At 71.8% G+C, this 55844-nt stretch carries 54 protein-coding genes and 4 pseudogenes (2 of these 58 cut by a window edge); 30 read left to right on the top strand and 28 right to left on the bottom strand.

Features of this window, described 5'->3' with window-relative positions:
- Positions 1–46: pseudogene (locus ACYUED_RS06055) on the bottom strand (hypothetical protein); its annotated part reaches 233 nt to the left of the window's first position; the annotation flags it as partial.
- 58 nt (positions 47–104) lie between these two features.
- A pseudogene (locus ACYUED_RS06050) lies at positions 105–979 on the bottom strand (undecaprenyl-diphosphate phosphatase).
- Positions 980–1268: 289 nt separating this feature from the next.
- Here ACYUED_RS06050 and ACYUED_RS06045 point away from each other — a divergent pair.
- Both ACYUED_RS06045 and ACYUED_RS06040 read left to right on the top strand, forming a co-directional pair.
- A complete protein-coding gene (locus ACYUED_RS06045) occupies positions 1269–2456 on the top strand; it encodes a Gfo/Idh/MocA family protein (protein WP_491291286.1) in 1188 nt (395 codons plus the stop codon).
- On the top strand, positions 2453–3379 hold the full coding sequence (locus ACYUED_RS06040) for a DUF6807 domain-containing protein (RefSeq protein ID WP_491291285.1): 927 nt from the start codon (positions 2453–2455) through the stop codon (positions 3377–3379). Before ACYUED_RS06045 ends, ACYUED_RS06040 begins: the two co-directional genes overlap by 4 nt.
- A gap of 106 nt (positions 3380–3485) precedes the next feature.
- Here the strand turns inward: ACYUED_RS06040 and ACYUED_RS06035 are convergent, their stop codons facing one another.
- A complete protein-coding gene (locus ACYUED_RS06035; RefSeq protein ID WP_491291284.1) occupies positions 3486–4094 on the bottom strand; it encodes a DUF4328 domain-containing protein in 609 nt (202 codons plus the stop codon).
- Positions 4095–4220: 126 nt separating this feature from the next.
- Complete coding sequence (locus ACYUED_RS06030; protein ID WP_491291283.1) at positions 4221–4700, bottom strand: winged helix-turn-helix transcriptional regulator; 480 nt, start codon at positions 4698–4700, stop codon at positions 4221–4223.
- 106 nt (positions 4701–4806) lie between these two features.
- Between ACYUED_RS06030 and ACYUED_RS06025 the strand changes: the two genes are divergently transcribed.
- Positions 4807–5976 (top strand): thiolase family protein, encoded by a 1170-nt coding sequence (locus ACYUED_RS06025; RefSeq protein WP_491291282.1) that lies wholly within the window; start codon positions 4807–4809, stop codon positions 5974–5976.
- Positions 5977–6002: 26 nt separating this feature from the next.
- Here the strand turns inward: ACYUED_RS06025 and ACYUED_RS06020 are convergent, their stop codons facing one another.
- The gene (locus ACYUED_RS06020; RefSeq protein ID WP_491291281.1) at positions 6003–6776 is read right to left on the bottom strand and encodes a TVP38/TMEM64 family protein; all 774 of its coding nucleotides are present in this window, start codon (positions 6774–6776) and stop codon (positions 6003–6005) included.
- Positions 6777–6825: 49 nt separating this feature from the next.
- On the opposite strand from ACYUED_RS06020, the gene ACYUED_RS06015 reads away from it, so the two are divergent.
- From ACYUED_RS06015 to ACYUED_RS06000, 4 genes are all read left to right on the top strand, one after another.
- Entirely contained in the window at positions 6826–7548 is a 723-nt protein-coding gene (locus ACYUED_RS06015) for a DNA alkylation repair protein (protein WP_491291280.1), read from the top strand.
- 271 nt (positions 7549–7819) lie between these two features.
- A complete protein-coding gene (gene tuf, locus ACYUED_RS06010) occupies positions 7820–8989 on the top strand; it encodes an elongation factor Tu (RefSeq protein ID WP_491291279.1) in 1170 nt (389 codons plus the stop codon).
- 137 nt (positions 8990–9126) lie between these two features.
- Positions 9127–9972 (top strand): spermidine synthase, encoded by an 846-nt coding sequence (locus ACYUED_RS06005; protein WP_491291278.1) that lies wholly within the window; start codon positions 9127–9129, stop codon positions 9970–9972.
- A 156-nt stretch (positions 9973–10128) separates the two neighbouring features.
- Entirely contained in the window at positions 10129–10458 is a 330-nt protein-coding gene (locus ACYUED_RS06000) for a hypothetical protein (RefSeq protein ID WP_491291277.1), read from the top strand.
- 57 nt (positions 10459–10515) lie between these two features.
- Here the strand turns inward: ACYUED_RS06000 and ACYUED_RS05995 are convergent, their stop codons facing one another.
- On the bottom strand, positions 10516–11556 hold the full coding sequence (locus ACYUED_RS05995; protein ID WP_491291276.1) for a DUF8017 domain-containing protein: 1041 nt from the start codon (positions 11554–11556) through the stop codon (positions 10516–10518).
- A gap of 131 nt (positions 11557–11687) precedes the next feature.
- Here ACYUED_RS05995 and ACYUED_RS05990 point away from each other — a divergent pair, with 131 nt between their 5' ends.
- Complete coding sequence (locus ACYUED_RS05990) at positions 11688–12125, top strand: DUF4442 domain-containing protein (RefSeq protein ID WP_491294149.1); 438 nt, start codon at positions 11688–11690, stop codon at positions 12123–12125.
- Positions 12126–12239: 114 nt separating this feature from the next.
- Here the strand turns inward: ACYUED_RS05990 and ACYUED_RS05985 are convergent.
- Positions 12240–12784, bottom strand: a pseudogene (locus ACYUED_RS05985) (UTP--glucose-1-phosphate uridylyltransferase); the annotation flags it as partial.
- A 345-nt stretch (positions 12785–13129) separates the two neighbouring features.
- Here ACYUED_RS05985 and ACYUED_RS05980 point away from each other — a divergent pair.
- The 4 genes from ACYUED_RS05980 (at position 13130) to ACYUED_RS05965 (ending at position 19982) form a co-directional block, all read left to right on the top strand.
- On the top strand, positions 13130–14983 hold the full coding sequence (locus ACYUED_RS05980) for an RICIN domain-containing protein (RefSeq protein ID WP_491291275.1): 1854 nt from the start codon (positions 13130–13132) through the stop codon (positions 14981–14983).
- A gap of 248 nt (positions 14984–15231) precedes the next feature.
- The gene (locus ACYUED_RS05975; RefSeq protein WP_491291274.1) at positions 15232–17697 is read left to right on the top strand and encodes a beta-glucosidase family protein; all 2466 of its coding nucleotides are present in this window, start codon (positions 15232–15234) and stop codon (positions 17695–17697) included.
- On the top strand, positions 17694–19247 hold the full coding sequence (locus ACYUED_RS05970) for a carboxylesterase/lipase family protein (RefSeq protein WP_491291273.1): 1554 nt from the start codon (positions 17694–17696) through the stop codon (positions 19245–19247). The genes ACYUED_RS05975 and ACYUED_RS05970 overlap by 4 nt, the downstream gene beginning before the upstream one ends.
- Before the next feature lie 84 nt (positions 19248–19331).
- Positions 19332–19982, top strand: coding sequence for a DedA family protein (locus ACYUED_RS05965; RefSeq protein WP_491291272.1), 651 nt, complete (start codon positions 19332–19334; stop codon positions 19980–19982).
- Positions 19983–19985: 3 nt separating this feature from the next.
- Here the strand turns inward: ACYUED_RS05965 and ACYUED_RS05960 are convergent, their stop codons facing one another.
- From ACYUED_RS05960 to ACYUED_RS05950, 3 genes are all read right to left on the bottom strand, one after another.
- Positions 19986–20519 (bottom strand): gamma carbonic anhydrase family protein, encoded by a 534-nt coding sequence (locus ACYUED_RS05960; RefSeq protein ID WP_491291271.1) that lies wholly within the window; start codon positions 20517–20519, stop codon positions 19986–19988.
- 156 nt (positions 20520–20675) lie between these two features.
- Positions 20676–21119, bottom strand: coding sequence for an RDD family protein (locus tag ACYUED_RS05955; protein WP_491291270.1), 444 nt, complete (start codon positions 21117–21119; stop codon positions 20676–20678).
- Complete coding sequence (locus ACYUED_RS05950) at positions 21116–21712, bottom strand: hypothetical protein (RefSeq protein ID WP_491291269.1); 597 nt, start codon at positions 21710–21712, stop codon at positions 21116–21118. The genes ACYUED_RS05955 and ACYUED_RS05950 overlap by 4 nt, the downstream gene beginning before the upstream one ends.
- A gap of 141 nt (positions 21713–21853) precedes the next feature.
- Here ACYUED_RS05950 and ACYUED_RS05945 point away from each other — a divergent pair, with 141 nt between their 5' ends.
- Positions 21854–22618, top strand: a complete 765-nt coding sequence (locus tag ACYUED_RS05945; RefSeq protein ID WP_491291268.1) for an acyltransferase — start codon at positions 21854–21856, stop codon at positions 22616–22618.
- Between the two features lie 229 nt (positions 22619–22847).
- Here the strand turns inward: ACYUED_RS05945 and ACYUED_RS05940 are convergent, their stop codons facing one another.
- Positions 22848–23705 (bottom strand): EamA family transporter, encoded by an 858-nt coding sequence (locus tag ACYUED_RS05940; protein ID WP_491291267.1) that lies wholly within the window; start codon positions 23703–23705, stop codon positions 22848–22850.
- Between the two features lie 115 nt (positions 23706–23820).
- On the opposite strand from ACYUED_RS05940, the gene ACYUED_RS05935 reads away from it, so the two are divergent.
- Together ACYUED_RS05935 and ACYUED_RS05930 are read left to right on the top strand one after the other, a co-directional pair.
- Positions 23821–24393 (top strand): helix-turn-helix domain-containing protein, encoded by a 573-nt coding sequence (locus ACYUED_RS05935; protein WP_491294148.1) that lies wholly within the window; start codon positions 23821–23823, stop codon positions 24391–24393.
- Positions 24394–24424: 31 nt separating this feature from the next.
- Positions 24425–24979 (top strand): YbaK/EbsC family protein, encoded by a 555-nt coding sequence (locus tag ACYUED_RS05930; protein WP_491291266.1) that lies wholly within the window; start codon positions 24425–24427, stop codon positions 24977–24979.
- A gap of 242 nt (positions 24980–25221) precedes the next feature.
- Here ACYUED_RS05930 and ACYUED_RS05925 read toward each other — a convergent pair whose 3' ends face one another.
- A complete protein-coding gene (locus ACYUED_RS05925) occupies positions 25222–26274 on the bottom strand; it encodes a cation diffusion facilitator family transporter (protein ID WP_491291265.1) in 1053 nt (350 codons plus the stop codon).
- Between the two features lie 61 nt (positions 26275–26335).
- Between ACYUED_RS05925 and ACYUED_RS05920 the strand changes: the two genes are divergently transcribed.
- A complete protein-coding gene (locus ACYUED_RS05920; protein ID WP_266677554.1) occupies positions 26336–26695 on the top strand; it encodes an ArsR/SmtB family transcription factor in 360 nt (119 codons plus the stop codon).
- A gap of 2 nt (positions 26696–26697) precedes the next feature.
- Here the strand turns inward: ACYUED_RS05920 and ACYUED_RS05915 are convergent, their stop codons facing one another.
- The 4 genes from ACYUED_RS05915 to ACYUED_RS05900 all read right to left on the bottom strand — a co-directional run bounded on the left by ACYUED_RS05915 (position 26698) and on the right by ACYUED_RS05900 (position 31111).
- Positions 26698–27333: a DUF1353 domain-containing protein gene (locus tag ACYUED_RS05915; protein ID WP_491291264.1), complete on the bottom strand. Its 636-nt coding sequence runs from the start codon at positions 27331–27333 to the stop codon at positions 26698–26700.
- 83 nt (positions 27334–27416) lie between these two features.
- On the bottom strand, positions 27417–28637 hold the full coding sequence (locus tag ACYUED_RS05910) for a 4-hydroxybenzoate 3-monooxygenase (protein ID WP_491291263.1): 1221 nt from the start codon (positions 28635–28637) through the stop codon (positions 27417–27419).
- Positions 28638–28770: 133 nt separating this feature from the next.
- On the bottom strand, positions 28771–30408 hold the full coding sequence (locus ACYUED_RS05905) for an APC family permease (protein ID WP_491291262.1): 1638 nt from the start codon (positions 30406–30408) through the stop codon (positions 28771–28773).
- A gap of 289 nt (positions 30409–30697) precedes the next feature.
- Entirely contained in the window at positions 30698–31111 is a 414-nt protein-coding gene (locus ACYUED_RS05900) for a CoA-binding protein (protein ID WP_491291261.1), read from the bottom strand.
- 207 nt (positions 31112–31318) lie between these two features.
- On the opposite strand from ACYUED_RS05900, the gene ACYUED_RS05895 reads away from it, so the two are divergent.
- Genes ACYUED_RS05895 through ACYUED_RS05885 form a run of 3 tightly spaced genes read left to right on the top strand, consistent with a single transcriptional unit; the run spans position 31319 to position 33286 of the window.
- Positions 31319–32083 carry a hypothetical protein gene (locus ACYUED_RS05895; protein ID WP_491291260.1) on the top strand — a complete coding sequence of 255 codons (765 nt, stop codon included), beginning with the start codon at positions 31319–31321 and terminating at the stop codon, positions 32081–32083.
- The gene (locus ACYUED_RS05890; protein WP_491291259.1) at positions 32080–32634 is read left to right on the top strand and encodes a SixA phosphatase family protein; all 555 of its coding nucleotides are present in this window, start codon (positions 32080–32082) and stop codon (positions 32632–32634) included. The genes ACYUED_RS05895 and ACYUED_RS05890 overlap by 4 nt, the downstream gene beginning before the upstream one ends.
- A 25-nt stretch (positions 32635–32659) precedes the next feature.
- Positions 32660–33286 (top strand): YigZ family protein, encoded by a 627-nt coding sequence (locus ACYUED_RS05885; RefSeq protein WP_266530822.1) that lies wholly within the window; start codon positions 32660–32662, stop codon positions 33284–33286.
- Positions 33287–33387: 101 nt separating this feature from the next.
- On the opposite strand, the gene ACYUED_RS05880 is transcribed toward ACYUED_RS05885, so the two are convergent.
- Positions 33388–33810 carry an STAS domain-containing protein gene (locus ACYUED_RS05880; protein WP_491291258.1) on the bottom strand — a complete coding sequence of 141 codons (423 nt, stop codon included), beginning with the start codon at positions 33808–33810 and terminating at the stop codon, positions 33388–33390.
- A 353-nt stretch (positions 33811–34163) separates the two neighbouring features.
- Here ACYUED_RS05880 and ACYUED_RS05875 point away from each other — a divergent pair, with 353 nt between their 5' ends.
- Together ACYUED_RS05875 and ACYUED_RS05870 are read left to right on the top strand one after the other, a co-directional pair.
- On the top strand, positions 34164–34868 hold the full coding sequence (locus ACYUED_RS05875; RefSeq protein ID WP_491291257.1) for a CBS domain-containing protein: 705 nt from the start codon (positions 34164–34166) through the stop codon (positions 34866–34868).
- 455 nt (positions 34869–35323) lie between these two features.
- Positions 35324–36319: an Acg family FMN-binding oxidoreductase gene (locus ACYUED_RS05870; protein ID WP_491291256.1), complete on the top strand. Its 996-nt coding sequence runs from the start codon at positions 35324–35326 to the stop codon at positions 36317–36319.
- A gap of 165 nt (positions 36320–36484) precedes the next feature.
- Here the strand turns inward: ACYUED_RS05870 and ACYUED_RS05865 are convergent, their stop codons facing one another.
- A complete protein-coding gene (locus ACYUED_RS05865) occupies positions 36485–36850 on the bottom strand; it encodes a DUF1003 domain-containing protein (RefSeq protein WP_491291255.1) in 366 nt (121 codons plus the stop codon).
- 513 nt (positions 36851–37363) lie between these two features.
- Between ACYUED_RS05865 and ACYUED_RS05860 the strand changes: the two genes are divergently transcribed.
- The gene (locus ACYUED_RS05860; RefSeq protein ID WP_491291254.1) at positions 37364–37561 is read left to right on the top strand and encodes a respiratory nitrate reductase subunit gamma; all 198 of its coding nucleotides are present in this window, start codon (positions 37364–37366) and stop codon (positions 37559–37561) included.
- A 26-nt stretch (positions 37562–37587) separates the two neighbouring features.
- Here the strand turns inward: ACYUED_RS05860 and ACYUED_RS05855 are convergent, their stop codons facing one another.
- The 9 genes from ACYUED_RS05855 to ACYUED_RS05815 all read right to left on the bottom strand — a co-directional run bounded on the left by ACYUED_RS05855 (position 37588) and on the right by ACYUED_RS05815 (position 44576).
- Entirely contained in the window at positions 37588–37797 is a 210-nt protein-coding gene (locus ACYUED_RS05855; RefSeq protein WP_491291253.1) for a ferredoxin, read from the bottom strand.
- Complete coding sequence (locus ACYUED_RS05850) at positions 37794–39137, bottom strand: NADH-ubiquinone oxidoreductase-F iron-sulfur binding region domain-containing protein (protein WP_491291252.1); 1344 nt, start codon at positions 39135–39137, stop codon at positions 37794–37796. Before ACYUED_RS05850 ends, ACYUED_RS05855 begins: the two co-directional genes overlap by 4 nt.
- Complete coding sequence (locus ACYUED_RS05845) at positions 39134–39820, bottom strand: ferric reductase-like transmembrane domain-containing protein (protein WP_491291251.1); 687 nt, start codon at positions 39818–39820, stop codon at positions 39134–39136. The genes ACYUED_RS05850 and ACYUED_RS05845 overlap by 4 nt, the downstream gene beginning before the upstream one ends.
- Positions 39817–40776 (bottom strand): FAD:protein FMN transferase, encoded by a 960-nt coding sequence (locus tag ACYUED_RS05840; RefSeq protein WP_491291250.1) that lies wholly within the window; start codon positions 40774–40776, stop codon positions 39817–39819. Before ACYUED_RS05840 ends, ACYUED_RS05845 begins: the two co-directional genes overlap by 4 nt.
- The gene (locus tag ACYUED_RS05835; RefSeq protein ID WP_491291249.1) at positions 40773–41165 is read right to left on the bottom strand and encodes a hypothetical protein; all 393 of its coding nucleotides are present in this window, start codon (positions 41163–41165) and stop codon (positions 40773–40775) included. The genes ACYUED_RS05840 and ACYUED_RS05835 overlap by 4 nt, the downstream gene beginning before the upstream one ends.
- A 79-nt stretch (positions 41166–41244) precedes the next feature.
- Positions 41245–42645, bottom strand: coding sequence for a sensor histidine kinase (locus tag ACYUED_RS05830; protein WP_491291248.1), 1401 nt, complete (start codon positions 42643–42645; stop codon positions 41245–41247).
- The gene (locus ACYUED_RS05825; RefSeq protein ID WP_491291247.1) at positions 42642–43346 is read right to left on the bottom strand and encodes a response regulator transcription factor; all 705 of its coding nucleotides are present in this window, start codon (positions 43344–43346) and stop codon (positions 42642–42644) included. The genes ACYUED_RS05830 and ACYUED_RS05825 overlap by 4 nt, the downstream gene beginning before the upstream one ends.
- Positions 43347–43701: 355 nt before the next feature.
- The gene (locus tag ACYUED_RS05820) at positions 43702–43914 is read right to left on the bottom strand and encodes a hypothetical protein (RefSeq protein WP_491291246.1); all 213 of its coding nucleotides are present in this window, start codon (positions 43912–43914) and stop codon (positions 43702–43704) included.
- On the bottom strand, positions 43911–44576 hold the full coding sequence (locus ACYUED_RS05815; RefSeq protein WP_491291245.1) for a DUF4389 domain-containing protein: 666 nt from the start codon (positions 44574–44576) through the stop codon (positions 43911–43913). Before ACYUED_RS05815 ends, ACYUED_RS05820 begins: the two co-directional genes overlap by 4 nt.
- A 583-nt stretch (positions 44577–45159) precedes the next feature.
- On the opposite strand from ACYUED_RS05815, the gene gap reads away from it, so the two are divergent.
- The 5 genes from gap to ACYUED_RS05790 all read left to right on the top strand — a co-directional run bounded on the left by gap (position 45160) and on the right by ACYUED_RS05790 (position 51640).
- Positions 45160–46188, top strand: a complete 1029-nt coding sequence (gene gap / locus ACYUED_RS05810; RefSeq protein ID WP_491291244.1) for a type I glyceraldehyde-3-phosphate dehydrogenase — start codon at positions 45160–45162, stop codon at positions 46186–46188.
- A 124-nt stretch (positions 46189–46312) separates the two neighbouring features.
- Positions 46313–48040, top strand: a complete 1728-nt coding sequence (locus ACYUED_RS05805; RefSeq protein ID WP_491291243.1) for a GAF domain-containing sensor histidine kinase — start codon at positions 46313–46315, stop codon at positions 48038–48040.
- A gap of 732 nt (positions 48041–48772) precedes the next feature.
- Positions 48773–49714, top strand: a complete 942-nt coding sequence (locus ACYUED_RS05800) for a universal stress protein (RefSeq protein ID WP_491291242.1) — start codon at positions 48773–48775, stop codon at positions 49712–49714.
- A 25-nt stretch (positions 49715–49739) separates the two neighbouring features.
- Entirely contained in the window at positions 49740–50762 is a 1023-nt protein-coding gene (gene adhP / locus ACYUED_RS05795) for an alcohol dehydrogenase AdhP (RefSeq protein WP_491291241.1), read from the top strand.
- A 5-nt stretch (positions 50763–50767) separates the two neighbouring features.
- Entirely contained in the window at positions 50768–51640 is an 873-nt protein-coding gene (locus tag ACYUED_RS05790) for a universal stress protein (protein ID WP_491291240.1), read from the top strand.
- Positions 51641–51716: 76 nt separating this feature from the next.
- On the opposite strand, the pseudogene ACYUED_RS05785 reads toward ACYUED_RS05790, so the two are convergent.
- Positions 51717–51913: pseudogene (locus ACYUED_RS05785) on the bottom strand (polyphosphate kinase 2); the annotation flags it as partial.
- Between the two features lie 73 nt (positions 51914–51986).
- Here ACYUED_RS05785 and ACYUED_RS05780 point away from each other — a divergent pair.
- The 3 genes from ACYUED_RS05780 to ACYUED_RS05770 all read left to right on the top strand — a co-directional run.
- The gene (locus ACYUED_RS05780; protein WP_491291239.1) at positions 51987–54371 is read left to right on the top strand and encodes a phosphoketolase family protein; all 2385 of its coding nucleotides are present in this window, start codon (positions 51987–51989) and stop codon (positions 54369–54371) included.
- A gap of 274 nt (positions 54372–54645) precedes the next feature.
- Entirely contained in the window at positions 54646–54807 is a 162-nt protein-coding gene (locus ACYUED_RS05775) for a hypothetical protein (RefSeq protein WP_491291238.1), read from the top strand.
- Positions 54808–54933: 126 nt separating this feature from the next.
- On the top strand, positions 54934–55844 hold the 5' end (the start) of the coding sequence (locus ACYUED_RS05770) for a bifunctional acetate--CoA ligase family protein/GNAT family N-acetyltransferase (protein ID WP_491291237.1). It continues 1783 nt past the right edge of the window; 911 of the gene's 2694 nt are visible here — the first part of the coding sequence; it begins with the start codon at positions 54934–54936; the stop codon falls past the right edge of the window.

The following is a 55844-nucleotide window of genomic DNA, read 5'->3' as shown; positions in this document are numbered from 1 at the left end:
CCAGACGCAGCACCTGCCGACCCGCCCGACCGGCAGGCTGATCCAGGCCTGTCGGCCGTCAACTCCCGTGCCAGGTATGGGCGTTGACGGCCGCCGGGCCCCGGTCAGCCCGCCGACTCCGCCGCGTGCGGGCTCAGCGCGCCCGCCGCGACCAGGACGATGATGACGATGCCGAGCGCGATGCGGTACCACACGAACGGCATGAAGCTCTTGGTCGAGATGAACTTCATGAACCATGCGATGACGGCGTACCCGGAGACGAAGGCGATCACCGTCGCGAACATCGTCGGACCCCAGGAGACATGGTCGCTCTCCATCGCGTCCTTCAGCTCGAACAGGCCCGAGGCCAGCACCGCGGGAACGGCGAGGAGGAAGGAGTAACGGGCGCCGCCTCGCGCTTGTAGCCCATGAACAGGCCGCCGCTGATGGTGGCGCCGGAGCGTGAGACGCCGGGGACGAGGGCGGCCGACTGGCACAGGCCGAAGATCAGACCGTCCTTCACGCCCAGGTTCTCAAGTGTCTTGCGCTGCTTGGGCGCCCGGTGCCGGCCGCCCGTCTCGTCACGCGCCGACAGCCGGTCGGCGATGCCGATGACCACACCGACGACGATCAGCATCGTCGCGGTGATCCGCAGATCGCGGAACGGCCCCTCGATCTGGTCCTTGAACAGCAGCCCGAGCACGCCGATCGGGATCGAGCCGACGATCACCAGCCAGCCCATCTGCGCATGGTGGTCCCGGCGCATCTCCTTGTTCGCCAGTGAGCGTGCCCACGCCGAGACGATCCGCCCGATGTCCTTGCGGAAGTAGATCAGCACGGCGGCCTCGGTGCCGATCTGCGTGATCGCCGTGAAGGCCGCGCCCGGGTCCTTCCAGCCCGAGAAGGCCGCGGTCAGCCGCAGGTGCGCGCTGGAGGAGACGGGAAGGAACTCGGTCAGCCCCTGGACGAGTCCGAGGACGAGGGATTCAAACCAAGACATGAAGTTACGGAGTCCAAGTGCTGATCGTGGAAGGTCGCCGTGCGCACCGCTACTGCGGGCAGGGTGATCACGGGGCAGCGTAGCGCCCCCGGGTGACGCGCCCAGGGCCGGGGTTTGGCGAAACGGCCCCGGTGACGGCCCTCCATATGATCATCCGCATGGCGTTCCGATGGTTGACCTCGCGCGGGGGCGGAGCTTACGTTGCAGCGGAGGGGAAAGCGCTTGCTCCCCGAGGTCCGGCGTTCCTCCTCGTCGGCCCGTTGTCCCCGGAGGAGCGCTGATCAGGTCCATGTCCACGTCCGAGCCCCGCCCAGGGACGTCCCGGCCCCTCCCCGCCTCCCTCGCCGGCCGGCGCGTCCGTGCCGCGATCATCGGCATCGGCGCCATCGGCCGGGGCTCGCACCTGTCCGCGCTGGCCGCGCTCGCCGAGGAGGGCGAGACGGAGGTCGTAGCCGCTGTCGACATCGATGCCACCGCGGTCGAGGAGTTCTGCCGGGAGACCGGGATCCCGCACGCCTACACCGATCTCGACCGGATGCTCCGTGAGCAGCGCCCCGACCTGGTCAGCGTCTGCACCCCGCCGACGCTGCACCGCGACCAGACGATCGCCGCCCTGCGTGCCGGGGCGTGGGTGTGGTGCGAGAAGCCGCCGGTGCCGACGCTCGCCGACTACGACGCGGTCGAGGCCGAGGAGGGCGCGGACGGCGGCCCGTACGCGTCCATCGTCTTCCAGCACCGCTTCGGCTCCGGCTCCCGGCACGTGCGCCGGCTGCTCGCCGAGAAGACCATGGGCCGGCCGCTCGTCGCCCACTGCCAGACCACCTGGTACCGCGACACCGCCTACTACGCCGTGCCCTGGCGCGGCCGCTGGGCGACCGAGGGCGGCGGACCCGCCATGGGCCACGGCATCCACCAGATGGACCTCCTGCTGGACCTGCTCGGCCCGTGGAGCGAGGTGCGGGCGATGGCGGGACGCCTGGTGCACGACGTGGAGACCGAGGATGTCTCGACCGCGCTGGTCCGGTTCGAGAGCGGTGCCATGGCGACGGTCGTCAACAGTGTCCTGAGCCCCGACGAGGTCAGCCGGATCCGCATCGACTGCGAGCGCGCCACCGTCGAGCTCACCCATCTCTACGGCCACAGCAACGCGAACTGGCGCATCACCCCGGCCCCCGGCGTGAGGGCCGACGAGGCCGCGGCCTGGCAGGACTTCGGGACCGACGTGCCCAGCTCGCACACGGAGCAGTTGCGGGAGCTGGTCGCGAGCATGCGCGCGGGGGAGCGGCCGCGCAGCAGCGGCGCCGACGGGCGTACGAGCCTGGAGCTGATCGCCGCGCTGTACAAGTCGGCGTTCACGGACACGACGGTGAAGGCCGGCGAGATCGGCCCCGGCGACCCGTTCCACTCGGCGATGCACGGGGGTGCGCCCGGCTGGGCACCCGTGGCTCCCGCAGCGGCCGAGGAGGTGTCCGCATGAGCGGCCTGCGCGTCGTCCACGCCCACGGCGACCGGATCACGATCACCGAACCGGCCACCGGCGTGGAACTGCTCAGCTACGTCTACGCCCCGGAGGCGGCCTGGGAGTCGCCGAAGCCGTACATCCACCCCTTGCGCACCCTGGCGGGCGACGTCGTCACCGACTACCGGCCGAACGATCACCGCTGGCACAAGGGCCTGCAGCTGACGGCCTCGCACCTGTCGGGCGCCAACCTGTGGGGCGGCAACTCGTACGTCCACGGCGAGGGCTACCTCGAACTGCCGGAGCGGGTGGGCTCGATGGCACACGTCGCCTTCGACGAGGTGGCGGCCCACGACGACCGCGTGGTCATCGCCGAGCGGCTCACCTGGCACCCGTACGACGGCGAACTGTGGGCCGACGAGGAGCGCCGCGTCGAGATCCACGATGTGGACACGGAGTCCGGATCCTGGGCGCTGACGTGGACCAGTGCCGTCACCAACCGCCGGGGCGAGCCGCTGCGCTTCGGCAGCCCCACCACCGCGGGACGCGAGATGGCCGGCTACACAGGCCTGTTCTGGCGCGGCCCGCGGGCCTTCCGCGACGGCCGGATCATCGGCCCCGACGCCGAGGGTCCCGGTCTCATGGGCGAGCAGTCGTCCTGGCTCGCCTTCTGCGGCGAACACGACGGCTCCGACGGCCACGCCACTCTCGTCTTCGCCCACGCCCCCGAGAACGACCACCTGGGCGAACACGGAACCCACCCCGCGCACTGGTTCGTACGCAACGAGCCGTTCGCCGCGGTCGCCCCGTCCTGGGCGTTCTACGGCGAACTGGAGCTCGCCCCCGGCGACACCCTCACCCGCCGCTACCGGATCGTGGTGGCCGACGGGTCGTGGGAGCGCCAGGAGATCGCCAAGTACCTGCAGACGCATCCCTGGTGAGCGCGGGGGAGTCCACGGGACTGCCGGACGCCGTCGCCGTCTCGCACCTGCCGGTCCACGACCGGCCGGCCGTCGACGGCGTACGCGGTGGAACTCCCCAGGGCCGCTAAGGGGCCGGTGTCAGCGGCTCGGCCGGCGACGTGGCGTCGAGGGTTCCGCTCTGCAGCGCGGTGATGCGCTGGATCACGGCCAGCACGGAGACCGCCGCCACGAGGTTGACCGCCTCCCCGGCCGCCAGGAGGAAAGTCGAGGTCCCGCCTCCGAACTGGGAGGACGCAGCGATCACCGCGTGCGCGGTCCAGGCCACCCACCAGACGCTGACCAGGTCCTCGTCACGACTCTTGTCCGTCGTCCCGTCGCCGCTCGCGCGCAGGACCCCGAGGAGGAGTCCGCGCGGGACCCACAGGTTGACCACCGGTATCAGCCAGGCGACGACGGCCCACACGTCGGATCCGGAGACGGCGTCGGGAGAACGCACCTTTGCGTTCCGCCGGCAGTGGCTGAACCACACCAGGAAGAGCACCGCCGCCGCCGTCATGAGATACACGAACACCATCGACGCGAACCCCGAGTTGCTCAGCGTCGCGTCGGTCGGGTGCAGCCGATGAGCCCTGACGGCCACCGCCCGGAAGACTTCCGCGACGGCCGCCGCGGCTATCGCGACCTGTGCGAAACGGGCGAGGAGCCATGGCGCTCCACTGACGGGGCTGGTCACAGCGGAGACCTGCTTTTCGGGGACGGCACGCACTGTGTCGGCGCAGCAAGGGATGGCGTCGGCGCCTCGGATCATAGGGCTGACCCGTGAGTTTCGTGGCCCGCGTTTACCTGACCATGACCAGACTCAGGCCGCCGTCGGTCCCGTCACCGTCCAGCCGTCGGCCTGGGGGTGTGCGGTGAGGTCCTCGTGGTGCACCCGGTTGCCGCAGGCGCGGCAGGTGACGACGGGGACCAGTTCGTTGCCGCAGACATGCTCGATCACCATGGGGCGGTCTTCGTCCTTGCGGAGATGGCGGTCGCCCCACTCCATGAGGGTCATCAGGACCGGCTCGAGTTCGAGCCCCGCCTGGGAAGGCCGGTACTCGAAGCGCTGCGGCCGCTCGCTGTAGACGCGCTTGGTCAGGATCCCGGCGTCCACGAGGCGGCGCAGGCGGGTGGCCAGGATGTCGCGCGGGGCGCCGATGTTGCGCACCAGCTGGTCGAAGCGGCCGTTGCCCAGGCACACCTCGCGCAGGACGAGCAGGGAGTACTTCTCACCCACGAGCGCCAGGGCGTCGGCGATGGAACAGGGGCGCGGACTGCGCTGGTCTTTGGGGGCGGCCATGAGGCCAGTCTAAGGGAGGGTTTGTTTTTCCAACTCGCGGAGCTATGGTGAGTTTGGATTTCCTACTCACCAGTAGTCACCCAATGCTCGTCATGGAGGCCCGCACATGCGTGACGCAGTCATCGTCGAAGCCGTACGCACCCCGATCGGAAAGGGCAAGCCGGGCGGTTCCCTCGCGCACGTGCACCCGGTCGAGCTCCTCGCCCACACCCTGCGCACTCTCCTGGACCGCTCCGGCGTCGACCCGGCCCTGATCGACGACGTCATCGGCGGCACCGTCGACCAGGTCGGCGAGCAGGCGATGAACACCACCCGCTACGCCGTCCTGTCGGCGGGCTTCCCGGAGACCGTCCCGGCGACGACCGTGGACCGCCAGTGCGGCTCCTCCCAGCAGGCCGTGCACTTCGCGGCGCAGGGCGTCATCTCCGGCGCCTACGACCTCGTCGTCGCCTGCGGAGTGGAGTCGATGAGCCGGGTGCCGATGTGGTCGAACGTGCCGCCCGGCAAGGACCCCTTCGGGCCCGGCGTCGCCGAGCGCTACCCCGAGGGGCTCGTCCCGCAGGGCATCAGCGCCGAGCTCATCGCCTCCAAATGGTCGATCACACGGGACCAGATGGACGCTTTCGCGGTCTCCTCGCACCGCAAGGCCGCCGAGGCCTGGGCCAAGGGGCTCTTCGACGCCGAGGTCGCGCCCCTCGAAGGCGTTACGCGCGACGAGTGCGTGCGGCCGAACAGCACCCCGGAGATCCTCGCCTGCCTACGGCCCGCGTACCACGACCCGGCCTTCGCCGAGCGCTTCCCGCAGATCGAGTGGAACGTCACCGCGGGCAACGCCAGTCCCGTCAACGACGGCGCCTCCGCCGTGCTCATCACGTCCAGTGAGACCGCGGCCCGCCTCGGCCTGCGCCCGCTCGCCCGGCTGCACAGCTTCGCCGTCACCGGTTCCGACCCGCTGCTGATGCTCACGGGCGTCGTACCGGCGACCGAGAAGGTGCTGCGCAGGGCGGGTCTGAGCATGGACGAGATCGACCTGTTCGAGGTCAACGAGGCGTTCTCCAGTGTCGTGCTCGCCTGGCAGCAGGAGACCGGCGCAGAACTCGCCAAGGTCAATGTGCACGGCGGCGCGATAGCCGTCGGCCACCCGCTGGGCGCGAGCGGCACGCGCCTGACGACCACCCTGGTGCACGCCATGCGCGCGCGTGGCGCCCGTTACGCCCTGCAGACGATGTGCGAGGCGGGCGGGCTGGCCAACGCGATGGTCCTGGAAAGCGTGTAGACCGTCGCTCGCTCCGTGACGGTGCGTCAGTTCCCGCGCAGGTGGTGGCGCTTGCGCCAGGCGACCACCGAGGCCACCAGGGCCGGCAGGGCGATACAGGCCATGGCGATCAGGAAGGCGGGGGACGTCGGCGCGGAGGCGCGGGCGCCGGCGACGGCGTACGCGGCGGTGTTCGGGATCGAGCCGAGTGCCGTCGCGAGCAGGAAAGGCAGCCAGCCCATACGGGAGACGGCGGCACAGTAGTTCGCGGCCCAGAACGGCACGCCCGGGAAGAGCCGGACCGCCATCATCGAGCGGAACCCGTGCCTGCTGAGCTGTCCGTCCGCGGTCTTCAGCAGCCGGCCCCGCACCAGCGGGCGCAACGCGTCCTGCCCGAGCACCCGGCCCAGACCGAAGGCGATCCCGGCACCGAGCACCGTGCCCGCCAGGGCCGTGCCGGTGCCGAACTGGGAGCCGAAGAGCGCGCCCGCCGCGAGGTTCAGCAGCGGCCGTGGCACGAAGGCCACGCTGCACAGGCCGTACGCCGCCGCGAACACCAGCGCGGCCGCGGCTCCGCCGAACTGTGGCGGCCAGCCGTGCGCCAGCAGCCGCTGCGGCTCGAAGACCAGCACGGCACTCGCGGCCCCCGCGAGCAGGACGACGAGCAGGGACAGCCGCGACCAGGGCGAGAACAGCACGCGCGTGCAGCGCTCGCTCAGGGTCGGCGGTGCGGGCACAGCGACGGCGACGGCGAGCTCCGTGGCGGCGGCCGGGGGAGAGGCCGTGGCGGTGCCCCCAGAGCGGGTGGTGGCATCGAGCATCCAGTGACACTAACGGACGGATATGTGTGATCGCCGTAGGGTTCGTCTCATGACCGCCACAGGTGGGGACATCCTGGACGTGCCGTCCAGCACAGTCGCCGACACCGTGCTGCAGCGGCTCACCGCCACATACGGTGCCGCCGCCGATCCGGAGCAGGCCGCGCCCATGCGCGCGTACATGAAGGACGTGGCCCCCTTCCTCGGCCTCACCACGCCCGTACGCCGTGCCCTGTCCCGCAGCGTCCTGGAGGGCCTGCCCCGTCCCGACGAGCCCGACTGCACCGCGGTCGCCCTGCGCTGCTGGCAGTTGCCCGAGCGCGAGTACCACTACTTCGCCGTCGACTATCTGCGCCGCCACGCGCGCGTGTGCTCCTCCGGCTTCCTCCCGGTGGCCCGGCACCTCGTCGCCACCCTCTCCTGGTGGGACACCGTCGACGCCCTCGCCGCCCACGTCGTGGGCGCCCTGGTCGCGGCCGACCCGGCGCTGAGGTCGGACATGGACGCCTGGATCGTGGACGAGGACCTGTGGGTCGCCCGCACCGCCCTGCTCCACCAGCTGCGCCACAAGGAACGCACCGACACCGAGCGCCTCTTCAGCTACTGCCTGCGCCAGTCCGGGCACCCCGACTTCTTCGTCCGCAAGGCCATCGGCTGGAGCCTGCGCGAGTACGCCAAGACCGACCCGGAGGCCGTACGGACGTTCCTGGCACGGGAGCGGGGCCGGTTCGCGCCGCTTTCGGTGCGGGAGGCACTGAAGAACATCGGGGCCTGAACCGCCGTAGCGCGCAAAGACCGTGCAGCGGAAAACCATTCGACGCCGGGCAAAGCGTCGGCAATGATCGGCCTCATGTTCCGGTACGCCTTCCACCTCGCAGCATCCGCGGTCGCGGATGCCCCGAAGGCTGCCGTTCCCGTTCTAGTCGCCGCAGTCGACGGCGCCCGAAGCTGACCCTCTCCGGATCGTCCGGCGGACCCCGCAGGGGGAGGGTCGGCGAGTCCTTGGGGTCCCCATCTCTCCTACGAAGAGGCTTCGAGGTATCGCCATGCCCAAGACGGCATACGTGCGCACCAAACCGCATCTGAACATCGGCACCATGGGCCACGTCGACCACGGCAAGACCACTCTGACCGCCGCCATCACCAAGGTGCTGGCCGAGCGCGGCACCGGCACGTTCGTGCCGTTCGACCGCATCGACCGCGCCCCGGAGGAGGCCGCCCGCGGCATCACCATCAACATCGCCCACGTCGAGTACGAGACCGACACCCGCCACTACGCGCACGTGGACATGCCCGGCCACGCCGACTACGTCAAGAACATGGTCACCGGTGCCGCCCAGCTCGACGGGGCGATCCTCGTCGTCTCCGCGGTCGACGGGATCATGCCGCAGACCGCCGAACACGTCCTGCTCGCCCGGCAGGTGGGCGTCGACCACATCGTCGTCGCCCTCAACAAGGCCGACGCGGGCGACGAGGAGCTCACCGACCTCGTGGAGCTGGAGGTCCGCGAACTGCTCACCTCGCAGGGCTACGGCGGCGACGCGGTACCCGTCGTACGCGTCTCCGGGCTGAAGGCGCTGGAGGGCGACCCGCGGTGGACGGCGTCCATCGAGGCGCTGCTCGACGCCGTGGACACGTATGTGCCCATGCCCGAGCGGTACCTGGACGCGCCGTTCCTGCTGCCCGTCGAGAACGTGCTCACGATCACCGGCCGGGGGACGGTGGTGACCGGTGCCGTCGAGCGCGGTGTCGTGCGCGTCGGCGACCGTGTCGAAGTGCTCGGCGCCGGGCTGGAGAGTGTCGTCACCGGCCTGGAGACCTTCGGCAAGCCCATGGAGGAGGCGCAGGCCGGGGACAACGTGGCGCTGCTGCTGCGCGGGGTGCCGCGGGACGCGGTCCGGCGCGGGCACGTCGTGGCGGCGCCCGGCAGCGTGGCGCCCAGCCGTCGCTTCTCCGCGCGCGTCTACGTCCTGTCGACGCGCGAGGGCGGCCGTACGACCCCGGTGTCCACCGGCTACCGGCCGCAGTTCTACATCCGCACCGCGGACGTGGTCGGGGACGTCGACCTCGGCGAGGCGGCGGTCGCCCGGCCCGGTGACACCGTGACCATGACGGTCGAGCTCGGCCGCGACGTGCCCCTGGAGCCGGGGCTCGGCTTCGCGATCCGCGAGGGCGGCCGGACGGTCGGGGCGGGCACGGTGACGGCTGTCGGCTGACGGCTGTGCGGAAGTCGGGCCGTGCGGGTTGAGGTGTGTGGGGGACTGCCGGCTGGTTGTGGTTGGTCGCGCAGTTCCCCGCGCCCCTTGGGGGCGTGGGTGCGTCGGTGCGTTCCCGGGCCGGAGACAATGGGGGTGTGGACGAGTCGACACCCGTGACCCGAGATGTCGATCACGGCACTGCCAAGCTGATGCCCGACGTGGATCGGAAGCGGGCCTGGCTGCTGACGGTCGACGGGGCGCCGCAGTCGTACGTGGACCTGGACGAGCCGGTGCATCTGGAGTTCGAGTACGCGCGGCGGCTCGGGCATGTTCTGGACACCGTCGCGGAGCCGGGGCGCCCGCTGGAGGTACTGCACCTCGGTGGCGGCGCGCTCACCCTGCCCCGCTATCTGGCCGTGACCCGGCCGGGCTCGCGGCAGGACGTCGTCGAGGCGGACCGCGCCCTGCTGGAGCTGGTCGTGGAGCACCTGCCTCTCCCGGACGACGCCGCCATCGCCGTGCACACCGCCGACGCCCGCGCCTGGCTGGAAGCGGCCCCCACGGACTCCGCGGACGTGATCGTCGCCGACGTCTTCGGCGGCTCCCGAGTCCCGGCGCACCTCACGTCCCTGACCTACGCCCACGAGGCCGGCCGCGTCCTGCGCGACAGGGGCGTCTACCTCGCCAACCTCGCCGACGCCGCCCCCTTCGCCTTCCTCCGCTCCCAACTCGCCACCTTCGCCGTGGTGTTCGAGGAGCTGGTGCTGATCGCCGAACCTGCCGTCCTGCGCGGACGACGCTTCGGCAACGCCGTGCTCGTCGCCGCACATCACCCCGTCGACACACTCGCCCTGACCCGGCTCACGGCGGCCGACGCCTTCCCGGCGCGGGTCGAGTACGGGGCGGGAATACGCGACTTCATCGCCGGCGCGCGACCGGTACGCGACGAGAACGCCATACCCTCACCGGAGCCCCCCAACGGGGCGTTCGGCATCGGCTGAGCCGTCCCCGGAAGTCGGCCGCTCACGCCACGCCCAAGTGCCCGCACTTGGGCGCTTCTTTGACGAGGGCTGGTGTTCCTTTTGAGGTGATCAAGTCATGTTCATGACGACTTGCTCACTCCGGGACCTCTTGGTTCCCCAGGATGAAGGAGCCTCATGCGCAAGCGTGTTGCAGCTGTAGTCGGTACGGCCGCGCTCATCGGCGCCGCCCTTCCCGCCGTGGTCGCGGCGCCCGCCTCGGCGCGCTCTTCGATCACCTGCCACCCCGTCGGCCACAGCTACATCGTCAACAAGGAGAAGGTTGCCGTTCACGCCGCGCCGGGCCCAAGGGCCAGGGTCACCGGCTATGTGTACAAGGACAACAAGGTGAGCGCCAAGCTCGAGTGCAAGAACAGCAGCGGCACCTGGGAGTGCATCGGTGACTGCCACGACCCCGAGGAGTCGCTGGCCGGCCGTTGGGTCTACCGCGGCTATCTGAGGGGCTGATGTCCCAGGGCGTTGTGGCGCACCTCGGCGAGGTGCGCCACAACGCCCTGAGGTCGGTCACCCGGTCGGGGTTCCGTGGAGCCGGACCGTGCCGAGGACCTTGAGGACGGTCGCCTGGGAGACCTCGTCCTTCACGCCCTTGGCCCCGAAGAAGTTGAACGACACGTAGTCATCGGCGGAGTTCTTGAAGCCGAAGGTGAGTGCCTTGCCGTCGGTGACGCACTTGCCCTTCTTCGGCGTGTTGGTCGACCGGGCCCACGCGATGCTGCCCTGGACGCCCGAAGTGGTCTTGAAGGGCGTGGCCTTCTTGTCGAAGGAGATGCTCTTCTTGTCGGGCTGGGTGTAGCCACCGAAGACCCACCATGCGGGAGTGTTGACCGCGATCTCGTCGGTGTTCCTGGCGCCGTCTGCGCCCTTGGTGCCCACGACGGCCAGCGGGGTGTCGTCGGTGCGGCCGTCCTTGTCACTGTCGGAGGTGCACCACTTGGACTTGTACTTCGCGGTGCCCGACATGTTGATTCCCTTGTCCTTCTCGTCGTCCGGGAAGTCGAAGCCGATGCGGAGGCCCGGGTTCTGGACCTCCCAGTCCGCGGGCACGTCGAAGGCGATGCCCCACTTCGTGTTGACCACGAGCTTCCAGCCGGGAATCGTCGGCTTCTCGGTCTCCGCGCCACGCGGGTCGTCGTCCGACGAGGAGTCCGTGGAGCTCGGGTCCGCAGAGGCCGAAGCCGACGAGGACGGTTTGCCGTCGGTCCTGCTCCCGTCGGCCTTGTCGTCCTTCTTCCCGCCGAGCACCAGGAATCCGGTCACGCCCGCGGCCGCCACCACGGCCACGGCCGCCACGATCGCGACGAGCTTCGTCCGGTTCCCGCCACCGCCACCCTGGGAGGGCTGCGGAGAGCCCGCGGGTACCGGAGTCTGCCACTGAGGCTGCTGCGCATAGGGGTTGGGTTGCTGGAACCCGGGCTGCTGATAGGGGTTCGGCTGCTGGTACCCCGATTGCTGGTACGGGTTGTTCTGCGCTTGCGGGTTCTGTCCCTGCGGGTTGGTTCCCTGCGGGTTCTGCTCGCCCCCGGGCGGCTGCTGTCCTGGCCACATGAGCAGCCACCCTAGTGCCGCCCGGGGCACGATTCGGTCACTGTGGCTTGTCAGGGCTGTGCCAATCCGCACAGGGATCTGGCCACCCGAGGCTACTCATGGGTAACATCTTCGGCATGAGCGCAGACCAGATGTCGATCGGTGAGATGCTCGCCGCCACCGTGCCCATGGCCCGGACCCTGAATCTCGAGTTCCTGGAGACCACGCCGGACAAGGCGGTGGTGGCCCTGCCGGACCAGAGCGAGTACCACAACCACGTGGGCGGGCCGCACGCCGGCGCGATGTTCACGCTGGGGGAGTCCGCGAGCGGGGCGATCGTGCTGGCCGCGTTCGGGGAGCACCTCGCGCGGGCCGTGCCGCTCGCCGTGAGTGCCGAGATCGCCTACAGGAAGCTGGCGATGGGAGCGGTCACCGCCATCGCCACCCTCGGCCGCCCGGCCGCCGACGTCGTCGCGGAACTGGACGCGGGCGAGCGCCCCGAGTTCCCGGTGACGATCGAGATCCGCCGCGCCGACGGCGCCGTCACGGGTGAGATGACGGTTGTCTGGACGCTGCGTCCCCACGGCTGAGGACTGTGTGGCTGCCGGGCCCGGGGTATGTGTGGTCCCGGGCCTTCGGTGTGCAGGTGTGCAGGTGTGCAGGTGTGCCGTGAGGCAGCGAGTTGACGGCGTGGCGGGTGAGATGACGGTTGGGAGGGCGACGACGCTTCCCGCGTGCCGGTCGCGGACGTCGAGCATCCGGCTGAGCAGGGTCTCGCGCGGGTCGATCAGGTCGTCGCCGAGCAGGACGGCGAATGGCTGGTCGCCGGCATGGCGGCGGGCGCACAGCACCACGTGACCGAGGCCGAGGGGCTCGCCCTGGCCGATGTGGTGGATGTCGGCCGGCCGCGCAGGGTCGCGTACGGCGTCTCCCTTGGCTGCGAGCGCCTGCCCCAGTTCGAAGGCGTTGCCGAAGTGGTCCTCGATCGCCCGCTTGTGCCGGCCGGTGACCATGAGGACGTCGTTCAGTCCGGCCGCGGCCGCCTCCTCGACGAGGTACTGGATGGCGGCTTGCCGACGACCGGCAGTATCTCCTTGGGTGTGGCCTTGGGTGCGGGCAGGAACCGTGTGCCGAGCCCGGCGGCCGGGACGACGGCCTTGCGAACGGTGCCGGTGGTGTGAGTGGGGGCGGGAGCCGGAGCGCCGGAAGTGTGGGGGCGATCATGCGGCTCATGCCGGCCGACTGGCATGAGAGTTTGCCGGGAGAAACTTCGGAGCTCGCTGTGGGTCCGTCGGGCCCGTCGGCGGTGGAGGTTTCGTGTGCCAACCGCCCTGCGGCGCACACAACTTGACGGCCGCCCATGCGGTCGTTTCGAATACGGGTGCGGATACCGCCGGTAACTTATCTGGAGTTTCCGCGTTTTGAACTTGAGTCACTCGAACTCCTTGTTTGTTGTGAGCCAATTGTGCGAAAGTGAACGGCCCTATAGCGGTCACCACCTGACTCGGCATAGGTATGCACCAATCAGGCACCTGCTTTCCGATGGACGCGCTTTCCGCACATACCGTCCTGCGGCTTGGAAGGAAATGGTTCAGTGCAATCCCCCTACCCCCCACGTCCGCCGTACCCGCCGCGCCCCGGATCGGGGCCCGCCGAGTCCGACCGCCATCTCGTCGCGCAGTTGGGCCCGGGTGCCGAGGGCGCCCGGGCGGGCGCGTTCCTGCTGGCCCGACATTGGCGGGCGACGTATGACTACGCCGTCATCTGTGTTGCCTCCGGGGAGGGGCCGGCGGACATGGTCGCTGCCGCGGCGTTCCACCGGATCCTCGGGCGGCCGGCCGGCGGCGCCCTGCGACCGCAGCTCCTGGCGGCCGTTCGGGACACGGTGAAGGAGTGGGCCTCGGACGACGGGATTTCCGTTCTCCTGCCGGAACTCCGCAAACCGACCGGCGGACGCGGACTGCGTGCCGCGCGGTCCATGACACCGGAAAGGCGGAAACTCGCCGAGCGGGCATTCCGGTCCCTTCCGGGAGCTTCTCAATGCCTGTTGTGGCACACCGAGGTCGAGGCCGAACCCATAACCGTACCAGCCGGTCTGTTGGGCGTGGACGCGCCCACCGCGTCGGCCGCCCTGGAGCAAGCACGCGAGCAATTCCGGGTGGGCTGCGTGCACGCCCACCGGGAACTCGCACCCGGCAAGGAATGCCGCTTCTACAACCGTCTCCTCGACGTCCCGATACGCCGGGGTGGCGCCCTGCTCCCCGATGTCCAGCAACACCTGATGGAGTGCCGCTACTGCCGTCACGCCGCCGAACAGCTCAGCCATTTCGAGGGCGGTCTGGAGGTGCTGCTCGCGGAGACCGTGCTCGGCTGGGGCGCCCGGCGCTATCTCGACTCCCGCCCCGGCCGCGGCGGACACCAGGCGGCGGGGCGCGGCGCCGCACGTCCCGGGAGCGGCGGACGACACCGCCCGATACCGACGCAGCGGCACACCAAGGCCGTCGTCGTGGGTGTCGGTGTGGCGGCCGCCGCGCTGCTCGCCACGGTCTTCGTCACCAAGGGCTGGTCCGACGACAACGGTGTCCCCGATCCCCGGGCCACCTGGGGGGCGCAGAGCAGCAGTTCGCTGCAGCCGTCGCGCTCCGCGGACGGCGCCTCGTCGGCCGGTTCCCCCTTGCCCGCCTCCGTGGGGCAGCCCGTCGAGATCGGACGCGGCAGGCTCCGCAACGCGGAGAGCGGCCTCTGCCTCGATGTCGGCGGTGGCCGGGCCGACTCCGGTGCCGCGGCCGTGCTGGCGGCATGCTCCTCAGCCGGGTCGCAGCAGTGGTCGTACCAGGACGACGGTCTGCTGCGCAGCGGCGTCGACCCCACGCTGTGCCTCGACTCCGACGCCGGAAGGCATTCGGTGGACCTGGCCTCCTGCCTGGCGCACGGGGGAGAGGCGCGCTACGACCTCACCGTCCGCGGGGAGCTCCTGCTGCGCGGCGGCAAGGGACTGCTCGTCGCGCCGGGCAAGGGGACGCACGTCGTCGTCGGCACGCGGGACGGTTCCGCCGGGCAGCGGTGGCTGCTGGAAGCCGTGGACGACGGCCCCGGCCTCACGGAGAAGGGTGGATCGGGGGACGGCGCTCGCGCGGAGACGGAGGGCTCTTCCGGCGGTGCGCCGAAGGCGCCGGGCGCCCGGCCGCAGCCCCGGCCCCGGGCGCAGAAGTCCGAGGACGCGCAGGGCGAGCAGTACGAGGAGCGGTTCGCACAGGTCCACAGCGATACGACGCCCTCCGCACCGCCCGCGCCTCTGGACGAGGTGCGCACTCTTCCCGCTCATGTCCTGGGTGCGGTCACCTCCGTGGCGAACGGGGTCACGACGACCACCTCGGTCACCTTGACCGCCTTGAGCACGTCGGGCACGTCGGGCGCGTTTGGCGCGTCGGACATGTCGGGCTCATAGGGAGTTGTACGGGCCGCCCCCAGCCGGGCGGCCCCGGCTTCGGTTCTTGTCGGCATCCGGCCGTTTCCTGTTCGGTTCATTGACACGAGTCACTGGCCGTTCTAGTTTTCCCGCCGCGCCCGTAGTGGCCAACGGGGTGCCAAGTCGGCCTGACGCATGGTGCGTTCAGATGCCGAACGCAGACCGGGACACCGGGGCGCACATGCGGTGCACACCGTCGTGCCCGCACACCGAAGGAGTGACGGCCCATGACCGACACTGTCTCCCGGAGATCCGCGCTACGACTGCTGGGCGGCGCGATAGCCGTCGCCTCGGCGGCCACCAGCGGTCTCACACCCCCCGCGCACGCGCTGGACAGACCCGAGGCGGGGGCCGGTCCCCGCGTCGAAGGCCTCGTCGCCCGGCTCACCCTCGACGAGAAGATCTCCCTCCTGCACGGCGCCACCGACCCGGACTCGCTCGGCCAGGCGGGCTACGTCCCCCCGGTCGAGCGCCTCGGCATTCCCCGGCTCCGACTCGCCGACGGCCCCGCCGGCGTCCGCATCACCCAGCACGCCACCGCCCTGCCCGCCCCCGTCCTGCTGGCCTCCGCCTTCGACCCCGACCTGGCCCGCCGCTACGGACAGGTCATCGGCCGCGAGGGCCGCGCTCTGGGCCAGGACGTCCTGCTCTCCCCGATGGTCAACCTCATCCGCACCCCGTACGCGGGCCGCAACTTCGAGACCTTCAGCGAGGATCCGCTGCTCGCCTCCGACCTGGTCGCCGCGGAGATCGGCGGCATCCAGGGCGAGGGCCTGATCGCCACCGTCAAGCACTACGCGATGAACAACCAGGAGCAGGACCGCATGTCGATCGACGTGCGGGTCGACGAGCAGACCATGCACGAGATCGAACTGCGCGGCTTCGAGGCGGCCGTCGCGGCCGGCACCGGCGCGGTGATGGGCGCCTACAACAAGGTCAACGGCACGTTCGCGTGCGAGAACAAGACCCTGCTCACGGACATCCTGCGCGACCAGTGGGGCTTCGAGGGCTGGGTGATGACCGACTGGTTCGCCGCGCACAGCACCGTCGCGGCGATCACCGCCGGTCTCGACATGGAGATGCCCGACGGCGCCCACTTCGGTACGGCGCTCAAGTCGGCCGTGCAGAACGGGAGCGTTCCCGAGCGCTGTCTCGACCGTGCCGTGCGCCGGATCCTCTCCGTCATGGACCGCTTCGGGCTGCTCGACGACAGCGCCCCGCCGCGCCCGGACCGCGACGCACCGGCCGGTGCGGACGTGGCCCGGGAGGTCGCCGAGGCGGGCGCCACCCTGCTCCGCAACGAGCACCGCACCCTGCCCCTGGCCGAGGGCACCGGCGTCGCGGTGATCGGCCCGACGGGCGCCCTGCCCTTCGTCAGCGGCGGCGGGAGCGCGCACGTCGTGCCGGACCACGCCGACAGCCCGCTGGACGTCATCAGGTCCCGGGCCGGGAAAGTGACTTACGCACTCGGCGAGGACCTGTTCGGCAAGGCGATCCCGGCGTCCGCGCTGAGCCCCGCCCTCGACAGCGAGGGCCGACGGGTCGACGCCGGCAAGGTCTGGACGTACGACGGGACGCTCACCGTCCCCGACGCCGACGAGTGGACTCTCGTCCTGCACTTCTCGTCCGCGCCCACGGCGCGCCCCAAAGTGCTCCTGGACGGCACGGAGTTGTTCCCGCAGGCACCCGGATACGGCGAGTTCTTCACGGGAGGGCTCGTCTCGGCCGCCCCCGACGGGCTCTTGGTGCGCCGCAAGACCCTGACGCTCGCCAAGGGCGCCCATGCGCTGCGGATCACCGCGCAAGGAGGGGCCGACGGCCTGCTCTTCCGCCTGCGGCGGAGCACCGGTGCGACCCGGGCGCGGGACGTCACCGAGGCCGTCGCCGCCGCACGGGCCGCGCGGAACGTGGTGCTGTTCGCCTACGAGGACGCGACCGAGGGCCTGGACCGCGCCACGATCGCCCTTCCCGGCCACCAGGAGCAGCTGATCGAGGCCGTCACGGCGGCCAACCCGCGCACCACCGTCGTCCTCAACACCTCGTCCTCGACGTCGATGCCCTGGCTGAGGCGCACCGGGGCCGTGCTCCAGATGTACTACCCGGGCCAGGAGGGCGCGGCCGCCACCGCCGCCGTCCTGTTCGGCGACCGCGACCCCGGCGGCCGCCTCACCCAGTCCTTCCCGGCCGACGACGACCACCACCCCGTGGCCGACGACCCCCACCGCTACCCGGGCGTGGACGGCACCGAGGAGTACTCGGAAGGCATCCACGCCGGCTACCGCTGGTACGACGCCGAGGGCGTACGGCCGCTGTTCCCCTTCGGGCACGGACTGTCGTACACGTCCTTCTCGTACGAGGACGTGCGGGCGCGCTGGACGCGGCGCGGCCTGGTGGTGTCCTTCGGCGTCCGCAACACGGGGCGGCGTCAGGGCGTGGCCGTGCCGCAGGTGTACGTCGGACCCTCGCCCCGGCTCCGACTCGACCAGGCGGTACGGGTGTTGGGAGGCTACCGGAGGCTGACCCTGCGTCCGGGGGAGCGACGGCGGGTCGAGGTGGAAGTCGCCGCGCGCACCCTGTCCTCGTGGGACCCCAGGCGCCACCACTGGGTGCTCGGGACCGGCCGCCGCCCGGTGTGGGTCGGAGCGTCCTCGCGTGATCTGCGCCTGCGGACGAATGTGGAGGTGGGCTCGTGATACGCCGAATCGCCCTCGCGCTGACGGCGCTCGCGGCCGTCCTCCTCGCCCCGGTGCCGGCGCAGGCCGCCGCGCACGGCGACCCCGTCGTCAGCACCGACGCGGGCCGGGTACGCGGCGAAAGCACCACCGAGGGACGGCAGTTCCTCGGCATCCCGTACGCCGAGCCGCCGGTCGGCAGGCTCCGCTGGCGCGCGCCGCACTCCGTCCGGCCCTGGCACGGGGTGCGCTCCGCACAGGACTTCGGCAACAAGTGCGTGCAGAGCGCGAGTTGGGACCCCGGCTACGAACAGCCCTCGTACACCGAGAGCTGCCTGGACCTGAACGTCTACGTCCCCGACGGCTACGCCAAGCGGCCGGTCCTGGTCTGGTTCCACGGCGGCGGACTGACCGCAGGAGCCGGTCAGGACGTCGTTCCCGACACCTTCGCCCGGCAGACGGGAACGGTCGTCGTGACCGTCAACTACCGCCTCGGCGCCATGGGTTTCCTCGCCACCGCCGGTCTCGACGGCGAGACGCACGACCGGGTCTCCGGCAACTTCGGCATGCTCGACCAACAGGCGGCGCTGCGCTGGGTACGCGCCAACATCTCTCACTTCGGCGGCGATCCGGCCCGGGTCACCATCGCGGGGGAGTCGGCGGGCGGCCGCTCGGTCTGCACCCAGTTGGCCTCACCGACGGCGAGGGGCCTGTTCCGCGCGGGCATCATCGAGAGCGGCGCCTACGACGACTGCGGCGCACGTACGCACCAGGACGCGGTGACTCAGGGAGCCGACTTCGCGCAGAAGCTCGGCTGCACGGACATCGCGTGTCTGCGCGGCAAGTCCGCTCGCGAGATCCTTCAGGCCCAGGGCGGCTTCGACTGGGGCCCGGTGGCCGGCGGTGCCTTCCTGCCGGTGCAGCCGGAGCAGGCCGTCGCGAACGGGACCGCGTCCCGTGTGCCGGTGATCAACGGCTCGAACAAGGACGAGGGGCGCCTGTTCGCCTTCGCCGCCTACGACCTGAACGGCGCGCCGCTCACGGCCGGGCAGTATCCCGGCGTCATGCGGAACGCCTTCGGAGAGCAGGCCCTGCAGCGCTACCCGCTGTCGGCCTACCCGACGCCGACGATCGCCTATGCCACCGCGTTGGGGGACACGCTGTTCAGCTGCCCGGCACTGCGGCTCGACGGCCTGCTCGCCACCCGCGGCCGGGTCTACTCGTACGAGTTCGCCGACCGCACCGCCCCGCCCTTCGCCTCCCTGCGCAACCTGCACACGGACTTCGACTTCGGCGCGACCCACGTGAACGAGGTCCAGTACCTCTTCCGGCAGTTCGGTCTGGATTCCCCTCTGAACGCCGAGCAGAGGGTGCTGTCGCGGCAGATGGTGCAGTACTGGGGATCCTTCGTACGGGACGGTGTGCCGCGTGCCGAGGGGCAGCCGGTGATGCCCGGTGCCCCCGGGGTGGTGCTCTCGCTGAAGACGGCGTCCAAGGGCGGGAACACCCTCAGCACCTCTGTCCATCAGGAACACCAGTGCGATCTCTGGGACGGCGGCTCAGCGGGCTGACCCGGTAGGCTTCCCGGCGTGCACCCCTTTCGGGTGCACGCCGGGAATGCAGAACGAAACGTTTCACAACGGGAGGAACCGGCGTTGCACGTCCAGGAGTGGCTCGACACCGTACCCGCCGCGGCCGTCTATGCCGTGGTGGCGCTGGTCATCGGTCTGGAGAGCCTGGGCATCCCGCTGCCGGGCGAGATCGTCCTGGTCTCGGCGGCCCTGCTGTCCTCCCATCACTCCGGCATCAACCCGATCGTGCTCGGCGCGTGCGCGACCGCCGGTGCCGTCATCGGCGACTCCATCGGCTACGCCATCGGCCGCAAGGGCGGACGCCCCCTGCTGGCCTGGCTGGGCGGGAAGTTCCCGAGGCACTTCAGCGAGGGACATGTCGCCACCGCCGAGCGGTCCTTCGAGAAGTGGGGCATGTGGGCCGTCTTCTTCGGCCGCTTCGTCGCCCTGCTGCGCATCTTCGCCGGCCCGCTCGCGGGCGTCCTCCACATGCCGTACTGGAAGTTCCTGATCGCCAACGTCCTCGGCGGTATCTGCTGGGCGGGCGGCACGACGGCCGTCATCTACTACGTGGGCGTCGTCGCCGAGGACTGGCTGAAGCGGTTCTCGTACCTGGGCCTGGTGGCGGCCGTGCTGATCGGCCTGACGTCGATGCTGGTGCTGAAGCGCAAGGCGAAGAAGGCGACGGCCGAGAGGGAAGCGGCCGAGACGGAGCCCGTCCCGGCCGCCGACTGAGGTCTACGGCTTCTCGTGCACCTCGTGGTGTGCCTTGGCGAGGTCCGCGTACAGCGTGCCGTTGAGCGTGACGCCCTCGCGCTCCTCCTGCGTCAGCTCCCGCTTCACCTTCGCCGGCACACCCGCCACCAGTGACCCTGGCGGCACCTGCATCCCCTGCGGCACGAGCGCCTGCGCGGCCACCAGCGATCCCGCCCCGATGACGGCACCGTTCAGCACGGTCGCGCCCATGCCGACCAGACAGTCGTCCCCGACGGTCGCCCCGTGCACCACCGCGTTGTGCCCCACGGACACCCGCTCCCCGATGCTGACGGGAAACCCCGGATCGGCGTGGAGCGTGCAGTTGTCCTGGATGTTGCTCTGCGCCCCTACGGAGATCCGCTCGACGTCGCCGCGCAGCACCGCCCCGTACCAGACACTCGCTCCGGCCCCCACCGCCACGTCGCCGATGACCGACGACGTGGGCGCCACGAAGGCCGTCCCGTCGATCTTCGGTTCCCTGCCGCCGATCCCCGTGATCAACGCCTTGTGCGTCATCGCCCTCTCCTCGTCGTCGATTCAACACGCACCGTAGGCGATGAGCCCCCGACCGTCGCCACCGGACCCGTCCACCCGTCGTCAGCACGGGCTCTCCACGAGGCCGTGGCCTGCGCCCCGTCGGCCCCGGACTGATCCGGACCGCCGGCCTCGCGGTCAGAAGTGGTGATAGTGCACGGCGCTGGCCAGGGCGACGTCCTGGACCGAGGCATGGCGGCGGCTGAAGGGAATCCAGAGCAGGCCGACGGGAAGGACGACGCACAGCACGGCCCGCAGCAGCGCACGGGGGATGCCGAGCAGCCGCCCGGTGCGACCGGTGACGCGCAGCCCCATCAGCCAGTCGCCGACGGTGCCTCCGCTCGTGGCCCAGCCCAGGGCCAGATAGAGAACGGCCACGGCCGAGCCGAGCACACCGGTCAGCCAGCCGGAGAGGTCGGGCATACGGAACGGCGGCCCGGTGACGAGCAGCCGCAGGCCGCCGAACGCGAGGCATGCGGCGAGGCCGATGCCCGCCACCACGATCGCGTCGACCAGGGCCGCAAGGCATCGCGACACGACTCCCGCCGTGTCGCCCTCGGGCCCCGGCTCCGTACGCGTCACGGTGTCTGCCCGTGCGGCGGCGCGAGACCGTCGGTGCCCTTGGGGGCCGTGCCCGGTCGGTGCAGCAGGCGGTCGGCGACGCGGTCCACCATCCGGTCGGCCCGCGCGCTGCTCAGCCGGAGGGCGTCGACCGTCTCCTCGGCCATCCCGCCGCTGGTGTCCCGGACGATGCGGCCCAGATCGATCTCCTCCAGCACGGCCCTGGTGAGCGCGACCAGGTCGACCCGGTCGATCACGGCGTCCACGTCCAGCCGGGCGGCGATCCGGTCGACGTCGATACGCGCCGCGATCCGGTCGACGTCGATTCGCTCCGCGATCCGGTCGACATCGATTCGCGCCGCGACCGTGTCGGCGTCGAGCCGGGCGGCGACCTCGTTCACGTCCACCCGGGCCGCCACGCGCATCACGTCCACCCGGTCGGCGATCCGGTTGACGTCGATACGGGCGGCCAGGCCGTCCAGGTCGAGCCGGTCCAGGACGGCGGCCGTCACGGCGGGGACCAGGCGGTCGGCGACCGAGCCCGCGGTCCCCAGTGCGTACCGGGCCACTCGCCCTGCCGCGTCGAAGGGGTTCGGGAGGCTGCGCATAGTCATCCTCGAACCGCACCACAGGTCCGCCGCGGCCGCCTCATCCGCTACGGGTGATCCGCGTCCCGGGTGACGCCCGCTCAGGTGGGGTGAAGATCACAGGGCGCGGAGCCCGTCGGCGCACCTGGCGCTGAGTACGGTGAGCGGGTGCCGAAGCGCAAGAACACGTTCTCATCCTGGCGGCGAAGCCTCACACAGCGCGCCGTCCACGCGGGCTGGGCCTGGGTGCAGCGCACGGGCTCGGTCACCGCACAGCATCCGGGACGCTTCCGCTTCGGTGCGCTGGGCGCCCACAGCCGGCTCGCCTTCCCGCTCGGCACGGTCTTCGGCGAGCCCTGGATCCACCTGGGCTCCCACTGCATCGTCGGCGAACAGGTCACTCTCACCGCCGGCCTGATGCCCGACCTCGACCTCGGCCCCGACCCGATCCTGCGCATCGGGGACGGCGTCGTCCTGGGCCGGGGCAGCCATGTCATCGCCGACACGACGGTCACCATCGGCAGCGACTGCTACTTCGGGCCGTACGTGTACGTCACGTCCACGAACCACTCGTACGACGATCCCCACGAGCCCATCGGCAAGCAGTGGCCGCGGATGGAGCCGGTGGAGATCGGTTCCGGCTGCTGGATCGGCACCGGCGCGGTGATCCTGCCGGGTGCGCGGATCGGACGGAACGTGGTGGTGGCCGCGGGTGCCGTGGTCCGGGGCGTCGTGCCCGACCATGCCGTGGTCGCGGGCGCGCCCGCACGAGTCGTACGGCGCTGGACGGCCGGCGAGGGCTGGCAGCCGCCCCTCAGGACACCCGCGCCGGTGCCGATACCGGACGGGATCACCCCCGAACAGCTGCGCGCGCTCTCGGAACTGGACGAGGAGACGGTGGCCCGGCTCGCCGAGTTGGACGCCGAGGCCTAGGACCAGTGCCCTGGCAGGCAACGCTCGCCCGCTGGGGAGCGGCGTCCGGTGCGTGCTCTGGGGGTCCCCGGCCGGAGGCTGGGGGAGTGCCGGGTGCGGGGGCTCGGACCGGACGTACTTGGTCTGTCCCCGGTGCGGCGAGTCGAGTGGGGGCACCTCCCGCGCCTTCGTGGCTGTGGGGGAGCGTGCCGGGCGTCGCGACGGGGGCGAACGTTGCCTGCCGGGGGCGTCAGCCCGTAGCCAGCAGCAGCGTGCCCACCAGGGCGAGGCCCGCGCCCGCCGCCTGGATGCCGCGGAGCCGCTCGCTGAGGAAGCCGCGGGCGGCGAGTGCGGTCACCACCGGATAGAGGGAGGCCAGGACGGCGGCCACCGTGACGGGGCCGTGCTGGGCGGCGACCGAGTACGTGCCGTTGGCCGCGACGTCCGCGAGGCCGACGAAGGCCAGCGCCGGGAGAGACGCCCAGGGGAAACCGCCGGCCGGGAGTGCCTCGCCGCCGCGCCTCACGGAGACGTAGAGCGCGATGCCGCCCCCGGCGACGTTCGTCAGCCGCTGCACGAACAGCGCGAGAAACAGACCCGTGACACTCACCGACGCCTCCGTGATCAGTGCGAACACCGTGCCGAAGCCGAGTGCCGCGACGAGCGTGAGCAGGATGGCCTGCCGCTGCACGGGCGCGCCCCTGAGCTGGGGTCCGCCCGCCAGTACGACGCCGGTGACGGCGACCGCGATCCCCGCGACCTGCATCAGGCCGGGGCGTTCGCCGAGGACGAGGCCCACGCCGACCGGGACCGCCACGCTCAGGGTCGCGAGCGGCGAGACGACGCCCATCGGGCCGAGCGCGAGGGCCCTGTAGAAGGAGAACAGGGCGACCGGCCCCACCAGACCGGCGGCGAAGGCGAACCACAGCCGCGGACCCGCCTCGCTCCAGCCGCCCGTGGCGACCACGATCACCCCGAGGACGACCGCAGCGATCCCCTGCGAGACGACGACCACGGTGAGCGCCGGCGCGCGTCGCGTCAGCAGTCCGCCGCCGAAGTCGGCCAGCCCCCACAGGAGGCTGGTGGCCAGGGCGAAGAATGCTGTCACGGGTCGCCTCGCAGTACAGTTCGGTGAACGATCGGGTGCACCACACCGTAGTTCAGCAAAGTGAACCCTGTCATCCATAATATTGGCCCAGTGGTACATGGATATTGGACGGAACGTGTCGGACCTCGACCTGCTGACCCAGTCCCTGGCGCGCAACGTGAAGCGCTGGCGCAACGAGCGCGGCTTCACCCTCGACGCGCTCGCCGCCCGCGCCGGCGTCAGCCGGGGCATGCTCATCCAGATCGAGCAGGCGCGCACCAACCCGAGCATCGGTACGGTCGTCAAGATCGGCGACGCGCTCGGGATCAGCATCACCACGCTGCTGGACTACGAGCAGGGCCCGAAGGTGCGGGTCGTCCCGGCCGACCAGGTGGTGCGGCTGTGGCACACCGAGGCCGGCAGCTACAGCCGTCTCCTCGCGGGCACCGAGGCGCCCGGCCCGCTGGAGATGTGGGAATGGCTTCTGATGCCGGGGGACAGCAGCAGTTCGGACCCGCACCCCGTGGGCACGGTCGAGATCGCGCACGTCACCGCGGGTGAGCTGACCCTCACCGTCGAGGGCGCCGAGTACCGGGTCCCGGCCGGCGCGAGCGTCACCTTCGAGGCCAACGCGCCGCACACCTACGGCAATCACGGCGACGCCCCGGCACGTTTCGTGCTGGCGGTGTCGGTCCCGCCCGTCCCCTGAGCGCGCCCCGGCGTCCTGTTGGCGTGCCGTCATGGACGCGCCCCTCGGACACTTCGACATCGCCATCCCCGCCCCCGACGCCCTCGGCGAACTGACCGCCCCGGTCGCCGCCGCCGTACGCGACTGGCGCGGCAGCTTCCCCGCCGAGCAGATCGTCTACGTCGACACCGACCCCCGGTGGGCCGACACCGCCGTCTTCGTGGAGCACTACGGGCGGGAACTGCTCGAGCGGTCGGCGAACTGCGTGGTGGTGGCCGGCAGGCGGGGCGGCGAGACGACCCTGGCCGCGTGCATCGCGCTCTCCACCACCCGGGTCGACGTCAACGGCGTCGTCCGACGCCAACTCGGCGCCCGCAAGGCCTCGTTCGCGTCCATGGACACCGCGACGGGGGAGACCGGAATGGAGTGCGGCGGTATCACCGCGATCGGACTCCCGGACGGCTGGCCGGTATTGGTCGACTCGGCCGTCGTCGACCTCCCGTACGTGCTGGTGGGCAGCGGACGTCGGCGCGGCAAGCTGCTGGTGCCGGGGAAAGCGTTCGCGCAGCTGCCGGGCGCGGTCGTGCTGGAGGGGTTCGGTGTCTAGTGCCTCGCCAGCCAAGGTTCGCCCCGTCGAGACGCCCGGCACGCGCCCCCACCCTCGAAACGGCTCCGCCCGGCTCGGGCGGGGGGACCCCCTTCGCCGCACCGGCCGAAAGCCCAAGTACGTCCACTACGAGGACTTCCGGCCGGCACGCCGAGAGCACGCTCCCCCACTCTCGGCTTAGCTTGAGCGGGGGGACCCCCGCGACGCCGCTCCTTGACGGGCAAAACTTGACTGACGCGGCACTAGCGAGTGGCGTGATGCGCCAGGGCCAGATGAGGGTCCTCCTGGCCCGGTGCCGGCGCCGGATCGGCGTGCACCAGGGCCGCGGTCAGCTTCGGTACGGCGTGCAGCAGCGCGTGTTCGGCCTCGACGGCGATCGCGTGCGCCTCACGCACGGTCGCCTCGCCATCGACCGCCACCGCGACCTCGGCCCGCAGCCGGTGCCCGATCCAGCGCAGCCGCAGCTCACCGACCGCCCGCACGCCCGGCACCTCCCGCAGCGCCCCCTCGGCCCGGTCCACCAACTCCGGGTCGACGGCGTCCATCACGCGCCGGAACACCTCGCGCGCCGCGTCCCGCAGCACGAGCGCGATGGCGGCCGTGATCGCCAACCCGACGACCGGGTCGGCCAGTTGCCACCCCAGCGCCGAGCCCCCGGCGCCCAGCAGCACGGCCAGTGACGTGTATCCGTCCGTACGGGCGTGCAACCCGTCGGCGACCAGTGCGGCCGAGCCGATCGCGCGGCCCACCCGGATCCGGTACCGGGCCACCCACTCGTTTCCCGCGAAGCCGGCCAGTGCGGCCACCGCCACGGCCGGTACGTGCGCGACGGGACGCGGATCGAGCAGTCGCTCCACCGCCGCCCAGGCCGCGAACGCCGCCGACGCGGCGATGGTGAGCACGATCGCGATGCCCGCGAGGTCCTCGGCCCGCCCGTAGCCGTAGGTGAACCGCCGTGTGGCCGCCCGCCGCCCGAGCACGAACGCGATTCCCAGCGGTACGGCGGTCAGCGCGTCCGCCGCGTTGTGCACCGTGTCGCCGAGCAGGGCCACCGATCCGGATACGGCGACCACGGCGGCCTGCACCAGCGCCGTCACTCCGAGGACGGCCAGCGAGACCCACAGCGCGCGCATTCCGCGGGTCGAGGACTCCAGGGCGGCATCGAGCTTGTCGGCACTCTCGTGGGAGTGGGGGGTGAGGAGATGGCCGAGGCGATGGCGCAGGCCGGGGGAGGCATGGGCGTGCTGACGGGGGGGTGCATGGTGCTCGTGGTGAGGGTGGTGCCGGTCGCTCACGTGGGTCCCCTTCCGATGCGCGGGTGTGGACGCGCGGCGTTCACGAGGCCATTATGTGCGTATGAGCGCACGCATGCACCTATCACCTGCGCACGATGCGCATCCGCGTACCCCGGGCGAGGAGCAGTTCGCACTCGCCGCCGAACTCCTCGCGCTCCTCGGTGACCGCACCCGCCTCACCCTGCTGCACGCCCTGACCGGCGGCGAGGCCGACGTCACGACGCTCACGGAGGCCTGCGGCGCGGCCCGTCCGGCGGTCAGCCAGCACCTGGCGCGGCTGCGGCTCGCGGGTCTGGTGAACACGCGCAAGGAGGGACGGCGGGTGATCTACTCACTGCGGGACGGGCACCTGCGGCGGCTGGTGGACGAGGCGCTGAAGGTCGCCGACCACCGGCTGAGCGACCGGCCGCTGCACGACTGAGGTCACGCCGGTTCCGGTTCTCCCGATGCGCCAGGATCCGGGACGCACGGATCCGGTGTGCCCGGTGCGGCCGCCGGCAGCCCGCCCTTGTCCGCCTCGCCCGCCGTGCTCGGTGCGCCGGAGAAGCGGGGCCGGTTGGCGGGAGGGGCGACGCGGGGCGGGGTGACGGCGTACACGAGCCATTCGAGGGCCAGGAAGAGGGCCAGCCACACGGTCACGACCAGCGCGGGGACCGCCAGGAACGCCGCGGCGGGCACCGCCACCAGCAGCCACAGTGCCCCCTGCCCCACCCCGGCACCGGACCAGTGGCCGCCCGCCCTGACGGCCGCCCACATCATCCACCGGCGCAGCACCGAGACGCCCAGCTCGCGCAGGGCACGGCGGAAGATGCCGTCGGCGTCCCGGCGGCTCACGGGATGCCTCTCGCAGAGGTAGTCGTGCAGGATCGCGGCCTTGGTGTAGACGCCGTATCGCGGAATCAGCCACACGAAGACGGTCGGGACCGAGGCGAAGTCGGTGCAGAAGTCGGCCGGGACGGTGAACGACTCGTCCCGGCCCTCGTACTCCACGGGCTCCATCAGACGCCACCGTGTCGCGTCGATCTGCTTGACGTTCACGTCTCCCTGCAGGAATGGCATGTCGACCACCGCCCGTGCCGTGAGCGTCCCCCATCGGATGCCCTATGAACGGTGTAGCGCGATAGGCGCCTTCTGTCGCCCCGTCAGGACGCGGAGCTCTCGCCGAGATACTGCTCCGCGAACGCGGCCGCGGCCGCGGGGGACTCGAAGAGGCGACGCAGCCGGGCCAGCGTGGTGCCCGCGCGGTACGCGTCGCCCGACGACGTGCCGTGGTACACGTCCGACAGCCACTGCGAGAACTCCTGGTAGTCCCACACGCGTCCCAGACAGGCCTCCGAATAGCCGTTCAGGCCGTCCGTGCCGCCCTTGGTGAGGAAATCGACGAGACCGTCACCCAGCAGGAAGGCGTCGTGCAGGGCGAGGTTCATGCCCTTCGCGGCGATGGGTGCGGTGAGATGGGCGGCGTCCCCGGCCAGGAAGAGGCGGCCGAACGCCATGGGTTCGACTACGTAGTTGTGCATGTCGAGTACGCGCTTCTCGATCAGCGGGCCCTCTGTGAGCGGCGGCCGGTCCGCTGCGCCCAGCCGCTCCTGCAGTTCGGCCCACACGCGTTCGTGAGACCAGTTCTCCGGGTCGTCACCCGGCGGGCACTCCAGGTAGTAGCGGGTCACCTCGGGGCTGCGGGGCATGTGCCCGGCGAACCCGCGCGGATGGATGCCGAACGCCACGCAGTCGGAGGAGGGCGGCGCCTGGGCGAGCAGCGCCAGCCAGCCGATGCCGTAGTCGTGCCGGGCGATCCGGGCGCGCTGCGGGAGCACGGTCCGTGTCACCCCGCGCGCTCCGTCGCAGCCCGCCACGAACTCGCAGTCCACCAGCTCACGTTGACCCGTCTCGGGGTCGACGTACGACACCTTCGGACGGTCCGAGTCCAGACCGTGCAGCTGGACGTCCCGCACGCCGAATCGAATGGCCCCGCCGCGTACGTCGGCGTACTCGCGCACGAGGTCCGTCACGAGCAACGGCTGGGGGTAGACGAAATGGTGATGCCCCGTCAGCTCGTGGTAGGAGAACCGGAGGTGCCGGTTGTCGAAGCGGAACTCGCACTCGGTGTGCAGCTCGGCACGCTCCAGCAGCCTGTCCGCGAGACCCCGTTGCTCCAGGCCGCGCACGGCCCACTCCTCCAGCACGCCTGCCCGGGGCCGCTGCTCGATGAACTCACGCGTCTCGACCTCCAGGACCAGGCAGTCGACCGAGGCGGCCCGCAGGATGTTGCCGATGGTCAGGCCGGCGGGCCCGGCGCCCACGATCACGACCGGAAAGCGTTGTGGAGTAGGGGAGTTGGGGTGGAGAAAGGGGGAAGTCACCCGAGCATTATGACGGTGGCCCGTCAGCCGCAGCAGGGGAGCTGTGGCTGGCGGGCCGGGTCAGGAGCGGCCGGATCGGGGACGATCCGGTCGGGGACGGTCGGTCAGGAGTCGTCAGGTCGGGGACGGTCGGTCAGTGCGCCGGAGCGTCGGTGACCACGACCTCTTCGATGCTCCGCTCGATCTCCTCGGTCCGGGACGCGGTCGCACGGGCCCAGTAGTAGACGACCAGCGAGAACACGGCGATGACCAGCATGTCCCACCACAGGCCGATGTTGCCCGTGCCGCCGAAGCTGCCCTGCGCGGAGATGACACCCATGCCCAGCAGGTAGACCGGCAGCCACTGGGCGGCCTTGAAGTCCATGCGGGGCGCGTCGGGCTGGTTCGTGGCGTTGGCCCACAGGGCGTAGCCGCCGAGCAGCAGATAGCCGAGGACGACGGCGATACCGAGCCGCCACAGAATGTCCCAGCCGGCCCAGTAGATGATCAGGTTGGCCACGAAGAACGACAGCGGGGAGATGACCTTGCCTGCCGGCAGCCGGTACGGGCGCTCGTGCTGCGGCAGCCGGTCGGCGAAGACCCCGTACGCCAGCGGCGCGCCCGCGTACATCAGCACGCTCGCCGAGGTGATGAAGCCCACCAGCTGCTGCCAGCTCGGGAAGGGCAGGAAGCAGACCACGCCGGTCACGAAGGAGATGATCAGGCCGAACCACGGAACGCCGCGGCGGTCGGTACGGGCGAAGATCTTCGGCGCGTAGCCGTTCTTGGCGAGACCGTAGGAGACGCGGGAGGTGGCGGTGGTGTAGATCAGGCCGGTACCACCGGGGGAGATGATGGCGTCCACGTAGAGAACGACCGCGAGCCAGCCCAGTCCCACCAGGGTCGCGAGGCCCGCCCAGGGGCCGCTGATGCCGGGGAAGTCGAGGTGGGCCCAGCCCTTCGCGAAGGTGCTGTGCGGCAGAGCGGCGATGAACACGATCTGCAGCAGGATGTAGATGACCGCGCCGATCGCGACGGAGCCGAGGGTCGCCCGGGGCAGGTCACGCTTGGGATTGCGGCTCTCGCCCGCCAGTTGGATGGCCTGCTCGAAGCCGAGCAGCGCGAAGATGATGCCGCTCTCGCTGATCGCGCTGAGCACGCCCTTCGCGCCGAACGGGGCGAAGCCCTCCGAGGTGAAGTTCGCGGGGTGGAAGTTGCCGATCGCGATGACGAAGATGGCGCCGAGCGGAACGGCGATCTTCCACCAGGTGGCGGCGCTGTTGGTGTGCGCGAGGGCGCGTACACCGAAGAAGTTGATCGCGACGAAGACGGCCATGAGGAGGACGGCCGTCACGAGACCGGGCACGGTCAGTGTCTGGTCCTTGTGCTGCAGGCCCTGCGCCCAGCTCCAGTGACCTGCGTAGCCGATCATGGCTTCGACCTCGATCGGCGCCACGGTCGCCGCCTGCAGCCACGAGAACCAGCCGAAGGACATGCCGGCCAGACCGCCGAAGGCGTAGTGCGGATAGCGCGCCGTGCCTCCGGCCACCGGGAACATGCCGCCGAGTTCGGCGTGCACAAGGGCCAGCAGGACGATGGCCACCGTGCCGATCACCCACGAGATGATCGCCGCGGGACCGGCCGCCCCGACTGCCTTTTCGGCGCCGTACAGCCAGCCGGAGCCGATGATGGATCCCACGGAGGCCCACATCAGGCCGATCAGCCCGACGTCCCTCCTGAGACCGCCTGGACTCCCTGCCCGTTCTGCGGAGGTCTGTTCGACGCTCACCATATTTTCAGCGGCCTCTCACGAATTGAATACAAGTTTTCAGTGCGTGCGACGTCGCAGATTAGAAAACAACGGCGGTCGAGCAGAAGACCCTATGTGAAGTTTTGACCAAAGCCCGGGGGGTTCGTGGACAGCCCTTCAAGTGCTCTGTACCCAGCGAAAAAAGGCAGTGTGAGCACCGGAGTTGTCCACTTTGTCGGCGCTGCGCGCGGCCACGCGGTGGCTGTTGCAGTACGAGGGGCGGCCGCGGGGCGCCGCGCCGCAGTGCGCCGGGCAGGAGGCCGGCGAATACCTACGGCCGGCCGAGGCGGGGTATCTCGATCGCGGGGCAGCGGTCCATGACCATGTCCAGGCCCGCCGCGCGCGTACGGCCGTACGCCGCCTCGTCGATCACGCCGAGCTGGAACCAGACGGCCTTGGCGCCCTTCGCCACCGCCTCGTCGGCGACCGGACCGGCCAGGTCGCTGTTCACGAAGACGTCGACGACGTCCACCTCGAAGGGGATGTCGGCGAGGGAGGCGTACCCCTGCTCGCCGTGCACCGTCTCGGCCTTGGGGTGGACGGGCACGACACGCTTGCCGAAGCGCTGCAGCACCTGGGCGACGCCGTATGCGGCGCGCCCCCGGTTCGACGACAGACCCACCACGGCCCAGGTGTCCCCGGACTCGGTGAGGATCTTGCGGATCGTTGCCTCGTCGCCGTACACCCCGGGCCTCCCTGCGCCTCGCGGACCTTCTCTCCCGTCCGACAACGGCCGGGAGTGCGCGATGATTCCCCGATTTCCGCCGCGCGGGTGGGGGTGGCCGATGCCCGGGTACGGCCTGCTGCGGAAGGCCGCGGCACGCGCCCGCGTGCGTCGCCGACCCCCGCGCACCTCGTTGAAATTCGCCACTGTGTCCGGAATTCGTGCCGGATGCCTGCGCGCGGCCGTTCGCCCGCCTACGCTCAGCCCGTGCTGCGCATCACCGACGCCCGAACCGGCGAGTCCGTCGACGCCGCCCCGGCCCGGCGGGGTCTGACCCGGGTCGAAGTCCATGTGCCCGGGTCCGGCACCGGCTCCCTGCGCGTGCTGCTGGTCGCCGACCTGCTCGTGCGTGCTCTGGAGCTCGGCGGCACTCCCGTGTGGGGGGTGCTGACCGCTGAGCGAGATCAGGCGGAACTGCGGGCCTGGGTGGTCACGCTCGGCATCCGCCCCTTCGAGGACACGCGGGACGTCGGACCCGGACTGGGTGAGGCGCAGGTCCTCCATGTCGCGGCGGAGGGCGACGCCACACCCGCGGGCGTCCGGATCGCCGTCGCCCCCGTTCACTCGGAGGTGCCCGGCATCCCGGAGGGCACTGCCCCGGACGTGCTGCGCCTGTCCCTGCTCTCCCATCGTCGCGGCACGCCCGTGCGGCTCGACGAGGCCGCCCTGGACGAGGCCCGGGCGACCCTCGCACGCTGGCGTCGCGCGGTCGCCTCCTGGGCGCGGCAGCCGTCACGGCCCATTCCCGACGAGGCGCGCGCACGCCTCCGTACCGCCTGGGAGGACGACTTGGACGTCCCCGCCGTGCTCGAGGTGCTGACCTGGGTCGAGACCGTGTCCGAGCTGCCGGACGGCGCCCGCTTCGAGACCTATGCCCACGCGGACCGGCTGCTCGGCCTCGATCTCACCCGCGACCTGGGATCGCCGGCGTGATCGCGCGCGCGGGAGTGGGTCCACTGCGCCGCCTGGTGGTGCTGCGGCACGCCAAGTCGGCCTGGCCCGAGGGCGTCGCGGACCATCAGCGCCCGCTCGCGCCGCGCGGCCGCCGGGACGCACCCGCCGCCGGCCGGGCGCTCGCCGAGGCCGACTGCCTGCCCGACCTCGCCCTGTGCTCCACCGCCGTACGCACGCGCCAGACCTGGGAACTGGCCTCGGCCCAGTGGGGCACGCCACCGCCGGTACGCCGGGACCCACGCCTGTACGCCGCCGACGTACGCGATCTGCTGACCGCCGTCCACGAGGTGTCCCCCGAGGTCGAGACGCTGCTCCTGATCGGGCACAACCCCGGCCTCGAGGAACTCATCCTCGAACTGGCAGGCGACAGCCTCGACGACGCGCTGGACGAGGTGCGGGCGAAGTTCCCGACCTCGGCGATCGCGGTACTGGCCTGGCACGGCGCCACCTGGGACGCGCTCGCCCCGGGCACCGCACTGCTGACGAGCGTGATCGTGCCGCGGGGCAAGAAGGGCAGCGGGAAGGAGTAGCGGGCGCGCCGCATAGGCTGGCCCGATGCCGGACGAGTACCGCACGGTCGCCCACGCGGGCGTGCACGAGACCGAGGTCAACCGCTCCCGCTTCCTGTGCGCCCTGGCGCCGGTGGCCACCGAGCGGGAGGCCCAGGACTTCATCGCCGGCGTGCGCAAGGAGCACGCGGACGCCACCCACAACTGCTGGGCCTACGTCGTCGGCGCCGACGCCTCCGTCCAGAAGGCGAGCGACGACGGCGAACCGGGCGGCACCGCCGGCGTCCCCATGCTGCAGATGCTGCTGCGCCGCGACATGAGGTACGTCGTCGCCGTCGTCACCCGCTACTACGGCGGGGTCAAGCTCGGCGCGGGCGGGCTCATCAGGGCGTACGGCGGCGCGGTCGGGGAGGCCCTCGACGCCGTCGGCACCCGCACCCGCCGCCGGTTCCGGCTGGCCACGGTCACGGTCGACCACCAGCGTGCCGGGAAGGTGGAGAACGACCTGCGCTCGACCGGACGCGACGTGCGGGACGTCCGCTACGGCGAGGCCGTCACCATCGAGGTCGGTCTGCCGGACGCCGACGTGGACGCCTTCCGGGCGTGGCTCGCGGATGTGACGGCAGGCACGGCGGGCTTCGAACTGGGCGGGGAGGCCTACGGGGACGCCTGACGTTCCGCACGAGAAAGGACCCCGCGTCGTGCGCCGCGTGCGGTGCTGGACGCGGAGGTGCCGCACCGGTAGCCGGTTCCCGGCGGGACGGGCGGCTCCCGTCAGCCCGCCACGGCGGACACGGTGTCCTGCCGGCCTGTACCGGAGACGGCGTCCCGCAAGGGGGTACCGAACAGGGCCGTGGGCATGTCGGGGAGGATCTCGAAGACACCGGCCAGGAGGGTGGGCCGCAGGAGGCGCAGAAGGCGACCGCTGTCGGCCACCAGTCGCAGGCTGCCCTGCCGGACCAGCACCCGGTTCCTCGCCCGGCACAGCAGCCGTAGTCCGCTGCAGTCCATGAAGGTCACGGGTCGCAGGTCGAGTACCAGATCGGGGCACGGGCCGGCGGTCAGGGTGTCGAGGCGCGCCGAGAGCGGCGGCGCCGTGAGGATGTCGATCTCGTCGCGCACCTCCACCACCACGGTCGCGCCGCCGACGACGCGTTCCGTGTGGAAGGGCACGGGCCTGGTGCTGATTTCGGCCATAGACAGAGCAAAGCGGTATGTCAGCGTCCGGGGGAGGGGCCGGTCGGCCCTGTTCGGACCTCCGGAGGGGACCGGCAGCCCATGCGATCGCAGACGGTGAGTCGAGGGTCGCTCTCCGGGCAGGGACGGGACCGATGGCCCCATTTCACGCTCAGCCTGTTTCCGGAGGAGGGACGCAGGCCTGCAAGCGCTGTGCACCATGAGGCAGGGCCGCCGCCCGCAGCCCACCCCGTTCCGCCACCGCGACGTCGCTCCGCCGGATGGCCGCGGTTGGGGCCGACCGGCCCATGGGTCGGCGTGCCGGACCGCCTGACAGTAGAAGGGGAACGCGAGTGAAAGAGGAGGCGGAAGCCATGCAGCACCGGATGGTGAGCGACCTCATGACGACATCGGTCGTACGGGTGGGACGGGAGACCGGTTTCAAGGAGATCGCCAAACTGCTCACCGAGTACGACATCACCGCCGTACCCGTCGTGGACGACGACGACCGGCCCTTGGGCGTGGTCTCCGAGGCGGATCTGCTGCGCAAGGAAGCGGGGCAGCTGGATCCGGCGGGCCTGCTGCCCGTCCTGCACCCGCGCACCGCCGACCGGGCGAAGGCGGAGGCGACCACCGCCGAAGGGCTCATGAACAGCCCAGCCGTGACCGCCCGACCGCAGTGGACGGTGGTGGAGGCCGCCCAGGTCATGGAACGCCACCATGTGAAACGACTGCCGGTCGTCGACGAGGCCGACTGCCTGGTCGGCGTGATAAGCCGCGCTGATCTGCTCCGCGTCTTCCTGCGGGGCGACCGCGCCATCCGGGAGGAGATTTCCAGGGACGTACTCGTACGCACCCTGGGCATCGCGCCGTCCGCGGTCACCGTGAACGTCGTCGACGGCCGGGTCTCCCTGGGCGGTACCGTCCAGCGAAAGTCCCTCATCCCCGTCGCGGTACGACTGTGCCGGGGCGTGGACGGAGTGGTCGACGTCTCCGAGAACCTGGGCCACAGGATCGATGACACCACCCCTCCGCCCACGGACTACGAGTCGCCCCGGCGCGCCCAACCGACGCCGTGACCGGACCTCAAGGCGCTCGCTGACTCCGTGCGACGACGACTCCGTACGACGACGCGGGGCTCTTCGACGCGACCGCGAGGCCGGGTACCGCGTCCTCGGCTCTCATGCGCTCGCCGAAGGCCGTCGAGATGAGGAGCGGGGGCGGGCACGGGGGGCGGCGCCGTGGGGGATCGGCGTCGCCCGCGGTGGTGTCGTCATGACAGCGCCCCTCACCCTCCCCGTCGCCCCTCGCCGGCCCAGGCGGCCGATGGCGCGTCCCGGAGCTGAACCAGGCCTCTCGATGTCGTTCGACGGATACTGGAGGCAGCTCGTCAGATGCGGACCGGGCCGATACGAGCCCTTGGCGCCCGCATTGCCGGCCGCGGCGGAAGGTGACTTGAGCGATCGCTCACCTGCTGTGGTCCTTCGTATGACGTCCGGTCTCTGCGGGTCGGCGGATGCGTGAGGAGGATGCGATGACCCTGCGGCAGCTCGATGAGCAGGTGGTGAACGCGTTGATCGCCGACGCCACGGCGGCTCCTTCCATGCACAATGCGCAGCCGTGGCGATTCCGCTTCAACGCCGACGAGCGTCTCGTCCTTCTGTTCGCCGACCTCGAGCGGGCCATGCCCCGTTCCGATCCCGGAAATCGGGCACTGCACATCGGCTGCGGAGCGGCGTTGTTCAATCTCCGCGTTGCCGCGGTGCGCGCGGGCCTGGTCCCGGAGACCCTGCTGCTGCCCGAGCCGGTTGACCCCCTCCTGCTCGCCTCCGTCCGCCTGGCCGTCCCCGCCGGTACGGCACGGAGCGGCGACGACCTGGCACGACTGCACCCGGCGATCCGGCAGCGGCACACCAGTCGGCACCCCTTTGCCGAGACGGACCTCGCCGAGGACGTGCAGGCATCCCTGCGGCGAGCCGCCGCGCAGGAGGGAGCCAGCTTGTTGTTCCCCGGTGCCTGGCATGCCGACACCGTGCTCGACCTGGTCCACGACGCCGAGAGCCGCGACGACCTGGATCCCGCCGCGATGCAGGACCTGATCCGTTGGACCCGGCTCGGGCCGGAGGCGGACGCCGCGGTCGACGGTGTTCCGGAGTATGCCTTCGGGCCGCGTAAGCGGGACGGCAAAGCTCCGCTGAGGGACTTCGCCGCGCGCCGACCGGTGGCCGACCGTGGGACGACCGCCTTCGAGCACACCCCGCATCTGGCTCTGCTGAGCACCCCTGGCGACGGGGCGGCCGACTGGTTGCGGGCGGGACAGGCGCTGGAACGCGTCCTGTTGGAGGCGACGCTGGCCGACCTGGCCACCTCCCTGACCTCTCACCCGCTGGAGAGCGACGACCTGCGTGGGCTGGCCCGCGACCCGGTGTCGGGCAGGGGCCATGTACAGATGGTGCTGCGCCTGGGCTACGGGCCGAGAGGCCCCGCGACGCCCCGCCGCCCCGTCCACGATGTCCTCGACGTCGGGTGACATGGCTGTCAGCTGTTGACCGTTGACGGTCGGGCGGGCAGGACGGCCGGCAGCATGATGGTGGGTTCGTGGGTTCGTGGGTTCGTGGGTTCGTGGGCGCGTACGGGGTGCGGCAGCCGGGCCGGCGGGTGGATCCGGGCCGGGTAGAGCCCCGAATTTCTGGCCCTATTGCTCGGCACCGTCTTCGACCAGGCGGCGGTGGAGTTCCTTGGTCATCACGTGGATCGCACGCGTCAGTTCCGTGTTGGTCTTGAGTTCCAGTTCCTGCTCGACGAAATCGTGGTCGGCCTTCATCTGCTGGAAGGCGGCCTGCCGGTTCTGACCGATCATGACGAACGTGGACAGGAAGATCGCCTCCAGTGACACCACCAGGGTCAAGGTGGGCCAAGGGCTGCCCTCGACGAACAGCATCCACAACGCGAAGACGATCGCGTGCAGGTAGACGAACGGCATCGAACCGGCGAACCGTGTGATGGCGTCCGCGATGCGCAACTGGGCGTTCTCCGAGCGGTGCCTGTGATGCGCAACCACCGCTGGATGGTGCCGGTCCAAGGGGTCCTGCTGGCTCATCTCAGCGCGCCTTTCGTGTATGTGGGTGCCCGGTCTGCCGACGGCAGGGGCGGCAACCGCCGAGTCATCGTCGGGACGAGATCATCCACCCTGCCGTTCGGGCCCACTCCGAGGGGGTGCCGCAGGCGGCGACCGGTCGAGGTTCGCGCATGACCCCCTCCCGGGGATTCAGGCCTTCGCCCCGGGCATGCTGCCGGCGGTCGAGATGCGCCCGCTCGGCGGTTGGCTGTCGGACCGCACGGGCCCGGTACGGGTGCCGGCCGGCGTTCCTCATGCACCGGCGCAGCACCGCCTGCCCGGTCCTCCGCCACCACACGCAACGACAGGCGATGTCCGTCTCGCTCAGCGGGAACATCCTGCTCGGACTGGTCGCCACGGTCGCCGCCGACAGCGTCGGTGGCGGCTACGGCTACCGCGAGACCATCTCTCCCTGGTTCCGCTGCATCTTCATGTCCGCAGCCCGATCCGGACCGGATGACCGATGCGCGGCTGCTGTTCCAGCTGCCCGCCGTCAGCGCGCTGCCGCTGTTCCCGTTCTGGCCCTTCACCCGCCTGGTCCCCATGCTCACAGCACCGCTGGGCTACCTGACCCGCCCCTGCATCGACCATCGCAGCCGCGACGTCCGGCTCGGCGCACGCGCTCCCCGCCGTGGGCGGGAAGGCACCGGATGACGTGGGACGGTGCCCGCGCGGACCCGTCACGGCCGGTCGGCGTCGACGTGGAGGGCCAGCAGGGGGCAGGCGGCGACGGCCCGGCGAGCGTGGGCGCGCAGCCGGTCGGGGACGGCCCGGTCCTGGACGACGGGGTAGCCCCATTCGTCGAGGTCGATCAGTTCGGGCAGCAGTTCGGCGCACAGGCCCTGGCCCGTGCAGGCGATGCGGTCGATGCGCAGGGTCCTGCGGGTCATCGCCATGCCTCCGGGGGTGTGACGGGCGGTACGGGGATCCGGGGCGGCAGGTGGGCCGCGGGGCAGGCGCCGTGGGTGAGGTGCTGGTCGACGTCGTCGGCGAAGGCGCGCAGGGTGGAGGCCGCGAGGCGGGCGGCGCCGTCCGGGTGGCCGCAGGCGCCCCGCTCCGGCAGCAGAGCCGTCCGGCGGTGCAGCCGGGACAGCAGGTCCGGGTCGGCCCGTCCGGCTGCCAGAGTGGTGAAGTCCTCGGCCACCGCGGGCAGCCCGAAGAGGCAGGGACCGCACTGGCGGGCGCCGTGTGCGGCCAGGTAAGCGAGCATCCGGGCCGTCTCGCCCAGCCCGCATGCCGAGCTCGGAAGGGCGACCAGCACGCCCGCACCGGGTGCGGTAGCCAGCGGGGTCAGGTCGCGCCGGGTGAGGGGCGTGTGCACATGGGCCGCCGGGAGCCAGGTGCCGGCGAAACCCCCGAGCAGGACCGCCCGCAGGGGTTCCGTGGGACCTCCGGCGCGGTCGAGGACCGTGGCGAGGGGCGTGCCGAGCGCGACCTCCAGGACACCGGGGGCGGCGACGGTGCCCGAGACGGTGACGAGTGTGGTGCCGGGCTCGTCCGGGGCGCCCGCCTGCCGGAACCAGCCGGGCCCGTAGCGGGCGATGAGGGCGAGGTGGGCGAGGGTCTCGGCGTTGTGGACGAGCGTGGGGCGCCGGGAGACCCCGCGTTCGTGACTGCCTGGCGGCTTGCCCTGAGGACGGGCCGGGCCTCCGTTGAGCCAGCGCACCAGCGAGGTCGACTCGCTGGAGACGTAAGCGTGCGGAAGGGCGTGCAGGCGCAGCCGTACGGGATCGAGGCGGGCGCGCCGGCGCTCCTCCACGGCGGCGTCGAGCTGCCCGTGCTGGGCCGAGCGGGCGCGGGGCAGGCACACGTGGACGGTGTCGGCGCCGACCGCGGTCGCGGCCAGGACGGCACCGTCGAGGACGAGGTGGGGAGCCACGGCGAGCAGGAACTGGTCCTTGCGGCTGGCGGGTTCGCTCTCCATGGCGTTGACGACGACCACGGAACGGCCACGGCGTTCCGCGACGGCACGCAGTTTCCGGGCGGTGGGGAAGCCGGCGCCGCCGCGTCCGGTGAGCCCGGCCGCCTCGACGGCCTCCACCAGCGGCATCGACGTACGACTCCCGACGACCGTGGTCACCGGAGGCGGTCCGTAACGCCTCAGATGATCGGTCAGGTCGGCCGGTCGCCCGGTGGCGTACCACCCCGCCAGCAGCCGGGCGGCGGTGGGGTCGTCCGGCACGGGCGCGACCTGGTGGGGCGTGAAGGGCGTCGTGGCCGGGGAGGTCACCGTCCACCCCCGAGCAGGACAGCCGTCGTGGCGGCACGCTGGGCCCAGCCGGGCTGGAGTGGCCCGGTGGCGAGGAACGCGGTCAGCGCCACCGGTACGGCGGTCGCGGTCGCGGCGGCCACCAGGCGCCCGGCCACCCACCCCGGCCCGGCCTTCGCCAGGCGCCACCCCACGGCACCGACCACCGAGGCCAGGCACCCGGCGTAGAGCCACAGTTGGAGCGAGAGGCGGGTGTCGGTGCCGGTGCCGACCCCGTGGAAGAGGGCGAACGGCCATGCCGCGTACGCCAGCCAGTGCACCGCCTTCCAGCGCCGCACCCCCAGCCGGCGCCGCAGCGCGCTGGTGACCAGCACCGCCAGCAGCAGGTCGAGCGCGGCCGTGCCCAGCCCGAGCCACAGGGGACGGTAGGACGCCCCGAAGGGCACCACGGACACCGCCCAGCTCAGGTGGACGAACGGATCGAGCACCGCGGTCACCACGTGCACGACGAGGAACACCAGGGTGAGCAGGGAGAGATTGCGGTGCAGCACGCCGATCTCGAACCGGCCGATCCGGCGAGGGGCGGACCGCCCACCGGAGGCGATCCCGAGCACCACGGTCGCGGTGAGCAGGATCAGGGCGAGGGTGCCGCCCGCGCGGCTGGCGTACCACAGGGGGCTTCCGGTCAGGGCCAGGGTTGTCATCGCGAGCCTCCGCGGACGGCATCGTGGGAATCGGGCGGCCAGCCGCCGAGGTGTACGACGTGTCCGTCGAGGCCGACCAGCCGCGCGGGCAGGGCGCTGCGGCGCAGCCAGCCCACGGCCCGGGCGCCCAGTACGATCGCCGCCGTACTGGCGGTGTTGGCGTCCACGCAGGTGGCGGCCGCGACGGTGACGGTGCGCCAGACGGGTTCGGCGGGTTCGCCGGTGGCCGGATCGACGATGTGGTGCAGGGTGCGTCCGTCGCGCCGCCACGTGCGCACCCGGACACCGGAGGTCGCCAGTGCTCCGCCGGTCACCGCGGCGGCCGGGCCCTGTTCCGTGACGGGCTGTGCGTGGTCGTCGGCCAGAGCGACCAGCCAGCCGCCCTCCGGTGCCGTGCCGGCCGTAGCCAGGTCGCCGCCGAGACTGACCAGGACCCCGCTTCCGGTGGCGGCAGCGGCGCGCCGGGCGGCGCGGTCGGCGGTGAGCGCCTTGGCGGTGGCGCCCAGGTCGAGGCGGGTGTGCGGGGGCAGGCGCAGTCGGCGGGTGCGTGGGTCGAAGACGATCCGCTGCCAGCCGGGCGCGGGGCGGGCCAGGGGCAGGGGGCGGGCGTCCTCGGGACGCAGGGAGGCGAAGGTGCGGTCATAGCCGAGTGCGATCACCGCGCTGCCCACGGTCGGGTCCACGGCGCCGTCGGTGAGGCGGGCGGCACGCAGGGCGGCCTGGAGCGCTTCGGCGAAGTGCTCGCTGACTGTGGTCGGGGTGCCCGCGCGCACGTTCACGCGGGTCAGTTCGGAGTCCGGGCGGAAGCGGCTGCAGGCGAGGTCGACGCTGGCCAGCTCGGCGCGCAGGGCCGCTTCCGCGGCGGGCAGGGCGCCCGGGACGGTCACGAGCAGGGCGGCGGTGGTGCCCAGCGCCGGGAACGCGACCTGCGCCGGCGCCGGGGCACGCGTGGTCATGACGCCCCCGTCGTGGTGTGCGGCTGCCCCTGGGACGCGGTGGGCGGCTGGGCCGGGGGCTGCGGTGCCGGCCGTGTGACCGGGGCGGCGCCCTCGTTGTCGTCCTCGCCCTCGTGGCTGTTCGCCTCGCCGCGGTCCTCGCCGCCGCCTCCGGAGGGGGTGGCGGTGGACGCCGCGGGGCGCTGCACGGGCGGGCTCGGTGGCGCGGGGACGGCCGTGCTGCCCGGCAGCAGATGGGTGTAGAGGCCGGCCAGGGCCGCCGCGCCGGCCACGGAGGTGACGGCGATCCACCGGGTGATGCGGCGGCTGCGCCGCAGGCCGCGGTCGCGGGCGCGGGGGGAACCGGCCGGGGAGGGTGTCTCGCGGAAGTCGTCGGGGGCGGGGACCATGGCAGCTCTCCTGGTGAGTCGGCGGCCCGGATCGGCTGCGTGCACCTCCAGGCTGTGCCGACGGCACTCGGGAACTCGCTCACGACTTCCTCAGAACCGGTAAAGATCTCGACGCGACACCGCGCTCGTGCCCCCGTTCCGGCCGGAGCGGCAGCTCCAGTACGACGGTCAGGCCGCCACCCGGGGTGTCCTCCAGCCTCGCGGCACCGCCGTTGACCGTGACCAGCCGGTGGACGATGGCCAGCCCCAGGCCGCTGCCCCGGGCCTCGGGATTCCCGAACCGGCGGAACGCGACCGCCTTCGCCTCGGCCGTCATCCCGGGACCGTCGTCCCGCACCAGCACCTGGGCCGACGCGCCCGCCCTGCGGTGATCGAGGGTGACGCCCCCGCCGACGGGCACGGCGTCCACGGCGTTGGCGATCAGGTTGTCGAGGATCTGCTCCAGATGACCCGCGCCCAGCGCGACGGTCAGGGCAGGCCCCTCGGACACGGCGGTCAGCCGCACTCCGCGCTCCTCGGCGACGGGCGACCAGGCGGCCACCCGCTCGGCCACCACCTCGTCGACCCGCACGGCGGTCGGGCGGGGTATCGCCTGCTCGGCGCGCGCGACCGCCAGCAGCCCGTCGACCAGCCGGGACAGCCGGGCGATCTCCTCCTGGGCGGCGGCCAGCTCCGTGGCGGTGTCGCCTTCGGCGCCGGTGGCGAGGACATCGAGCCGCAGCCGCAGCGCGGCCAGCGGGGTGCGCAGCTGGTGGGACACATCGGCGATCACCGCCCGGTGGCCGTGCACCAGGGCTTCGGTGCGGGCCGCCATGGTGTTGAAAGTGGCGGCCAGGCGGCGTACCTCCGGCGGCCCGCCGCCGATGTCGGCCCGTTCGTCGAGGACGCCCTCGCCCAGCCGCCGGGCGCTGGCGTCCAGCGTCGACAGAGGGCGGCCGACCCAGCGCGCGAGGCGCACCGACAGCAGCACCGACGCGGCCAGTCCCGCGACGCCGATCGCGGCGGACCAGCCCCAGATCGTGGCGATCCGGGCGTCGAGCGGGGCCGAGGAGCGGGCCAGGACGACGGCTCCGGCGGGCCGACGCACCTCACCGGCCGGTTCCGCGGCCAGCAGCCGGCCCTCGTTCTCCGGCGGCTCCGGCTCGTGCCCGGCCAGCACCACCCGTACGAGTTCGTCCGCCTCCTCGCCCTGGGCCGCCGTACAGGGCGTACCGGCCACCAGGCGCGCGGAGGCGTCGTACACGGCGGCGCAGTCCCCCGCCCGGGCCGCGGCGTCGAGTTCCTTGCGCATCATGGTGGCCGACTTGTGGTCGGAGAGGTGCTCCTCGGCCGCCGCGGCGATCACCCGGGTGGCCGCCCGCTGGCTGTCGCGGTAGGCGACGCGCTCGCGCGCCGTCAGCGACACCGCCAGCGGCACCACCGCCAGCACCAGCAGCACGGACGTCAGCACCAGCAGCGTCCAGGTGATCCGGCGGCTCACGACTGCTCCCGGGACTCCTGGACCGCCCCGAGCCGGAAGCCGTGCCCGTAGACCGTCTCGACCAGCCCCGGAACGCCGAGCTTGCGGCGCAGCGCCGCGACATGCACGTCGAGCACCTTCGTGGGCCCGTACCAGTGGGCGTCCCACGCCCGCTCCAGGATCTGCCTGCGGCTCACCACCCGGCCCGGGTCGGCTGCCAGGCACTCCAGAATGCCGAACTCCTTCGGCGTCAGAGCGACCGCACGGCCGTCGACCGAGACCCGCCGGGCGCGCAGGTCGAGCGTCAGCGGCCCGTGCCGCAGCAGCTCCGGCTCCGCCGGGCGCCGACGGCGCAGCACCGCCCGTATCCGCGCCAGCAGTTCAGCCAGTCCGAATGGCTTGACCAGATAGTCGTCGGCCCCTTCGTCCAGGGCCACCACCCGGTCCGCCTCCTCACCCCGGGCGGTCACGGCGATGATCGCCGCGTCCGACCGGGCGCGCAGCATCCGGCACACCTCGACGCCGTCGATGTCCGGCAGCCCCAGATCGAGCAGTACGACATCGGGGGAGGGCGCCGTCAGCGCCGCCCGCCCGGTCCGCACGTCCTCGACCGCGTAGCCGGCCTGCCGCAGACCACGCACCAGGGACTCCGCGATACCACGGTCGTCTTCCACGACCAGTATCCGCGTCTCGTCTGCCGCGCCCGTGACCTGGGCGTTCATGTCCGCAACCTGCCTCTCCGGACGGCGGGGTCGACTGCGTCGGCCCGCCTTCCAGCCTGCGTCTTCCTCCGGACCCGGCGGCAGGGGCCGTTCGTCCCCCTGTTCGCGGGGAGAGCAAGCAGGGGAGAGCAGAGGGATCCGCCGCGGGTCCGCGCTCAGTAGACGGAGGCGGGCCACACACAGGCCACAGCGGTGATGACGCCCGCGTCCGGCAGTACGCCGACGCCGAGCCACGGGTCGAACCAGCGCCTTGAACACAAGGCCGCTCGACGCGGCGACCAGGGCGGCCGTGGGCCACCATCCGGTGCCCGCAAAACACTCCGGCGCCGGCGACGGCGTAGGCCACGGCCGTGTATTAGGCCTGTGCCAGTGCCAGTGCCAGTGCCAGTGCCAGTGCCAGTGCCAGTGCCAGTGCCCTGGCCGGGGCCGTGGAGACGCCCGCCGCCCGCATCCACGAGTGTCCAGGGGTGAACAGGGCCGGAGTGCCCGGCTGCTGCGGCGCCGTCCACACGCCGGGGCGCAGCAGCCCGTGCAGGATCAGGAACGCCCCCACCAGCAGGGTGATCACGGCAGGTCCTCGGGTGCGTGCGGTTCGGTTCCGCCCATGTCGAGCCGGAAGGGCGGATAGGTGTCCGTCATCAGAGCGACATAGGCGGCCACCCGCAGCACCCACCGATTCAGCCCGACGATCAGGTCGAACAGGTCCCGGGGGTATTTCTCCGTGAACGCCAGGGTCACGGCCGCGATGAGCGTCAGCACGGAGACCAGCCCGCCGTCCCACCAGCCGAACTGGAAGCCGCCGAGGAAGAACCCGATGACGATGTAGTGCGGGATGGCCAGCAGCCACCACTTCACCAGCACCAGCCCCCGGGAGAGCCGCTCGGGGTAGGCGATGTCCAGCCGCGCGGGGTAGTCCGGCTCCTCGCCCAGACTGAACGGCGGATACCGGTCGGTGCCCAGAGCCCCGTACGAGTAGTACGCCACCCGCCAACTCCAGCGCAGCACACCCAGGTTGAAGTCGAACAGGGGCCGCGGATAGTGCTCGGTGAACAGGATGCTGAAGAACGCGACCACGCTCACCAGGGTGAAGGCGATCCAGAGGAAGAACAGCACCACGTAGTGGGGGATCACCAGGATCCACTTCACCAGCCACAGCCACCGGGACAGTGGCGCGTCGAGTACCGCGTTCACGCGCACGGGTCGGTCGGGTGTCTTCGGCAGGGTCGTCATGGCGATCAGCTCCTTCGGCCCTTGGCACCGCCGTGGCGACTCGGGCCCAAGTCCAGCGTGGTCGTGAAACCCCGGCCCTGCGAGGGCCGTTGGGTTCGCACCGGGGGTCATCGGTCCCGGTCGCGGGGCCTGGATCAGCTGCAGGCGGGCCGGCGCGCGTCCGTGTCGGTGCCCGTGTCGGTGAGAAGGATCCCGGTGACCAGGTCGGTCGGGCCGGATACGGACCGCATATTCCATGGTCCGCTGCACCCAGGGATGCAGCAACTCCTGGTAGCGGGCCAGCTCCCGCGGGGTCGGTCACCAACTGGGCGTAGCCGGTGGCCACGACGCTCCGACGAGGTGCGTGGCCGGGTCGATGGTGTCGGCCTCGTGGGCCACGACCACGGTGTGGAGCGGCGCATTCCGGCCGCCGTGATCGCCACCCGGGCCAGGACAGGCTCCGGCGCGAAGGCCACTGGGACACAGGCGGGCCGAACGACCCATGGCTCGCCCCCGTCCGGCCCAAGCCGCACCAGGCCCACCGTCAGCAGGGTGGCGGCTGAACCCCCTACAGAGCCGGGCAACGACCGGGAGGACGACGGACATGAGCGTACGCGTGGGCATCAATGGCTTCGGCCGCATCGGACGCAACTACCTGCGCTGTGTGCTGGGGCGGGCGGAGAGCGGCACCGGCACACCGGTCCAGGTCGTGGCGGTCAACGACATCACCTCGCCGGGGGTGCTGGCCCATCTGCTGGAGTACGACTCGACGTACGGCCGCCTGCACCGCACCGTCGAGCACGACGACAACTCCCTGACGGTCGACGGCCACCGCATCGCCGTGACCGCCGAACGCGACCCGGCCGCACTCGCCTGGGGCGACCTCGGGGTGGACGTCGTCATCGAGTCCACCGGCCGCTTCCGCGGCCGCGAGGACGCCGGGCTGCACCTCAAGGGCGGAGCCCGCAAGGTGCTGCTGTCCGTGCCGGGCAAGGGAGTTGACGCCACCGTCGTGATGGGCGTCAACGAGGGCACGTACGACCCGGACGACGACCACGTGATCTCCAACGCCTCGTGCACCACCAACTGCGTGGCGCCCATGGTGAAGGTGCTCCACGAGGCGTTCGGGATCGACAAGGGCCTGATGACCACCATTCACGGCTACACCAACGACCAGGTGGTCCTGGACGGCCCGCACAAGGACCTGCGCCGCGGCCGCAGCGCCGCCGTCAACATCATCCCCACCAGCACCGGGGCCGCACGGGCCGTGGGCCTCGTCCTGCCTGAGCTGTCCGGCACCCTCGACGGCATCGCCGTACGGGTCCCCGTGGAGGACGGCTCGCTGACCGACCTGAGCGTGGTCCTCGAACGCGAGGTGACGGCCGACGAGGTGAACGCGGCGTTCCGGGAGGCCGCCGCAGGGCCGCTGAAGGGCGTGCTGCGGGTTTCCGACGCCCCGATCGTCTCCCGCGACGTCGTCGGCGACACCGCCTCGTGCGTCCTGGACGCCCCGCTGACCCAGGCGCACGGCGACCTGGTCAAGGTCTTCGGCTGGTACGACAACGAAGGGGGCTACACCAACCGCCTCCTCGACCTGACCGAGTACGTCGCCGCCCGCCTCCCGCGCGCCTGACCGGCGACAGGGGCCCTGCGGACCCCGCCCGATTCCCGTACCGCCCCCTGCTCCGGACGGTTACCGTGGCAGATGGCCAGTGTGATCGGCCGTCGGTAAGGCGAGGGGACGTGGAGGATCACTGGTGGGAAGCCCTGAGGAGTCCCAGCAGGCGCGCGTACGGCTGCCGCAGCTGAGGCTGGACGAGCTGCTGGAGGAGCTGCAGGCCCGCCTGGACGCGGCCCGCGGCACGCGCGACCGGGTGCACAGCCTCCTGGAGGCGGTGCTCTCGGTCGGCCGGGACCTCGACCTGGAGCAGGCACTGCACAGCATCGTGGAGGCCGCGGCCACCCTGGTCGACGCGGGGTACGCCGCCCTCGGCGTGATCGGTCCCGACGGGAAGCGGCTGTCGGCCTTCCACACCATCGGCGTCACCGAGGAGGAGATCGCCCGCATCGGCCCGTACCCCGAGGGCCACGGCATCCTCGGGGAGCTCATCCGCCACCCCGAGCCGCTGCGGCTGGTGAAACTCTCCGACCATCCGGCGTCGTACGGCTTCCCGGCCCACCACCCGCCGATGAACACCTTCCTGGGCGTCCCCATCAGGGTGCGCGACCAGGTCTTCGGCAACCTGTACCTGACCGAGAAGCGGGACGGGGCGCAGTTCGACGAGGACGACGAGTCGCTGCTGTCGACCCTGGCCGTGGCGGCCGGCGTCGCGATCGACAACGCCCGCCTGTACGAGGAGTCCCGGCTGCGCGAACGGTGGCTGCAGGCGAACGCGGAGATCACCCACAGCCTGATGTCCGGCAGCGCCCGCACCGAGGTCCTCGAACTGATCGCCCAGCGAGCCGGCGAGATCGCCGACTCGGCCCTCGCGGCGGTCGCGCTGCCCATGGAGGACACCGGGTCACTCGCCGTGGAGATCGCCGTCGGCATGGACGCCGAGGCACATCGGGGCCTCGTACTGCCGCTGGACAGGAGTCTGATGGGCCTGGCCTTCTCCCAGGCCGCCCCGGTCACCAGCATGGATGTCGGGCACGACGCGCGGATCTCACTGGAGCCTCCGCGCTTCGATGGGCTCGGCCCCGCCGTGGCCGTGCCCATCGGCACGGGCGAGGAGGGCCCACGAGGCGTGGTCCTGCTGGCCCGCAAAGCCGGGCGGCCGATGTTCACGGAGACGGAGACCGAGCCCCTGCAGGCCTTCGCCGCGCAGGCCGCCATCGCGATGGAACTGGCGGAGCGCCGACAGGACGCCGAGCAGATCGCGGTGCTCAAGGACCGTGACCGGATCGCCCGGGACCTGCACGACCTGGCGATCCAGCGGCTGTTCGCCACTGGCATGACACTGCAGAGCGCCGGCCGGTTCATCGAGCACGAGGAGGCCGCCGAGCGGGTGGTACGGGCGGTCGACGACCTGGACGAAACCATCAAGATCATCAGGTCGACGATCTTCGGCCTGCGGGCGCGCGAGGGCGGCGCCGGAACCGGGCTGCGGGCGCGCGTGGTGCGGGTGGGCGGTGAGGCGGCCCCGGTGCTGGGCTTCGCACCCAGCGTGCGGATGGAAGGCCTGCTGGACACCAACGTGCCGCAGGACGTCGCCGCCCATGTCGAGGCCGTCCTCTCCGAGGCGCTGACCAACATCGCCCGGCACGCCGCGGCCGACCGCACCGACGTGGTCCTGGAGACGGACGGCCGGGAGATCCGGCTGACGGTCTCCGACAACGGCGTGGGCATCCCGCCCGGCGGCCGCCGCAGCGGCCTGCGGAACATGGCCGAACGGGCCGAGCAGCTCGGCGGAGCGCTGGAGCTCGGCAGCGCGTCGGCGGGCGGCACCGTGCTGGTGTGGCACGTACCGTTGCCCGACGCATAGCGCCCTGTCTCACCTCGTGGTCACAAGCGTCCGCCCGGGCGCGTGCCCTGGACGGTGAGACAGGGGTTCCACGCAGGTCGGACGGCATGCAGCGGCGTTGCAGCGTTCCCGTCCCCCCCCCCCCCGCAAGCAGGGCCGGCGCGCCCCTGTCCGCGACTTCGCCGGCCGCCGCGCCGTGCCCGGCCGCCGGGCAGCCGTCTTGGAGACGCCTCGGAGTTGAGGACGAGCCGGTGGCCGTGCCGGTCCGATCCGGCCACGCTGCCGTAGGCCGTCAACTGCGGCACGTGGCAGGCGGCGACCGTCACGCCCGCCGGCAACTCGCCGCGCGGCCACGAGCGTCGGTACCCGGTCGCCGTGGCGGCCCCGGATACCGCACCGTGTCACCGCGAGGCGTGGGACATGGTCTCCTCTCGCCGTCCGCCTCAAGAACCGACCGCGATGCCCTCGGCCGCGGGTGATGCCGCCTCGGCGGCCCAACGGGACCTGCGGAAAGGGCCGTTGGGCCCCAAGGAGACCGACCTTCGGCATCGGGCGGCGGCTGTCGGCCGCGGAGAGGGTGGGAGCACTCGGTCGCCGTTCGTGCTCAGCACACGAAGTGTGGCGGACTCCGTACCGCGGCTGCCGCACGACTGCGTTGGGCCGGTCGGCCCCAGTCGGGGACCTGCGGCCCCTGCAGTACCGACCACCCCCGAGCCGATGCTGGAACCGGATCCCCGATCAGGAGGCAGAATCATGGTGCGCACCGTTGTGGCAGGCCTGGACGGCTCGCCCGAAAGCCGCGCCGCGGTGGAGTGGGCAGCCCGCGAGGCGAAGCTGCGCGGCCTGCCGTTGAGGATCGTCCACGTGTGGGAGTCCGTGCCGGAGCCCATGGCCCAGGCCTCGCTGGTCGGCGCCGGGACACTGCAGCACCGGACCGGGCGAAGCGAGATGGGGGTACACCCGGCCGAAGGCCGGCGGAGTATCACCCGCGAGACCGCCGAGGGTGTCCGGCTGCGCCACCCCGGTGTGCAGGTGACCGTGGAGCAGCTGAGCGGCCCGCCCGCGGACGTGCTGGCCAAGGAGGCCGAGAACTCCGAACTGCTCGTCCTCGGCTCCCGCGGACTGAGCGGCGTCGGCGGGTTCCTGGTCGGCTCCGTCGGCCACTTGGCCCTCGCGCACGCCCGACGCCCCGTGGTGCTCGTCCGGGCCGGGGAACAGGCCGCCGACGAGCACGAGCCGGACCCGGTGGGCATTCCGTCGGCGGCCACCGCATACCGGCCCGTCGTGCTCGGCCTCGACCCTGCCGACCCGGACGACCCGGTGATCGAATTCGCCTTCGACGCGGCATTCCGGCGCTCCGCCGTCCTGCGTGTCCTGTACGGCTGGAATCTGCCGCCGTACTACACCTACGGCCTGTCCGTGGACCCGGAGTTCCACGACGAGATCGCCCGGCAGCAGGCCGCCGCCCTGGCCGCGGCCCTGCGTCCCTGGCGCCGGAAGCACCCGGACGTGGACGTGGTGGAGGAGTCCCGGGCCGGCAGCGCCGCCACCCGTCTGAGCGACGCCTCCCGCGAAGCCTCGCTGGTCGTCGTCGGCTGTCGTATCCGCCGTGGCCCCGGTTTCCACACGGGCCCCGTCACCCACGCAGTCCTGCACCACGCCGCCGCCCCCGTCGCGGTCGTCGCCCACAACTGACGCCGATCCCCTAGGAGTGGAACCCATGAAGGCAGCGGTCGTACGAGCTTTCGGCGAGCCCCTGGTCATCGAGGAGCGGCCGGGCCCCGAGCCCGGCCCGGGCCGGATCCGCATCCGCCTGGAGGCCTCCGGACTGTGCCACACCGACATCCACGCCGCCCACGGCGACTGGCCCGTCAAGCCGAACCCGCCGTTCGTCCCCGGCCACGAAGGTGTGGGCCTCGTCGAGAAGCTCGGCGAAGGCGTCACCCACCTGAGTGTGGGGGACCGGGTCGCCGTGCCGTGGCTCGGCCGGGCCTGCGGGCGGTGCGAGCACTGCCTGTCCGGCTGGGAGACGCTGTGCGAGCAGCAGATCAACACCGGGTACGGCTGCGACGGCGCATACGCCGAGAAGATGCTGGCCTGGGCCGACTTCGCGCAGCCGGTGCCCGAGGGTGTCAGCGCCGTCGAGGCCGCCCCGCTGACCTGCGCGGGCGTCACCACGTACAAGGCGCTCAAGGTCGCCGACGTCAGGCCGGCCCAGCTCGTCGCGATCTCCGGAGTCGGAGGGCTCGGCCATCTGGCGGTGCAGTACGCGAAGATCGCCGGAGCGACCGTCGCGGCCATCGACGTCACCGACGAGAAGCTCGAACTGGCAAAGGAACTCGGCGCCGACCTCGTCATCGACGCCCGCGAGCAGGACGTCGGCGAAGTGCTCAAGCAGCACGGCGGCGCCCACGCCGCGATCGCCCTGGCGGTGAACGAGGCCGCGTTCACCGCCGTCAACTCCGGCTTGCGGCGCGGCGGCAAGCTTGTGATGGTGGCACTGCCGGCGCACGGCACCATCCAGGTCCCCATCTTCGACACCGTCCTGAACGGCACCTCGGTGATCGGTTCCATCGTCGGCACCCGGCAGGACCTCGCGGAGGTCTTCCAGCTGCACGCGGCGGGCCGCACCAGGGTCATCCACGAGACGCGTCCGCTCGAAGCCGTCAACGAGGCCATCGACGAGGTACTGCGAGGCCAGGTCAAGGCCCGCATCGTGTTCGACTTCGGCACGGAAGGGTGAGGACGATGGATCTTCCGCTGGTCGTGGGCGTGGACGGTTCCGAGCCCAGCCTGCGCGCCGTCGACTGGGCGGCCGACGAGGCCGTCCTGCACGGGGTGCCGCTACGGGTGGTGTACGCCTCGCTCTGGGAGCGCTACGAGGGCGGTGCGGTCTCGGAGGACCTCGAAAAGCCGTCCGAGGAGGTGCTCGCGGAGGACGTCGTCGACAGTGCCGCCCGGCGGGCGCACGCTCGCCATCCGGATCTGAAGGTGACCCCCGTGGTGCTGCCGGAGGAGCCCGAACATGCTCTGGTGCACGAGGGACGGCAGGCCTCGACACTGGTGGTCGGCAGCCGTGGCCGCAGCGGAATCGCCGAGTTCGTGCTCGGCTCCGTCAGCCTGACCGTGGCCGCCCAGGCCGACTGCCCGGTGATCGTGCTGCGGGGCAGCCACGACAAGCAGGCGGTGCCAGGCACCCACGGACGTGTCGTCCTGGGTGTCGGTGAGGACGCGAAGGAGTCGCGCGCGGTGCGCTTCGCCCTCGACGAGGCACGCCGCCGCGGGGTGCCCCTGGAGGTCATACGGGCCTGGCGGTGCCCCGCGCACGAGACCACCGACCATCCGCTCATGGCCGGGGAACCCGCCCGGCTGCACGAGGAGCGGGCCGTCGCGGCGCTGGAGGGAGCGCTGCACGACGTCCCGGCGGAGGCCGACATACAGCGCCGCATCGTCGAGGGCCACGCCCGCAGGGTGCTGGTGGACGCCTCGCACGAGGCCGACCTCCTGGTCGTCGGGGCCAAACGCCGCGAGGGGCACTTCGGGCTGCAGCTCGGCCGGATCGCCCACGCGGTACTGCACCACTCCGCCTGCCCGGTCGCCGTCGTACCTCAGCGGGTGTGAGCGCGGTGGCCGGCTTACAGGCTCACCGCGTGGTCAGGCACGTAGGCCTGCAGATCACGGGGCGGGCGCAGACAGCCGGCTTGGGGAGTGCCGCGATCCGCGCCACGCACGCGTTGAGATGCTCCGCCGCCCGCTTGACGGTGCCGCCCTTGCCCTCCGCGGCCCGTCCCTTGAGGACGACGAGGAGACGGACGCCCTTCGCGCACACACTCCTGCAGTCGCCAACTCCGTCTGCAGGCACAGCAGTTCATTCTCGTACTTCTTGCGTGGCAGCTGCGCCGCCTTGTTGCCGGCCGTACCGCCTCCACCGCCCGCTGGCCCACGTCGATGACTTCCGGAGTCCCTGATGTCCAAGGTCGAACACCAGAGCAGCAGCACCGTACTGACCGACGACGAACTGCGCACCCTGGATCTGCACTGGCGTGCCGCCAACTACCTTGCCGCCGGACAGATCTACCTCATGGCCAACCCGCTGCTGCGCGAACCTCTGCTGCCGGAGCACATCAAGCCGCGGCTGCTCGGCCACTGGGGCACCTCGCCCGGCCTGAACCTCGTGTACACCCACCTCAACCGCGTCATCAAGGCCCGCGGTCTGGACGCGCTGTGCATCTGGGGGCCCGGCCACGGCGGCCCCTCCGTGCTGGCCAACTCCTGGCTGGAGGGCACCTACAGCAAGACGTATCCGGATGTGGGCCGGGACGCGGCGGGGATGGATCGGCTGTTCCGCCAGTTCTCCTTCCCCGGAGGGGTGCCCAGCCATGTGGCGCCGGAGACCCCCGGCTCGATCCACGAAGGCGGTGAACTGGGTTACTCCCTCTCGCACGCCTACGGAGCGGCCCTCGACAACCCGAACCTGCTGGTCGCCTGTGTGGTCGGGGACGGCGAAGCGGAGACCGGACCGCTGGCCGCGTCCTGGCACTCCAACAAGTTCCTCGACCCGGTCCACGACGGCGCCGTCCTGCCGATCCTCCACCTCAACGGCTACAAGATCGCCAACCCGACCGTGCTGGCCCGCCTGCCCGAGTCCGAGCTCGATGAGCTGCTGCGCGGCTACGGACACTCGCCCATCCACGTCTGCGGCGACGACCCGGCCACCGTGCACCGCGCGATGGCGGAGGCGATGGACACCGCGCTGGACCGCATCGCCCTGCTGCAGCAGTCGGCCCGCGAGGACGACGTGGCGGAGCGCTCGCACTGGCCCGTCATCGTGCTGCGCACCCCCAAGGGCTGGACCGGCCCCGCTGAGGTCGACGGGGTGCCGGTCGAGGGCACCTGGCGCGCCCATCAGGTCCCGCTGGCCGGCGTGCGCGAGAACCCGGAGCATCTGCGGCAGCTGGAGCGGTGGCTGCGCTCGTACCGCCCCGACGAGCTGTTCGACGCCGACGGCCGACCGGTCGCCGACGTGCTCGCCTGCGTGCCCGAGGGCACTCGCCGTCTGGGAGCCACCCCGCATGCCAACGGCGGTCTGCTCGTGCGCGACCTGCCGGTCCCGTCCCTCGACCGGTTCGCCGTGCCCGTGGACAAGCCGGGCACGACCCTCCACGAGCCCACCCGGATCCTCGGCGACCTCCTCGAGAAGGTCATGGAGGACACCTCGGCCCGCCGCGACTTCCGCGTCGTGGGCCCGGACGAGACCGCCTCCAACCGGCTGCAGGCCGTCTTCGACGCCAGCGGCAAGGCCTGGCAGGCCCAGCACCTCCCGGTCGACGAGCACCTCGACCGGCACGGCCGGGTGATGGAGATCCTTTCCGAACACACCTGTCAGGGCTGGCTGGAGGGCTATCTGCTGACCGGACGGCACGGGCTGTTCTCCTGCTACGAGGCCTTCGTGCACATCGTCGACTCGATGGTCAACCAGCACATCAAGTGGCTGAAGACATCGCGGCAGTTGCCGTGGCGCGCCCCCATCGCCTCCCTCAACTACCTGCTGACCTCGCATGTGTGGCGTCAGGACCACAACGGCTTCTCCCACCAGGACCCCGGCTTCGTCGACCATGTCCTCAACAAGAGCCCCGAGGTCGTCCGGGTCTACCTGCCGCCGGACGCCAACACCCTGCTGTCGGTCGCGGACCACGCGCTGCGCAGCCGCGACTACGTCAACGTGATCGTGGCCGGCAAGCAGCCCTGCTTCGACTGGCTGTCGATGGACCAGGCCCGCGCCCACTGCGCGCGCGGAGCCGGGATCTGGGAGTGGGCGGGCACCGAGAACGGCGGCGAGCCGGACGTCGTCCTCGCCTGCGCGGGGGACGTGCCCACCCAGGAGGTGCTGGCCGCCGCCCAGCTGCTGCGCCGGCACCTGCCCGATCTCGCGGTGCGCGTGGTCAACGTCGTCGACATGGCCCGGCTGATGCCGCGCGAGGAACACCCGCACGGGATGAGCGACTTCGAGTACGACGGCCTGTTCACGAAGGACAAGCCGGTGATCTTCGCCTACCACGGCTATCCGTGGCTGATCCACCGCCTCGCCTACCGGCGCACCGGCCACCCCAATCTGCACGTGCGCGGCTACAAGGAGTCCGGCACCACGACCACGCCGTTCGACATGGTCGTCCGCAACGACCTGGACCGCTACCGGCTGGTCATGGACGTCATCGACCGGGTGCCCGGTCTGGCGGTACGCGCCGCGGCCGTGCGCCAGCGCATGGAGGACACACGCCGGCGCCACCACGACTGGATCCGCGTCCACGGGACCGATCTTCCGGAGGTCGCGGACTGGACCTGGAACGGCTGAGGGGACCGTAAGGGCCCACGTGCCGCCCGCGAGGCGCTCCTGCTCGGGTCCCTGCTCCCTGTCCACGGCGGGGACCAACCACCGTACGGCTACCTGCCGTTCGCGGGTGAAGCAGTGGCGCCGCCCGACGCGGACCGGATCGCACACAGGCTGCGTGAGGCCCCTGCGTCGCCGGCCCACGGGTAGGCGGGCTGCGCGTCGTCCCGGTCCGCCGGCGGGAGGTCCGGCGGCATCACCGGTCCGCCCGCCCTGGGCCCGCGGTGTCCTCGGCACCGTGCCGCTCGACGTCACCCAGTGGGCGGTGTGCCTGGGCACGGCGGCCACCGTGCTGCTCGCCGAGCCGGTCATGCGCGTCGCGGGGACTGTCGTCCACCGGCAGGGCCGCACGGCGAAACGCACGGTAGTGCGGCAGTGCCCCGCCTGCGGCTTCACCTGAGCCCTCCCCGAGCACCGTGCTGACACCGAGGGCCGACCGGCCCCATGTCACCGACGGTCAGCCCATGGGGTATCGGCCCGTTTCGCTGGACGCTCGAAGTGAACAGACACCTGGAGGAGATCCGCGATGACGGACGACAAGCCCAGTGGCCCCCTGGTCCATGCCCTGCTCGCGGACGGCACCACCGTGTGCATCCGTCCGGTAACGGCCGGCGACCACGAGCAACTGCAGGGGCTGTACGAGGAGATGTCCCCGGAGAACCTCCGGCTGAGGTTCTTCGGCATGAGCCGGCGCTCGGCCGAGATGGCCGCCGACCGGGCCTGCGCCGCACCACGCCCCGGATACCGGGCCCTGCTGGCCGAACGGTCGGCCCAGGTGATCGGTCTCGCCGAGTACGGCACCGGCGGCACCGGCACCGAGGCCGACATCTCCATCGCGGTCGCCGACGGGCTGCACCACCGCGGGGTCGGCACGCTTCTCGTCGAGCACCTGGTCTCCGCGGCCCGCGCCGAGGGCGTCACGGCCTTCATCGCCGACGCGCTCAGCGAGAACCGCGAGGTGCTCCGTCTCTTCGCCGACCTCGGCCTGCACCTGGCCCGCCGCTTCGAGGGACCCGAGGTGCGCTGCACCATCCGACTCGCCGAGGACGACACCTACCTCTCGGCGGTGGAGGAGCGTGGCCGGGCCGCCGACGTGGTCAGCCTCGAGCCGCTGCTGCGGCCGAAGGTGGTCGCTGTCGTCGGCGCCGGGCGCAAGCCGGGCTCGGTGGGCCGGGCGATCCTGCACCACCTGAAGGCCGGCGGCTACACCCGGCGGGTGTTCGCTGTGAACGCCGCCGCGACGTCCATCCTCGGCGTGCCCTCCCATCCTTCGATCAGCGCCCTGCCCGTGACCCCCGACCTCGCGGTGGTCGCCGTGCCCGCCGCGGGTGTGGCGCAGGCGGCCGAAGAGTGCGGGAAGGCGGGCGTGCGCTCCCTGCTCGTGATCACCGCCGGACTCGACGCGGACCAGGCGCAGGCGCTGCTGGCCGCCTGCCG

This window comes from Streptomyces sp. DF42, assembly GCF_058267695.1.
Note: the sequence above shows the minus strand (reverse complement) of the source record. Positions and strands in the feature narration are given on the sequence as shown.

What these genes read in the sequence shown, in the direction of transcription:
- ACYUED_RS06045 (WP_491291286.1), top strand. Translation starts at nt 1,269, where the DNA reads ATGTCCACGTCCGAGCCCCGCCCAGGGACGTCCCGGCCCCTCCCCGCC.
- ACYUED_RS06040 (WP_491291285.1), top strand. Translation starts at nt 2,453, where the DNA reads ATGAGCGGCCTGCGCGTCGTCCACGCCCACGGCGACCGGATCACGATC.
- ACYUED_RS06030 (WP_491291283.1), bottom strand. Translation starts at nt 4,700, where the DNA reads ATGGCCGCCCCCAAAGACCAGCGCAGTCCGCGCCCCTGTTCCATCGCC.
- ACYUED_RS06025 (WP_491291282.1), top strand. Translation starts at nt 4,807, where the DNA reads ATGCGTGACGCAGTCATCGTCGAAGCCGTACGCACCCCGATCGGAAAG.
- ACYUED_RS06020 (WP_491291281.1), bottom strand. Translation starts at nt 6,776, where the DNA reads ATGCTCGATGCCACCACCCGCTCTGGGGGCACCGCCACGGCCTCTCCC.
- ACYUED_RS06015 (WP_491291280.1), top strand. Translation starts at nt 6,826, where the DNA reads ATGACCGCCACAGGTGGGGACATCCTGGACGTGCCGTCCAGCACAGTC.
- tuf (WP_491291279.1), top strand. Translation starts at nt 7,820, where the DNA reads ATGCCCAAGACGGCATACGTGCGCACCAAACCGCATCTGAACATCGGC.
- ACYUED_RS06000 (WP_491291277.1), top strand. Translation starts at nt 10,129, where the DNA reads ATGCGCAAGCGTGTTGCAGCTGTAGTCGGTACGGCCGCGCTCATCGGC.
- ACYUED_RS05995 (WP_491291276.1), bottom strand. Translation starts at nt 11,556, where the DNA reads ATGTGGCCAGGACAGCAGCCGCCCGGGGGCGAGCAGAACCCGCAGGGA.
- ACYUED_RS05990 (WP_491294149.1), top strand. Translation starts at nt 11,688, where the DNA reads ATGTCGATCGGTGAGATGCTCGCCGCCACCGTGCCCATGGCCCGGACC.
- ACYUED_RS05975 (WP_491291274.1), top strand. Translation starts at nt 15,232, where the DNA reads ATGACCGACACTGTCTCCCGGAGATCCGCGCTACGACTGCTGGGCGGC.
- ACYUED_RS05960 (WP_491291271.1), bottom strand. Translation starts at nt 20,519, where the DNA reads ATGACGCACAAGGCGTTGATCACGGGGATCGGCGGCAGGGAACCGAAG.
- ACYUED_RS05950 (WP_491291269.1), bottom strand. Translation starts at nt 21,712, where the DNA reads ATGACTATGCGCAGCCTCCCGAACCCCTTCGACGCGGCAGGGCGAGTG.
- ACYUED_RS05930 (WP_491291266.1), top strand. Translation starts at nt 24,425, where the DNA reads ATGGACGCGCCCCTCGGACACTTCGACATCGCCATCCCCGCCCCCGAC.
- ACYUED_RS05920 (WP_266677554.1), top strand. Translation starts at nt 26,336, where the DNA reads ATGAGCGCACGCATGCACCTATCACCTGCGCACGATGCGCATCCGCGT.
- ACYUED_RS05915 (WP_491291264.1), bottom strand. Translation starts at nt 27,333, where the DNA reads ATGCCATTCCTGCAGGGAGACGTGAACGTCAAGCAGATCGACGCGACA.
- ACYUED_RS05905 (WP_491291262.1), bottom strand. Translation starts at nt 30,408, where the DNA reads ATGGTGAGCGTCGAACAGACCTCCGCAGAACGGGCAGGGAGTCCAGGC.
- ACYUED_RS05895 (WP_491291260.1), top strand. Translation starts at nt 31,319, where the DNA reads ATGCCTGCGCGCGGCCGTTCGCCCGCCTACGCTCAGCCCGTGCTGCGC.
- ACYUED_RS05885 (WP_266530822.1), top strand. Translation starts at nt 32,660, where the DNA reads ATGCCGGACGAGTACCGCACGGTCGCCCACGCGGGCGTGCACGAGACC.
- ACYUED_RS05880 (WP_491291258.1), bottom strand. Translation starts at nt 33,810, where the DNA reads ATGGCCGAAATCAGCACCAGGCCCGTGCCCTTCCACACGGAACGCGTC.
- ACYUED_RS05875 (WP_491291257.1), top strand. Translation starts at nt 34,164, where the DNA reads ATGCAGCACCGGATGGTGAGCGACCTCATGACGACATCGGTCGTACGG.
- ACYUED_RS05870 (WP_491291256.1), top strand. Translation starts at nt 35,324, where the DNA reads ATGACCCTGCGGCAGCTCGATGAGCAGGTGGTGAACGCGTTGATCGCC.
- ACYUED_RS05860 (WP_491291254.1), top strand. Translation starts at nt 37,364, where the DNA reads ATGACCGATGCGCGGCTGCTGTTCCAGCTGCCCGCCGTCAGCGCGCTG.
- ACYUED_RS05855 (WP_491291253.1), bottom strand. Translation starts at nt 37,797, where the DNA reads ATGACCCGCAGGACCCTGCGCATCGACCGCATCGCCTGCACGGGCCAG.
- ACYUED_RS05845 (WP_491291251.1), bottom strand. Translation starts at nt 39,820, where the DNA reads ATGACAACCCTGGCCCTGACCGGAAGCCCCCTGTGGTACGCCAGCCGC.
- ACYUED_RS05840 (WP_491291250.1), bottom strand. Translation starts at nt 40,776, where the DNA reads ATGACCACGCGTGCCCCGGCGCCGGCGCAGGTCGCGTTCCCGGCGCTG.
- ACYUED_RS05835 (WP_491291249.1), bottom strand. Translation starts at nt 41,165, where the DNA reads ATGGTCCCCGCCCCCGACGACTTCCGCGAGACACCCTCCCCGGCCGGT.
- ACYUED_RS05825 (WP_491291247.1), bottom strand. Translation starts at nt 43,346, where the DNA reads ATGAACGCCCAGGTCACGGGCGCGGCAGACGAGACGCGGATACTGGTC.
- ACYUED_RS05815 (WP_491291245.1), bottom strand. Translation starts at nt 44,576, where the DNA reads ATGACGACCCTGCCGAAGACACCCGACCGACCCGTGCGCGTGAACGCG.
- gap (WP_491291244.1), top strand. Translation starts at nt 45,160, where the DNA reads ATGAGCGTACGCGTGGGCATCAATGGCTTCGGCCGCATCGGACGCAAC.
- ACYUED_RS05800 (WP_491291242.1), top strand. Translation starts at nt 48,773, where the DNA reads ATGGTGCGCACCGTTGTGGCAGGCCTGGACGGCTCGCCCGAAAGCCGC.
- adhP (WP_491291241.1), top strand. Translation starts at nt 49,740, where the DNA reads ATGAAGGCAGCGGTCGTACGAGCTTTCGGCGAGCCCCTGGTCATCGAG.
- ACYUED_RS05790 (WP_491291240.1), top strand. Translation starts at nt 50,768, where the DNA reads ATGGATCTTCCGCTGGTCGTGGGCGTGGACGGTTCCGAGCCCAGCCTG.
- ACYUED_RS05780 (WP_491291239.1), top strand. Translation starts at nt 51,987, where the DNA reads ATGTCCAAGGTCGAACACCAGAGCAGCAGCACCGTACTGACCGACGAC.